This window comes from Chromobacterium sinusclupearum (assembly GCF_002902845.1).
Taxonomy (GTDB): Bacteria; Pseudomonadota; Gammaproteobacteria; order Burkholderiales; family Chromobacteriaceae; genus Chromobacterium; species Chromobacterium sinusclupearum.
The window spans coordinates 32,726-86,584 of the sequence record NZ_PPTF01000022.1 but is presented as its reverse complement, the minus strand read 5'-3'; the positions used below and the strand labels follow the sequence as shown (position 1 = coordinate 86,584).

At 62.9% G+C, this 53,859-nt stretch carries 47 protein-coding genes and 2 tRNA genes; 34 read left to right on the top strand and 15 right to left on the bottom strand.

The annotated features are described in order from the left end of the window. Together C2134_RS07310 and mobA are read left to right on the top strand one after the other, a co-directional pair. The coding region (locus C2134_RS07310; RefSeq protein ID WP_103318790.1) for an efflux RND transporter permease subunit at nt 1-2,750 on the top strand (2,750 nt) is incomplete at its 5' end. A 75-nt stretch (nt 2,751-2,825) separates the two neighbouring features. Continuing rightward, entirely contained in the window at nt 2,826-3,422 is a 597-nt protein-coding gene (gene mobA / locus C2134_RS07305; RefSeq protein WP_103318789.1) for a molybdenum cofactor guanylyltransferase MobA, read from the top strand. Nucleotides 3,423-3,507: 85 nt separating this feature from the next. Here the strand turns inward: mobA and fdhD are convergent, their stop codons facing one another. Continuing rightward, the gene (fdhD, locus tag C2134_RS07300; RefSeq protein ID WP_103318787.1) at nt 3,508-4,308 is read right to left on the bottom strand and encodes a formate dehydrogenase accessory sulfurtransferase FdhD; all 801 of its coding nucleotides are present in this window, start codon (nt 4,306-4,308) and stop codon (nt 3,508-3,510) included. An 83-nt stretch (nt 4,309-4,391) separates the two neighbouring features. Here fdhD and C2134_RS07295 point away from each other — a divergent pair, with 83 nt between their 5' ends. Together C2134_RS07295 and C2134_RS07290 are read left to right on the top strand one after the other, a co-directional pair. Continuing rightward, nucleotides 4,392-4,679 (top strand): hypothetical protein, encoded by a 288-nt coding sequence (locus C2134_RS07295; RefSeq protein WP_199179892.1) that lies wholly within the window; start codon nt 4,392-4,394, stop codon nt 4,677-4,679. Nucleotides 4,680-4,869: 190 nt separating this feature from the next. Beyond that, entirely contained in the window at nt 4,870-7,173 is a 2,304-nt protein-coding gene (locus C2134_RS07290; protein ID WP_103318786.1) for an FdhF/YdeP family oxidoreductase, read from the top strand. A gap of 38 nt (nt 7,174-7,211) precedes the next feature. On the opposite strand, the gene C2134_RS07285 is transcribed toward C2134_RS07290, so the two are convergent. Beyond that, entirely contained in the window at nt 7,212-9,647 is a 2,436-nt protein-coding gene (locus C2134_RS07285) for a two-component system response regulator (RefSeq protein WP_103318784.1), read from the bottom strand. 341 nt (nt 9,648-9,988) lie between these two features. Here C2134_RS07285 and C2134_RS07280 point away from each other — a divergent pair, with 341 nt between their 5' ends. Beyond that, nucleotides 9,989-10,438, top strand: coding sequence for a hypothetical protein (locus C2134_RS07280; protein WP_103318782.1), 450 nt, complete (start codon nt 9,989-9,991; stop codon nt 10,436-10,438). 115 nt (nt 10,439-10,553) lie between these two features. Here C2134_RS07280 and C2134_RS07275 read toward each other — a convergent pair. The 3 genes from C2134_RS07275 to C2134_RS07265 all read right to left on the bottom strand — a co-directional run bounded on the left by C2134_RS07275 (nt 10,554) and on the right by C2134_RS07265 (nt 11,976). After that, a tRNA-Ser gene (locus C2134_RS07275) sits at nt 10,554-10,644 on the bottom strand. A gap of 52 nt (nt 10,645-10,696) precedes the next feature. Then, a tRNA-Ser gene (locus C2134_RS07270) sits at nt 10,697-10,787 on the bottom strand. Nucleotides 10,788-10,848: 61 nt separating this feature from the next. Then, nucleotides 10,849-11,976: a GNAT family N-acetyltransferase gene (locus C2134_RS07265; RefSeq protein ID WP_103318781.1), complete on the bottom strand. Its 1,128-nt coding sequence runs from the start codon at nt 11,974-11,976 to the stop codon at nt 10,849-10,851. 70 nt (nt 11,977-12,046) lie between these two features. Here C2134_RS07265 and C2134_RS07260 point away from each other — a divergent pair, with 70 nt between their 5' ends. The 5 genes from C2134_RS07260 to C2134_RS07240 all read left to right on the top strand — a co-directional run bounded on the left by C2134_RS07260 (nt 12,047) and on the right by C2134_RS07240 (nt 18,352). Beyond that, a complete protein-coding gene (locus C2134_RS07260) occupies nt 12,047-13,639 on the top strand; it encodes an NAD+ synthase (protein WP_103318779.1) in 1,593 nt (530 codons plus the stop codon). Between the two features lie 130 nt (nt 13,640-13,769). Then, nucleotides 13,770-14,390, top strand: a complete 621-nt coding sequence (lolA, locus tag C2134_RS07255; RefSeq protein ID WP_103318778.1) for an outer membrane lipoprotein periplasmic chaperone LolA — start codon at nt 13,770-13,772, stop codon at nt 14,388-14,390. A 173-nt stretch (nt 14,391-14,563) separates the two neighbouring features. Then, a complete protein-coding gene (locus C2134_RS07250; RefSeq protein ID WP_103318776.1) occupies nt 14,564-16,930 on the top strand; it encodes a HAMP domain-containing sensor histidine kinase in 2,367 nt (788 codons plus the stop codon). Further along, on the top strand, nt 16,927-17,349 hold the full coding sequence (locus tag C2134_RS07245) for a response regulator (RefSeq protein WP_103318775.1): 423 nt from the start codon (nt 16,927-16,929) through the stop codon (nt 17,347-17,349). Before C2134_RS07250 ends, C2134_RS07245 begins: the two co-directional genes overlap by 4 nt. Then, nucleotides 17,339-18,352, top strand: coding sequence for a GGDEF domain-containing response regulator (locus tag C2134_RS07240; protein ID WP_103318773.1), 1,014 nt, complete (start codon nt 17,339-17,341; stop codon nt 18,350-18,352). Before C2134_RS07245 ends, C2134_RS07240 begins: the two co-directional genes overlap by 11 nt. A 116-nt stretch (nt 18,353-18,468) precedes the next feature. On the opposite strand, the gene recR is transcribed toward C2134_RS07240, so the two are convergent. From recR to hrcA, 5 genes are all read right to left on the bottom strand, one after another. Next, nucleotides 18,469-19,068 carry a recombination mediator RecR gene (gene recR / locus C2134_RS07235; RefSeq protein WP_103318772.1) on the bottom strand — a complete coding sequence of 200 codons (600 nt, stop codon included), beginning with the start codon at nt 19,066-19,068 and terminating at the stop codon, nt 18,469-18,471. Nucleotides 19,069-19,341: 273 nt separating this feature from the next. Then, nucleotides 19,342-19,680 (bottom strand): YbaB/EbfC family nucleoid-associated protein, encoded by a 339-nt coding sequence (locus C2134_RS07230; RefSeq protein WP_233196381.1) that lies wholly within the window; start codon nt 19,678-19,680, stop codon nt 19,342-19,344. Between the two features lie 5 nt (nt 19,681-19,685). Further along, nucleotides 19,686-21,611 (bottom strand): DNA polymerase III subunit gamma/tau, encoded by a 1,926-nt coding sequence (gene dnaX / locus C2134_RS07225; RefSeq protein ID WP_103318769.1) that lies wholly within the window; start codon nt 21,609-21,611, stop codon nt 19,686-19,688. A gap of 96 nt (nt 21,612-21,707) precedes the next feature. After that, nucleotides 21,708-22,748, bottom strand: a complete 1,041-nt coding sequence (mltB, locus tag C2134_RS07220) for a lytic murein transglycosylase B (protein WP_103318767.1) — start codon at nt 22,746-22,748, stop codon at nt 21,708-21,710. A 52-nt stretch (nt 22,749-22,800) separates the two neighbouring features. Continuing rightward, on the bottom strand, nt 22,801-23,820 hold the full coding sequence (gene hrcA / locus C2134_RS07215; protein ID WP_233164004.1) for a heat-inducible transcriptional repressor HrcA: 1,020 nt from the start codon (nt 23,818-23,820) through the stop codon (nt 22,801-22,803). A 161-nt stretch (nt 23,821-23,981) separates the two neighbouring features. On the opposite strand from hrcA, the gene recA reads away from it, so the two are divergent. The 6 genes from recA to C2134_RS07185 all read left to right on the top strand — a co-directional run bounded on the left by recA (nt 23,982) and on the right by C2134_RS07185 (nt 30,487). Next, on the top strand, nt 23,982-25,037 hold the full coding sequence (gene recA / locus C2134_RS07210) for a recombinase RecA (RefSeq protein WP_071110136.1): 1,056 nt from the start codon (nt 23,982-23,984) through the stop codon (nt 25,035-25,037). Further along, complete coding sequence (recX, locus tag C2134_RS07205) at nt 25,037-25,492, top strand: recombination regulator RecX (protein WP_103318766.1); 456 nt, start codon at nt 25,037-25,039, stop codon at nt 25,490-25,492. The genes recA and recX overlap by 1 nt, the downstream gene beginning before the upstream one ends. Nucleotides 25,493-25,495: 3 nt before the next feature. Beyond that, nucleotides 25,496-25,954, top strand: coding sequence for an SRPBCC domain-containing protein (locus tag C2134_RS07200; protein WP_103318764.1), 459 nt, complete (start codon nt 25,496-25,498; stop codon nt 25,952-25,954). Nucleotides 25,955-26,017: 63 nt separating this feature from the next. Then, entirely contained in the window at nt 26,018-28,651 is a 2,634-nt protein-coding gene (gene alaS / locus C2134_RS07195; RefSeq protein WP_103318763.1) for an alanine--tRNA ligase, read from the top strand. Nucleotides 28,652-28,763: 112 nt separating this feature from the next. Further along, the gene (locus C2134_RS07190) at nt 28,764-29,246 is read left to right on the top strand and encodes a GNAT family N-acetyltransferase (protein ID WP_103318761.1); all 483 of its coding nucleotides are present in this window, start codon (nt 28,764-28,766) and stop codon (nt 29,244-29,246) included. Nucleotides 29,247-29,734: 488 nt separating this feature from the next. Then, a complete protein-coding gene (locus tag C2134_RS07185; protein ID WP_103318759.1) occupies nt 29,735-30,487 on the top strand; it encodes a substrate-binding periplasmic protein in 753 nt (250 codons plus the stop codon). A gap of 6 nt (nt 30,488-30,493) precedes the next feature. Here C2134_RS07185 and C2134_RS07180 read toward each other — a convergent pair whose 3' ends face one another. Beyond that, the gene (locus tag C2134_RS07180; RefSeq protein WP_103318758.1) at nt 30,494-31,261 is read right to left on the bottom strand and encodes a sulfite exporter TauE/SafE family protein; all 768 of its coding nucleotides are present in this window, start codon (nt 31,259-31,261) and stop codon (nt 30,494-30,496) included. A gap of 350 nt (nt 31,262-31,611) precedes the next feature. On the opposite strand from C2134_RS07180, the gene C2134_RS07175 reads away from it, so the two are divergent. The 7 genes from C2134_RS07175 (at nt 31,612) to kdpE (ending at nt 40,542) form a co-directional block, all read left to right on the top strand. Beyond that, nucleotides 31,612-31,800 carry a hypothetical protein gene (locus C2134_RS07175; protein WP_011135152.1) on the top strand — a complete coding sequence of 63 codons (189 nt, stop codon included), beginning with the start codon at nt 31,612-31,614 and terminating at the stop codon, nt 31,798-31,800. A 410-nt stretch (nt 31,801-32,210) separates the two neighbouring features. After that, nucleotides 32,211-32,300 (top strand): K(+)-transporting ATPase subunit F, encoded by a 90-nt coding sequence (gene kdpF, locus C2134_RS07165; RefSeq protein ID WP_021476355.1) that lies wholly within the window; start codon nt 32,211-32,213, stop codon nt 32,298-32,300. A 2-nt stretch (nt 32,301-32,302) separates the two neighbouring features. Then, entirely contained in the window at nt 32,303-34,111 is a 1,809-nt protein-coding gene (gene kdpA, locus C2134_RS07160) for a potassium-transporting ATPase subunit KdpA (protein ID WP_103318755.1), read from the top strand. 26 nt (nt 34,112-34,137) lie between these two features. Then, the gene (gene kdpB / locus C2134_RS07155; RefSeq protein ID WP_103318753.1) at nt 34,138-36,258 is read left to right on the top strand and encodes a potassium-transporting ATPase subunit KdpB; all 2,121 of its coding nucleotides are present in this window, start codon (nt 34,138-34,140) and stop codon (nt 36,256-36,258) included. A gap of 127 nt (nt 36,259-36,385) precedes the next feature. After that, nucleotides 36,386-36,964, top strand: a complete 579-nt coding sequence (kdpC, locus tag C2134_RS07150; protein ID WP_304529168.1) for a potassium-transporting ATPase subunit KdpC — start codon at nt 36,386-36,388, stop codon at nt 36,962-36,964. Between the two features lie 153 nt (nt 36,965-37,117). Beyond that, complete coding sequence (locus C2134_RS07145; RefSeq protein WP_103318751.1) at nt 37,118-39,805, top strand: DUF4118 domain-containing protein; 2,688 nt, start codon at nt 37,118-37,120, stop codon at nt 39,803-39,805. Nucleotides 39,806-39,825: 20 nt separating this feature from the next. Then, entirely contained in the window at nt 39,826-40,542 is a 717-nt protein-coding gene (gene kdpE, locus C2134_RS07140; RefSeq protein WP_103318749.1) for a two-component system response regulator KdpE, read from the top strand. 25 nt (nt 40,543-40,567) lie between these two features. Here the strand turns inward: kdpE and C2134_RS07135 are convergent, their stop codons facing one another. Next, nucleotides 40,568-41,161, bottom strand: a complete 594-nt coding sequence (locus C2134_RS07135) for a TetR/AcrR family transcriptional regulator (protein ID WP_103318746.1) — start codon at nt 41,159-41,161, stop codon at nt 40,568-40,570. Nucleotides 41,162-41,856: 695 nt separating this feature from the next. Continuing rightward, complete coding sequence (locus C2134_RS21170; protein WP_146042109.1) at nt 41,857-42,120, bottom strand: hypothetical protein; 264 nt, start codon at nt 42,118-42,120, stop codon at nt 41,857-41,859. Nucleotides 42,121-42,201: 81 nt separating this feature from the next. Here C2134_RS21170 and C2134_RS07130 point away from each other — a divergent pair, with 81 nt between their 5' ends. The 9 genes from C2134_RS07130 (at nt 42,202) to C2134_RS07090 (ending at nt 51,339) form a co-directional block, all read left to right on the top strand. Then, the gene (locus C2134_RS07130; protein WP_103318745.1) at nt 42,202-43,284 is read left to right on the top strand and encodes a hydroxymethylglutaryl-CoA synthase; all 1,083 of its coding nucleotides are present in this window, start codon (nt 42,202-42,204) and stop codon (nt 43,282-43,284) included. Between the two features lie 23 nt (nt 43,285-43,307). Further along, nucleotides 43,308-44,504, top strand: coding sequence for a thiolase family protein (locus tag C2134_RS07125; protein ID WP_103318743.1), 1,197 nt, complete (start codon nt 43,308-43,310; stop codon nt 44,502-44,504). 11 nt (nt 44,505-44,515) lie between these two features. Next, entirely contained in the window at nt 44,516-44,956 is a 441-nt protein-coding gene (locus C2134_RS07120) for a Zn-ribbon domain-containing OB-fold protein (protein ID WP_103318742.1), read from the top strand. Nucleotides 44,957-45,047: 91 nt separating this feature from the next. Further along, nucleotides 45,048-46,097: a type III polyketide synthase gene (locus tag C2134_RS07115; RefSeq protein ID WP_103318740.1), complete on the top strand. Its 1,050-nt coding sequence runs from the start codon at nt 45,048-45,050 to the stop codon at nt 46,095-46,097. A 164-nt stretch (nt 46,098-46,261) separates the two neighbouring features. Continuing rightward, nucleotides 46,262-47,542, top strand: coding sequence for an MFS transporter (locus C2134_RS07110; protein ID WP_103318738.1), 1,281 nt, complete (start codon nt 46,262-46,264; stop codon nt 47,540-47,542). 307 nt (nt 47,543-47,849) lie between these two features. Then, nucleotides 47,850-48,149, top strand: coding sequence for a hypothetical protein (locus tag C2134_RS07105; protein ID WP_103318737.1), 300 nt, complete (start codon nt 47,850-47,852; stop codon nt 48,147-48,149). A gap of 69 nt (nt 48,150-48,218) precedes the next feature. Continuing rightward, nucleotides 48,219-49,616 carry an MATE family efflux transporter gene (locus tag C2134_RS07100; protein WP_103318735.1) on the top strand — a complete coding sequence of 466 codons (1,398 nt, stop codon included), beginning with the start codon at nt 48,219-48,221 and terminating at the stop codon, nt 49,614-49,616. After that, on the top strand, nt 49,613-50,638 hold the full coding sequence (gene murB / locus C2134_RS07095; protein ID WP_103318733.1) for a UDP-N-acetylmuramate dehydrogenase: 1,026 nt from the start codon (nt 49,613-49,615) through the stop codon (nt 50,636-50,638). Before C2134_RS07100 ends, murB begins: the two co-directional genes overlap by 4 nt. A gap of 92 nt (nt 50,639-50,730) precedes the next feature. After that, complete coding sequence (locus C2134_RS07090; RefSeq protein WP_103318732.1) at nt 50,731-51,339, top strand: HAD family hydrolase; 609 nt, start codon at nt 50,731-50,733, stop codon at nt 51,337-51,339. A 28-nt stretch (nt 51,340-51,367) separates the two neighbouring features. Here the strand turns inward: C2134_RS07090 and C2134_RS07085 are convergent, their stop codons facing one another. After that, nucleotides 51,368-51,751 (bottom strand): MAPEG family protein, encoded by a 384-nt coding sequence (locus C2134_RS07085; RefSeq protein WP_103318730.1) that lies wholly within the window; start codon nt 51,749-51,751, stop codon nt 51,368-51,370. Nucleotides 51,752-51,762: 11 nt separating this feature from the next. Then, on the bottom strand, nt 51,763-52,437 hold the full coding sequence (locus C2134_RS07080; protein WP_103318729.1) for an energy-coupling factor ABC transporter permease: 675 nt from the start codon (nt 52,435-52,437) through the stop codon (nt 51,763-51,765). Between the two features lie 119 nt (nt 52,438-52,556). On the opposite strand from C2134_RS07080, the gene nadC reads away from it, so the two are divergent. Further along, entirely contained in the window at nt 52,557-53,399 is an 843-nt protein-coding gene (gene nadC, locus C2134_RS07075) for a carboxylating nicotinate-nucleotide diphosphorylase (RefSeq protein ID WP_103318726.1), read from the top strand. A gap of 83 nt (nt 53,400-53,482) precedes the next feature. Further along, nucleotides 53,483-53,859, top strand: a 377-nt coding sequence (locus C2134_RS07070; RefSeq protein WP_158248714.1) for a hypothetical protein, incomplete at its 3' end; no start/stop codon positions are given.

The following is a 53,859-nucleotide window of genomic DNA, read 5'->3' as shown; positions in this document are numbered from 1 at the left end:
TGACCGAGATCAACACCCAGGTCAACTCGGTGAAGAACCAGCTGCCGCCGCAGGCGCAGCAGCCGGTGCTGACGGTGCAGACCGGCCAGACCACCGACGCGATGTACATGGGTTTCTATAGCGACACGCTGCCGACCAACAACGTCACCGACTACCTGGTGCGCGTAGTCAAGCCCAAGCTGGACTCCATTCCCGGCGTGCAAACCGCGGAAATCCTCGGCGCGCGCCAGTTCGCGCTGCGGGCCTGGCTGGATTCGGCGCGGATGGCGGCGCATGGCGTCACCGCGGCCGACGTCAGCGCCGCGCTGGCCAGCAACAACACCCTGACCGCGCTGGGCACCAGCAAGGGCCAGATGGTGACCATCCCGCTGACGGCCGACACCGACCTGCACTCCGTGGACGAGTTCAAGAAGCTGTCGGTCAAGCGCAACGGCGACGCCATCGTGCGGCTGGAGGATGTGGCCACGGTGACGCTGGGCTCGGAAAATTACGACTTCAACGTCGCGTTCAGCGGCGTGCGCTCGGTATTCATCGGCATCAAGGTGGCGCCGGAGGCCAACATCCTCGATGTGGCGGAGCGGGTGCGCAAGGCCTTCCCGGACGTGCAGAAACAGCTGCCGACCGGCCTGACCGGCCAGATCGTCTACGACTCCACCGACTTCATCAACACCTCCATCCATGAAGTGGTGAAGACGCTGCTGGAAGCGCTGGTCATCGTGACCGTGGTGATCTTCCTGTTCCTCGGCAGCTTCCGCGCGGTGCTGGTGCCGGTGATCGCCATGCCGCTGTCGCTGATCGGCACCTTCTTCATCATGCTGATGCTGGGCTACTCCATCAACTTGCTGACCCTGCTGGCGCTGGTGCTGGCCATCGGCCTGGTGGTGGACGACGCCATCATCGTGGTGGAAAACGTCGACCGCCACATGCGCGACGGCATGTCGCCGTTCGAGGCGTCCATCGTCGCCGCCCGCGAGCTGGGCGGCCCGATTCTGGCGATGACGGTGGTGCTGGTGGCCGTGTATGTGCCGATCGGCTTCCAGGGCGGCCTGACCGGCGCGCTGTTCACTGAGTTCGCCTTCACCCTGGCCGCCTCGGTGACGGTATCCGGCGTAGTGGCGCTGACGCTGTCGCCGATGATGTGTTCGCGTTTCTTCAAGTCGGACATGGACAACAGCCCCTTCGTCCACGCCATCGACAAAACCTTCGAACGGGTGCGCCACGGCTATCAGCGCATCCTACACAACCTGCTGGAAACCTGGCCGGTGCTGATCGTGATGGGCGCCATCCTGATCGCCCTGCTCGCCGTGATGTTCAAGATGTCCAAGTCGGAGCTGGCGCCGGAGGAGGATCAAGGCATCGTGCTGTCCCAAGTGGTGGGCGCGCCCACCGCGACGGCGGACCAGATGCAAACCTACGCCAACCAGGTGTTTCAGGTGGGCAAGAGCATGCCGGAATACCAGCAGATGTTCCAGATCACCGGCGTGCCCACCGTCAACGCCGGCATAGGCGGCGTGCTGTTCAAGCCTTGGGATCAGCGCAGCCGCAACGCGCATGAAATCCAGATGGACCTGCAGGCGCGCTGGAACAAGATCGCCGGCGCGCGGGTGGCGGCGTTTCAGTTCCCCCCGCTGCCCGGCGCCTCCGGCCTGCCGGTGCAGTTCGTCATCACCACCACCGAACCGTTCGAAAACCTGAACCAGGTGACGCAGCAGGTAATGGACAAGGCGCGCGCCTCCGGCAAGTTCTACTTCCTGGACGCCGACCTGAAGATAGACAAACCGCAGGCTACCGTGGTGGTGGATCGCGACAAGATCTCCGCGATGGGCCTGACCCAGCAGGACGTGGGCAACGCGCTGTCCGCGGCGCTGGGCGGCGGCTACGTCAACTACTTCTCCATCGATGGCCGCTCCTACAAGGTCATCCCGCAGGTGCTGCAAACCGACCGGCTCAACCCGTCGCAGCTGCTGGACTACTACGTCAAGACGCCGAGCGGCAGCATGGTTACCGTCGGCACCGTGGCCAAGCTGAAGTATGAAGTGGAGCCGGAATCGATCAACCGCTTCCAGCAGTTGAACTCCGCCACCATTTCCGGCGTGGCCGGCGTGTCGCAAGGCGAAGTGCTGCAATACCTGCGCGACACCGTGCAGCAAGTGGCCCCCAGCGGCTACACCGTCGACTACGCCGGCCAGTCGCGCCAGTTCATGCAGGAATCCGGCGGCTTCCTGGTGACCATGCTGTTCGCGGTGATCATCGTGTTCCTGGCGTTGTCGGCGCTGTTCGAGAGCTTCCGCGACCCAGTGGTGATTCTGGTGTCGGTGCCGCTGGCGCTGTTCGGCGCGATGATCTTCATCTTCCTGGGCTTCTCCTCGCTGAACATCTACACCGAGGTGGGCCTGGTGACGCTGATGGGCCTGATCAGCAAGCACGGCATCCTGATCGTGGAAGTGGCCAACGAGCTGCGCAAGACCGGCCTGTCCAAGCGCGAGGCCATCGAACAGGCCGCGTCGATCCGGCTGCGCCCCATCCTGATGACCACCGCCGCCATGGTGTTCGGCGTGATCCCGCTGGTGATCGCCTCCGGCGCCGGCGCCGCCGGCCGCTACGCGATGGGCCTGGTGATCTTCACCGGCCTGTCCATCGGCACGCTGTTCACGCTGTTCGTGGTGCCGGCGATGTATATGTTCATCGCCTCGCGCCGCGAGGCCAAGGAGGCGGCGTCCTCTGGCGAGCAAACGCAGCCGGCGCACTAAGCGGCGCTTGCTGCGTTATGATTCGACAGGCGGCCCTCCGGCCGCCTGTTTTGTTTATCCAAACAGGAAATAACAATGTCTACCCGCTTGGAAAATGAAGGCGTCACCGCCCTGCTCTTGGCTGGCGGCCAAGGCTCGCGCATGGGCGGCGTGGACAAGGGATGGGTGGAGCTCGATGGCGTCGCGCTGGCGGAGCGGGTCGCCGCGCGGCTGCGGCCGCAGGCCGACGCGCTGCTGATCAGCGCCAACCGCAATCTGGAACGTTACGCCGCGCTGGGCCAGGTGGTGACGGACGCGGCGGAGTTCGCCAACTGCGGCCCGCTGGCCGGGCTGGAGGCCGGGCTCGCGGCCTGCGCCACGCCCTGGCTGCTCACCGCGCCATGCGACCTGCCTTTGCTGCCGGAAAACCTGGCCGCGCGGCTGCTGGCGTCGCTGCGCGATGGCCGTAGCCAGCTGGCGGTGGCGCGCAGCGCGGGGCAAGCGCATCCGGTGTGCATGGCGCTATCGATCACGCTATTGCCGTCGCTGCGCGACTATCTGCGCGGCGGTGGCCGCAGGGTGCGCGAGTGGCAGGCGCAAGCCGGCGCGCTGGCAGTGGATTTCGACGACGCGCCGCAGGCGTTCCGCAATCTCAACACCCCAGAAGATTTGGCCGCGCTGCAAAAGCGCTGAATGGAAAATGAGGCCGGGCGGCGCGCCTGGCATCCGGCCAAAGCCGGCGCCAACGCGACCCACCCAGCAAACAAGGTCAACGCCCCTATCTGTCTGCCGTGTACTCGACGAAACCGTTCTGCCGGCAGAAGCTGGCCAGCACCACGCCGGCGCGGCGCGCGATGTCCACCGCCAGAGCCGTGGGCGCGGAGATGGTGGCTAGCATCGGAATGTTGACCCTAGCCGCCTTGCGCACCAGCTCGTAGCTGGCGCGGCTGGACATGAAGACGAAACCATCGCCGGGCGAGGCATCTTGCAGCGCCAGATGGCCTATCAGCTTGTCCAGCGCATTATGGCGGCCCACGTCCTCGAACACCGCCCTCACCTCGCCATCCAAGCCGCACCAGGCGGCCGCATGCGCGCAGCCGGTGAGCTGGTTCAGATGCTGCTGCGCCGGCAGCTCGGACGCGGCGCGGGCAATGATCGCGGCGTCGGCGACCAGCGGACGCGACGGCGGCGTGATCCGGTCAGGCGAGAGATCGAGCAGGCCCAGGCTCTCGATGCCGCACACGCCGCAGCCGGTGCGGCCAGCCAAGGAGCGGCGATGATCCTTCAAGGCCAGGAAAGCCGGCTGGGCGATTTCCAGCCTGACCTCGGCGCCGCCGCAGACCAGTTCGGCCTCAACATCGAAAATTTCCGCCCGCCTCGCCACAATGCCCTCGCTCAGCGCGAAGCCCACCGCTAGTTGCTCCAGATGGCAGGGCGTCGCCATCATCACGGCGTGCGAGATGCCATTGAACACCAGCGCCACCGGCACCTCCTCCGCCACCCAGTCCGCAGCGGACTGCGCCGCGCCATCGCGGTGACGCTTTACCTCCAGCCGGGCGGCCCCGGCCTGCTCGCTCATCCCTTCCACTCGCCCCCTCCCTCCCGCGCCTTGGCGACGGGAATACGCTAGACTGCGCGTCGTTTCCGTTAATACTGATTCCCATGACCGCCGACGCCCCTTTGCAGGCAGAACAACTGGACCCGGCCATCGCCGCGCTGCTGGCGCAATTGTGGCGCGCCGAGCACGCCAGCGACGGCCCTTGGTCGCTGCCGCGGCTGTGCAAGCAATCCGGCCTGCGCATGAGCACCTTGCGCCGCAGCCTGACGCTGCTGAGCCAGCTGGAGCTCGCCGCCCTCCGCATCGACGAAGCCGGCCATGGCCAGGCCTGCCTGACCGAAGACGGAAAAACCTTGTGCCGCCAGCTATTCGCAGCGGAGGGCCACGGCTGACATTATCCCCCTGCATGCGCGGCGGAGCCAGCAGGCTGCATGATTCGACACAGCCATGCCATGTCATAGGTATAAAAACTTGACCCCGCCCCGCAACGACGAATTATCCTAGTAAGCTTAGCCACCGCGCCGCCCGCAGCCATGCCAGGCGGTACGCGTTTTACCGCACACCGCATCTGGAACCCCCACCATGGATCACAAGCGCAAGGCACGCATCGCGCCCTACCCGCAGCCGGCCGGCGGCCTGGATTCGCTGAAAAGCACCACCATCACGCTGCTGAAGGAAAAAGTCCCCGGCAGCCGCTACAAGACCCTGCTGCATCAAAACCAGCCGGACGGCTTCGACTGCCCCGGCTGCGCCTGGCCGGACCGCGAGCACACGTCCACGTTTGAGTTCTGCGAGAACGGCGTCAAGGCGGTGGCGGCCGAAGCCACCTCCAAACGCATAGGCGCGGACTTCTTCGCCCGCCATACCGTGACGGAACTGCTGCAACAGAGCGATTACAAACTGGAGCAGCACGGCAGGCTGACCGAGCCGCTGGCCTACGACGCCGCCAGCGACCGCTACCTGCCCATCAGCTGGGACGACGCCTTCGCGCTGATCGCCCGCCATCTGAAGGCGCTGGACGATCCCAACCGCGCCTCGTTCTATGTCTCCGGCCGCACCAGCAACGAAACCGCCTTCCTGTTCCAGCTGTTCGTGCGCCTGTACGGCACCAACAACTTCCCGGACTGCTCCAACCTGTGCCACGAATCGTCCAGCCGCGCGCTGCCGCAGACGGTGGGCGTGGGCAAGGCCACGGTGGTGCTGGACGACTTCGAACACGCCGACACCATCATGGTGTTCGGCCAGAATCCGGCCACCAACCATCCGCGCATGCTCAACGAACTGCGCGCGGCGGCCAAACGCGGCGCCACCATCGTCTCGATCAATCCGCTGAAGGAAAAAGGACTGGACCGCTTCGCCAGCCCGCAGCATCCGATGGACCTGCTGAGCGGCGGGGCCGAGATCAGCTCGTTATTCATCCGCCCCACCCTGGGCGGCGACTTCGCGCTGATCAAGGGCGTGGCCAAGCGGGTGCTGGAGCTCGATGACGCGGCCGTGGCCAGCGGCGGCGAGCGCGTGCTGGACGTGGATTTCCTGGCCGAACACTGCAGCGGCTTCGACGCCTTCGCCGCCGATCTGCGCGGCGAGAGCTGGCCGGACCTGATCGCCGCGTCCGGCGTGCCCTTCCAGGACATCGAGGCATTGACCCGCGTCTACGTCCAGGGCAAGGCGGTGATCTGCACCTGGGGCATGGGCCTGACCCAGCATCGCGATTCGGTGGCCGCCATCCAGATGCTGTCCAATCTGATGATGCTGCGCGGCAATATCGGCCGCCGCGGCGCGGGCCTGTGCCCGGTGCGCGGCCACTCCAATGTGCAGGGCGACCGCACCATGGGCATCGAGGACAAGCCTAGCCAGGCATTCCTGGATCGGCTGGCCCAGGTTTACGACTTCGAGCCGCCGCGCCAACACGGCCTGGACGCAGTGGACACCATCAAGGCGATGCTGGACGGCCGTGTCAAGGTCTTCGTCGGCCTGGGCGGCAACTTCGCCATGGCCACGCCGGACACGCCGCGCACGTTTGAAGCGCTGCGCAACTGCGCGCTGACGGTGCAGATTTCCACCAAACTGAACCGCAGCCACCTGATCCACGGCCAGGACGCGCTGATCCTGCCGACGTTGGGCCGCACCGAGATCGATCTGCAGCAGACCGGCCCGCAAGGCGTGACGGTGGAAGATTCGATGTGCATGGTGCACCTGTCCTACGGCATCAATCCGCCGGCGTCCAGACAGCTGCTGTCCGAAACCGACATCACCGCGCGCATGGCGCATGCCACGCTGGGCAGCGACAAAGTGGACTGGCTGTCCTACGTAAACGATTACGCGCGCATCCGCGACGAAATCGCCAAGGTGCTGGATGCATTCCGGGACTTCAATGCCCGCGTGGCTCAGCCGGGCGGCTTCCATCTGACGCCGGCCTCGCGCGAGCGGCGCTGGCTCACGCCCAGCGGCAAAGCGCAGTTCATCGTCAACGCGCTGGAGAAGGACACGCCCATCGCCCGCGCCCGCGCGCTGCATGGCGACAAGCTGATGGTGCTGATGACCGCCCGCTCGCACGACCAGTACAACACCACCATCTATGCCCTGGACGACCGCTACCGCGGCGTCTACGGCCAACGCCGTGTATTGCTGATACACCGCGACGACATCGCGCGGCTGGGCTTCGCCGCCGGAGAGCGGGTGGATATCTTCACGGTATGGCATGACGGCATCGAACGCCGCGCCGATGGCTTCCTGCTGGTGGAGTACGACATCCCGCGCGGCTGCCTGGGCGCCTACTTCCCGGAAACCAATCCGCTGATTCCGCTGGACAGCGTGGCCGACATCTCCAACACGCCGACGTCCAAATCGGTGCCGGTGCTGCTGCGCCGCTCGGCTGCAAGCTGAGCAGGCGGCGCGGCTGCCAAGAAGGGCCGTCGGCGGGGTCAACTCAGCCGGCGGTCCATTTCCTCGACCGGCATCGGCTTGCCGTAATAAAACCCCTGCATGATCCGCACTCCCTGCCTGGCCAACGCATGGGCCTGTTCGGCCGACTCCACCCCCTCCGCCACCAGGCTCAAGCCCATCGCCTGCGCCATCCGGACGATGGCCGCCACAATCGCCCCGCTGCTGGTATCGCTGAGCATGTCGCGCACGAAGCTCTGATCTATCTTCAACACATCGATGGGAAAAGACTTCAGATAAGACAGGCTGGAGTAACCGGTGCCGAAATCGTCGATGGCGATGGAAACGCCCAGGCTTTTGAGTTCGGACAGCATCGCCATCGTCAGCTCGACATCCCGCGCCAGCACGCTTTCCGTGAGCTCCAGCTGCAGGCGGTCCGGCGCCATGCCGGTTTCCTTCAGCGTCGCCCGCAATTGCTCGCAAAAACCCGCCTCCGCGATCTGCATGGCGGAGACATTGACCGCCACGTGCAGATCGCAGCCGGCGTCATGCCAACGCTTGCCGTCCAGGCAAGCCTGGCGCAAGACCAGCTGTCCCAGCGGCAGGATCAGGCCGGTCTTTTCCGCCAGCGGAATGAACTCCGCCGGCGCCAGGATATCGCCATCCTCCTTGCGCCAGCGCATCAGCGCCTCCACGCCGACAGTGCTGAGGTCTTCCACGTCGACCTTGGGCTGGTAATAGACCAAAAAGCTCTCTTGCTTCGCGCCCATCCGGAAATGCCGCTCCAACGCCTGCCGCGTCAACAACGCATCCTCTATCTCGCCGGAAAAGAAGCGGCAATGATTGCGCCCCTGCTGTTTGGCGTGATACAGCGCGGCGTCGGCATGACGGTACAGCTCATCCGCATCGCGGCTGTCATCGGGATACAGGCTGATTCCCACGCTGGCGGACAGATCGTAGCGCGACTCGCCCAGCCGGAACGGTTCGGCGACAAGCCGCCTCAGTTTTTCCGACAGCATGCCGGCCTGCTCTATGGTGCCTAGCCCCGGCATCAGAATGATGAACTCGTCGCCCCCCTGGCGGCTGACCGTATCGCCAGGCCGCAATCCCTGCTGCAGGCGCAAGGCCACCAACTGCAACAGCTGATCGCCCACCGCGTGCCCCATCGAGTCGTTGATCAGTTGGAAATGGTCCAGGTCCAGCATCAGCAAACCCAAACGCTCGCCGCTTTGCTCCGCCTGCTGCAAGGCCTGCAGCAGCCTATCCTGCAGCAGGATGCGGTTGGGCAGATTGGTCAGCGCGTCGTGATAGGCCAGATGCGTCATCCGCACGGCCATCGCCCGCGCCTCGCTGACATCATGAAATACCACGACGGCGCCGCCCGGCCTGCCGGCATGGTCCATGACCGGCGCGGCGCGGCCCACGACCGCCAGCAATCCGCCGTCTCGCTGCTGCAGCTCGCAGTCCAGCGCCAGGCCAACGGTTCTTCGCTCCGCCAAGGCCAGATGCGTCGGGCTGGGCAGGGCTCGCCCCTGGCTGTTGCGCAGCAGCAGGACCTTATCGACTGGCTGGTTCAGCGCGTCGTCAAACTGCCACCCGGTCAGGCTCTCGGCGATGGGATTCAGGAAAGTCACGCGGCCGTCGTCGTCGGTGGCGATCACCGCGTCGGCCAAGGCATTGAGCGTGACGCGAGCGCGTTCCCTCTCGTCAAACAAGGCGTGCTGGGTCCGCTTGTCGTCGGTCACGTCGGAAATCGACATCATCAGCACATTCGCTCCGCGGCTGATCAGGGCGACTCTGCCATACCAGGCCTCGCCGTCTGGCCGTGAAAAACGCGATTCGAACAAGGCGTCGCTGCCGGCCAGCGCTTGCCGCAGCGGTTCTGCCATCGCCCGATAATTGTCTGCGCCAAGCGCGTCGCGCGCGTGCAAGCCGGCCATGTCCGCCGCCGGCAGCCCAAACCAGCAGCCTTCCGCGTCATTGCAGGAAATATTGCGCAAGTCGGCGTTCCAGTAAGCGATGAACACCGGAAAATAACGCCGCATATCGGACATGTCCTGCGCCGCCCTCTCCAGCAGCCGCGCCTTGCGCTGCAGGGTCAAGTGCGTCTGGATGCGAGCGCGGGTCTCCTGCACGCTCAAAGGCTGGCGCAGGAAGTCGGCGCCGTCCATGCCCAAGGCTTGCAATTGCTCGTCGTCCGCGTCTTGGCCCGTGATGCAGATGATCGGCACATCCCGCAATTGCGGCATGGCCTTGAGCGCATGGTAAACGGCGCGGCCATCCCGGTCAGGCACGGCGATGTCCAGCAAGATCAAATCCGGCTTCAGGCTTCTGGCCATGCCGAGCGCCGCCCGCTCACCCGAAGCATGATGCACTTCGGCCTGCCCGCGCAGCGCCTCGGCCACCACGCGCGCATTGCTCGGCGAGTCGTCGATGATCAGAATCCGCTCCGGCTCCCGCAGCCGCTCATTGAACATTCGCCCTCCCTGCACCAACCTAGAAGCCAGGCCGACAACTGATAAAGAAACCCGGTCCTCGCCCGCCACCACCCGCCATGCTCAGAAACTACATTCAGGAATAGCTGGCCGACGGCGCCATAGGCAAGCCCACTCGCAAAACTGCGTATTGCCTGCGCTGCGGCAGGCCAACGACATCTCATGCCTCCAGATAAGTGTTTGTACTAGGTGGAATTAGCAGCATCGCTGATTAAAAAGAGGTATCCAAACCGCCGCCGGGCCTGTCGCACGGTTCGGCGGTCTTTTCTCGACAAGGGCATGGCTCCATGCCGTGGCGCGCCGGCGGAAGGATGAGGAGGCCTATGGACAGACAACAAATTCCCCTGCTGATCAATTACGCCAGCAACCCCAATTGTCTGGGCGTCGCCCGGCTGGCTGCCGGCGGCATTGTCGGTCACGCGCGCCGCGGCGACGAAAACCTGTGCGCCGCTACGCTGAGCCTGCTGCTGGACATGGCGCAAATCAATGTCGGGGTGATCAATGACGTGCTGGAGCTGACCTGCGAACTGCGGCGGCGCGGCTGGGATGTGATCCGCACGCCGGACACGGCGGAATCGGGCAATGATCTGCTCAGCAGCGGCGACATCGGCGTGCTGATCAGCACATGCCACAACCACATGTACCTGGTCGTTAACGCCGGCGATCAGGCCGAGCCGGAGGTAGCGGACAGCCAATCGCTATGTCCCTACCCGCGCCGCGTGATGGGCGGCAATGCCGTGCCGCAGACCACATTCTTCCTGCGAGCGACCTGAGGCAATCGGCGATGAGGAATCCGCCGGCCGCCATCCATGCGATCGCATAGCCAATAACGGCTGCGCGAACGAACGCGCAATGCAAAAAGCCCCGATAAAATCGGGGCTTTTTATTTGGCGGAGAGGGGGGGATTCGAACCCCCGTTAGGGTATTACCCTAAACACGCTTTCCAGGCGTGCGACTTAAACCACTCATCCACCTCTCCGGAGGTGTCTTGCTAAATTGTCGGAACCGCAATGCGGTTCGATATTGAATTCTGGCGGAGAGGGGGGGATTCGAACCCCCGTTAGGGTATTACCCTAAACACGCTTTCCAGGCGTGCGACTTAAACCACTCATCCACCTCTCCAGAACCCTGTACTGAAGCGCCTTCGGCGTTTCGGCGACAGAGGCTGCGCAGTATATAAGTCCTATTCTTCTTGCGCAAGTGTTTTATAAGCGGAATGCGCAAATAACTGGTCCACATAATCGGTCACGCCGGCGCGCTCACGCGCCAGCCAGCCGGCGATCGCTTCTCTAAAGCGCGGGTCGGCAATGTAATGGGCGGACACTGTGCGCACCGGCTCGAAACCACGCGCCAGCTTGTGCTCGCCCTGCGCGCCGCCCTCGAAACATTGCAGTCCTTTAGCGATGGCATATTCCAGGCCCTGGTAATAACACAGCTCGAAGTGCAGGCAAGACACCTCCTCCAGCGCGCCCCAATAACGCCCATACAACACCGCGCCATCGCGTATGCACAGGCTGGCGGCAATATCTTCGCCGTCGCGGCGGGCGACGAACATCACGCAATGGCCGGCCAGCCGCTCGCCTATCCGCCGGAAGAAGTCCAGATTCAGATACGGCGCCGAGCGATGCTCAAGATAGGTCTGCCGATAACAGCGATAAAACAAACGCCAGTCGGCATCGCCTATCTGCCCCGCATCCAGCGCGCGCACCTGCACGCCGGCGTCCGCCACCCTGCGCCGTTCCTGGCGTATCTTCTTGCGCTTGTCCCGGCTCAAGCTGGCGAGGAAGGCCTCGAAATCGGCATAGCCCTGGTTGTTCCAATGGAACTGCACGCCGTCGCGCAGCAGCCAGCCCGCGGCGGCCAGCCATTCCGCCTCTTCCAGCGTTGGAAACAATACATGGACCGACGACAGGCGGTTGTCGTCCACCACCTGCTGCAGCCCGGCGATCAGCCGTCTTGAATCATCGCCCCGCCCCAGCAGCCGGCTGCCGGTGACGGGACTGAACGGCGAAGACACCACCAGCTTGGGGTAGTAATCCTGTCCGGCGCGGGCATAGGCTTCGGCCCAAGCCCAGTCGAACACGTACTCGCCGCGGTTATGCTGCTTCAGGTAAGCCGGCGCCAGCGCCTCAGCCCGGCCATCGCGCTCCAGCGCCAGCGGCAAGGGCTGCCAGCCGGTGGCGCCGCCGACGCAGCCGGTTTCCTCCAGCGCAACCAGCCACTCGCGGCCGACAAACACGCCGCCGCCCTCCCCCTCCGGCCAGGCCGGTTGCGGAACGGCGCTCACGCCGTCATACAGTTGCAGACGCAATGCTTTTCCTTTCGGGGCCGCCGTCTTCAGGTAAAATGTGTGGATCAAGAAACATCGGTGTTCTCTCAAGATGCGTATCGCACTCGCCCAGTTCAACCCCGTGGTCGGCGACATCGCCGGCAATGCCCAGAAAATCGTCGATCTCGCGCAGCAAGCCATGGTCCAGGGCGCCGACATCCTGCTGACGCCGGAGCTGGCGTTGACCGGCTACAGCCCGGAAGACCTGCTGCTGCGCGACAGCTTCTACCGCGAAGTGGCCAAGGGCCTGGACATCATCGAGCAACTGGACGGCATCACGGTCATCGTCGGCCATCCGGCGAAAATCGGCAACGAGCGCTTCAACGCCGCCACCGTGCTGCGCGACGGCAACCGTCTGGGCCAGTATCACAAGATGCTGTTGCCCAACTATGAAGTGTTCGACGAATGCCGCTACTTCACCCCCGGCGCCGCGCCGCTGGTATTCGAACAGAACGGCGTCAAAGTCGGCGTGCTGATCTGCGAGGACGCCTGGCAACTGGAGCCGGCGGCAGAAGCGGCCGACGCAGGCGCTGAATTGCTGCTGAGCCTGAACGCCTCCCCGTTCCACCGCGACAAGGTTGAAACCCGGCACGAGGTGATGCGCTACCGCGTGGAGGAAACCGGCCTGCCGCTGGCCTATGTCAACCTCGTCGGCGGCCAGGACGAACTGGTGTTCGACGGCGCCTCGTTCGCGCTGAACCAGGCCGGCGAAGTGGCCGCGCAGGCCGCCGCCTACGACGACGAACTGCTGCTGGTGGACTACGCCGACGGCGATTTCCAGGCCGGCTGCCAAGCCGCCCTGCCCGGCCCGCTGGAAAGCGTCTATCGCACCCTGGTGGTCGGCGTGCGCGATTACATTTGCAAAAACGGCTTCCCCGGCGCGCTCTTGGGCTTGTCCGGCGGCATCGACTCCGCGCTGACGCTGGCGGTAGCTGTGGACGCGCTGGGCGCGGACAAGGTGCACGCCGTGATGATGCCGTCGCGCTACACCGCGGACATTTCCGTCACCGACAGCCGCGACATGATAGGCCGCCTGGGCGTGAAGTACGACGAGATCGAAATCTGGCCGATGTACGAGAGCTTCATGGCCGCGCTGGCCCCGTCGTTCGCCGGCCTGGAGATGGACACCACAGAGGAAAACCTGCAGGCGCGCATCCGCGGCACGCTGCTGATGGCGCTGTCCAACAAGTCCGGCAAGCTGGTGCTGACCACCGGCAACAAGTCCGAAATGACCACCGGCTACTGCACGCTGTACGGCGACATGGCCGGCGGCTTCGCGGTGCTGAAAGACGTGGCCAAGACCCTGGTGTTCGAGCTGTGCCGCTGGCGCAATACCATGTCCGACGTGATTCCGGAACGCATCATCACCCGGCCGCCGTCGGCGGAGCTGCGCCCGGACCAGAAGGATCAGGACAGCCTGCCGCCTTATGAAATCCTGGACGCCATCATGGCGCGCTATGTCGAGGGCAACGAATCCGCCGCCGACATCATCGCCGCCGGCTACGCCGAGGCCGACGTCAAGCGCGTGGTGCGCTTGCTCAAGATCAACGAGTACAAGCGCCGCCAGGCGCCGGTGGGTCCGCGCGTCACCCAGCGCGGCTTCGGCAAGGACTGGCGCTACCCGATCACCAATCGGTTCAGCTGATCCGGCGCGGGCGGCCATGGCTGCATGCAACATTCCGCAAGCTATTCCGCCCGCAACGCGCCGAACCGCCGCCAACGTCGGCAGTCATAGCATTTTCACCGCAGCCAGGCTGCCCTGAGGAATCCATCCGATGAAACCGTCTTTTTCCCTGCTGAGCGCCGCCGCGCTGGCCTGCAGCCTGGCCGCACCCGCCCAGGCCTCCGCCATCGGCCAACTGAAGGCCTTCGTCGCCGGCAGCAAAACGCTGAGCGCGGACTTCACCCAAACGGTCAGCAACAAGAACAAACGCGAAGAAGCCAGCGGCCGGCTGGAAATCTCCCGCCCCGGCAAATTCCGCTGGGAATACACCAAGCCGTATGCCCAATTGATCGTCGGCGACGGCAAGACACTATGGATCTACGACCCGGACCTGGCCCAAGTGACGCGCAAGGCGCAAGGCGCGGCGCTGGGCTCCAGCCCGGCCGCCTTGCTGGCCGGCAGCAATGAAATCGAGCGCAGCTACAAGCTGAACGAAGCCGGCAAACAGGGTGACCTGGAATGGCTGGCCGCCAGCCCCAAGAAGCAGGACAACACCTTCAGCGCCATCCGCATGGGCTTCCGCAACAATATGCTGGTGGAAATGGAGCTGACGGACAGCTTCGGCAACGACACCCGCATCCGCTTCAGCCAACCGCAGCAGAACGTCAATCTGCCGGTCAGCCGATTCGCCTTCACGCCGCCCAAGGGGGTGGATGTGGTCAATGGCGACTGATCGCGGCTGACTCAAGGCCTCGCGCAGCCGGGCCGCAAACCACTGCGGCGCGCGACCTGCGCAGGCCCGCCAGCGCATTCCCCGCCCCGCCATCGCCGCATTGCAATCCCCCCTCTGGCCCGCTACAAAAATGAAGTATCTGGCGCGAGGACGCGCAAGTCGGGATAGGGAAAATGAAAAATGGCGAGACCGGCATAAGGTCATTAGCAGGCCGCCTGGTACTGGCCACGCTATTATTCTGCCTAGCCTTCACCTTCGCCACCGTCATCGTCAAAACCTGGCTGACCTGGAACAACCACGTCCAGGCCATGCAAAATCAGCTTAACCTGATCAATGGCATCTACCAGCAGACGCTGAACAAGGCAATCTGGGATCTGGACCGCACCTCGATAGAGGAACATCTGCGCAGCAGCTTTCAAGTGCCGGCCGTCGGCAGGGTCACCATCAAGCTGATAAACCTCAATGGCGAATCCCAGAAATACTACGAAGCGGAATCCTTCAGCCTGTCCAAGCCTGGATGGCAAAATACGTCCTGGACGCCAAAAATCTTTTCCCTGCTGAAACACCACGACCGCACCGCCGGCACCACGGAAACCATAGGCAGCCTGGAAATTGAAGGCGACAGCCGCATCCTCATCGCCGAACTGAAAAGCGAAATCGTCAACATCATCAGCACCCAGGCGATCTATTCCTTGCTGCTGGCCGGATTTCTGATGCTGATCGTCAATCGCTACGTCACCACGCATATCCGCAAGATTGCGCTGCACCTGGATCGATTCTCGCCGGAAACCCTGCATCAACAGATCCACCTGGAGCGGCGGCGAACCTATCAGGATGAGCTGGACAAGCTGGTGCATGGCATCAACACCATGCAGCAAAATCTTTCCGAATACCTGCAACAGAAAAACAAATACGAGGAGGAGCTGTCCACCCACCGCGACCATCTGAGCGACCTTGTGCATCAACGCACCGCCGACCTGCACCAGGCGAACATGGCCCTGGCAAGCTCGGCCGAAACCCTGCGGCAGTTGGGCGACATCGGCAAGGCGCTGACCGCCAGCCTGGACAGCAAGGCCATATGCGTCGCCCTGTACCAGCACTTGCGCGAGCTGATGCCGATTGATGGCTTCGCCGTCGCGCTGCTGAAATTCGACGCCAACGCCCTGGAGCTGATTTACTGCATCGACGACGGCCAGGAAAAACCAACCATGCTGCTGCCGTTGGAGCAGACCGATTCCTTTCTCGTCAATGCCTTCTTGGCGATGGAAGAGGTCCAGCTGCTGGACGAGCACAGCATCGCCCAGCTGGATGCGGCGAGCTGCGACACTACCAAAGCAGCCATGCGGCAGGGCGTCATCCACCAGCTGACCGCCGGCCGCAACTGCATCGGCATCGCCATGGCGCTGAGCCATGCTTCAGACGCATTCCAGCAGCGCGAGCTGGAAATCTTCCGCTCCATCGCCGCCTATGCCGCCATCGCGCTCACCAATGCGATTTCCTACGACATGATCAAGACGGCGCGCCAGCATGCCGACAAAACCTTGCAAGACCTGCAGCGCGCGCAGGGGCAACTGATCCAGTCCGAAAAAATGGCGGTGCTGGGACAACTGGTCGCCGGCGTCGCCCACGAAATCAATACGCCGATCGGCGCGATCAAATCCAGTAGCAACAATATTCTGGATGCGCTGGAGCTGGCGCTCTCCAGCCTGCCCTCCATCCTGATGCAACTCGACGCCAGCCATCTGGAGCTGTTCAAACGCCTGCTGGACGGCAGCAAGGCGCAACCGGTGGCCTTCAACAGCCGGGAGGAACGGGCCATCTCCCGCCAGCTGGCTGACCAGCTGACGCAGCATGGGGTAGACGACGCCCGCGTCAAAGCCACCATGCTGGTGCAATTGAAAGCCCATGATCAGTATCAGGACTATCTGCCGCTACTTGTTCATCCCGACAGTCCTGCCATTTTGAATGCCGCCTATAATATTTCATCCATCATCATGAACGCATCCAATATCAATATGGCGGTGGATCGCGTAGGCAAAATCATTTTCGCGCTGAAAACCTTCTCCCGTTTCGATGTCGACGGCGAGATGCATGAGCATCCCTTATCGGAAAGCATCGAAACCGTTTTAACCATTTACCAGAACAAAACCAAGCAAAACGTAGAAATCATCAGAAATTACCAAGACATACCCAATATAAAATGCCAACCTGATCAATTAAACCAAGTCTGGACCAATTTAATATCCAATTCACTACAGGCCATGGATTATCACGGCACCCTGCGACTTGGCATTCAAAAACAAGGTGACTATGCTGTAGTGTCCATCAGCGACACCGGCTGCGGCATCTCCGATGAAATAAAAGAACGCATTTTCGAGCCTTTCTTCACCACCAAACCCAGAGGCGAAGGCACAGGCCTGGGCTTGGACATCGTCAAGAAAATCATTGAACGGCACAAAGGGAAAATAGAAGTTTTCAGCGAGCTAGGTATCGAAACCACCTTCAAGGTTTTCTTGCCCTATCAGCAGGAGGCGAGATGAAAAAAGGCGTCATCTTATGTGTGGACGACGAGCCCAGCGTACTCATCGCCCTGCGCGACCAATTGAGGAAAAATTATCCCGCCCATCTGGTGGAAATCGCCGAAAGCGCAGCGGAAGGCCTGGATATTCTGAACGAGCTTTCAGCCGAGGGGCTGATTCCGCTGGTCGTCATTTCCGATTTCATCATGCCTGGCATGAATGGCGATGAGTTTCTCTGCCAGGCCAGAATCCATTTTCCGCACATCATCACCGTTATTCTGTCCGGACAGAGCAATGAAGCCTCGGTTCATTCGGCGCTGGCCTCCGGATCGGCCAATCATTTCTTTTCCAAACCCTGGGACGCGGCGGAGCTGATTCAATGCATTGATGCGGGACTGGCGGACTTCTGGCGCAAGATGGGGGACAACCATGCAAGCTGACAGGCAGAACGGCCCCGCCAACAAAGTCGTGCTTTGCGTAGACGACGATATCGGCGTGCTTAACGCCTTGCGCAATGCGTTGTCGCAGCATTTTGACAATGATGTCGTGATCGAAATCGCCGAAAGCGCGGAAGAAGCGCTGGACTTGATAGAAGAACTGAAACAGGAAGGCATGCCGCTGACCATCATCGTGGCCGACTACATCATGCCCGGCATGAAAGGGGATGAATTGCTGGTGCGGGTGCACATGAGCCAGCCGTCGGCCATCACGATCATGCTGACCGGCCAGAGCGACATGCAGGGGGTCAAGCGCGCCATCAACGAGGCCAGCCTATTCCGCTTCATGGAAAAACCGTGGCAGAACGAGGACCTGATTCTGACCCTGCAGTCCGCGATCAAGGCCTATGCGCTGGACCAGGAGCTCCGCTCCTATATCGTCAAGCTGCAAAAGATGAACGACGAGCTGGAAGAGATCGTCAAAAGCCGCACCCGCGAGCTGGAACAAAAAAATGAAGAGCTGAACCGGCTCGCCACCACCGACCGGCTGACTGGGCTGTACAACCGCCTGTTCCTGGAAAAGATGCTGCCGCATGAGTTTGCGGTGGCCAAACGCTTTTCCAACCCGTTTTCCTTCATCATGCTGGACATCGACCACTTCAAGCAGATCAACGACCGTTATGGCCACCAGGCCGGCGATGAAGTGCTGAAAACCATAGCCAAGATCATTCTCGACAATATCCGCGCCTGCGACATCACCGTACGCTGGGGCGGCGAGGAGTTTCTGATCATTTGCAGCGACACCCACCTACCCGGCGCGCGCATCCTGGCGGAGAAGCTGCGCCAGGCTGTAGAACGCCATGACTTCCCCATCGTAGAGCGCTGCACCGCCAGCTTCGGCGTATCCGCCTATCAGGAGCATGACGACATCCACAGCATGATGGAACGCGCCGACCGGGCGCTTTACGCAGCCAAACGCGGCGGCAGAAACCGGGTGGAGGGCTGAACCGCCGCGAACAGCGGGCGGGCGCGATTGCGGATTGTCCGCTCAGATGGAATTCAAGGTCGCCAGACAGCTGGCCAACACGAGGCAAAGCGCTGCGCAAGCTTGCGCCCTAGCGCCTAGGACACCCCCCGGCGCTCGTACACCGCCTGGGCCAGCGTGCCCAGATCGACGTACTCCAACTCGCCGCCCACCGGCATGCCGCGGGCGATGCGGGTGACCGCCAGGCCGCGGTCCTTGAACAGCTCGCTCAGCATATGGGCGGTAACCTCGCCCTCGGCAGTAAAATTGGTGGCGATCACCACCTCGCTCACCCGCCCGTCCAAGGCGCGCGGCAGCAGCTTGTCCAGGTTCAAGTCTTTGGGGCCGATATTATCCAGCGGCGAAATCCGCCCCATCAGCACGAAATACAGGCCTTCGAAACACTTGGCCTGTTCCAGCATCATCAAGTCCGCCGGCATCTCCACGATGCACAGCTGATCCTGCCGTCGCGCCTCATCGGCGCAGATCGGACACAGTTCGGTCTCGCTGAAGGTGTTGCAGCGCTGGCAATGGGTCAGCTGAGTCAGCGCCTTGTCCAGCGCGCGCGCCAGCTTGTCCGCGCCCTTCTTGTCGCGCTGCAGCAAGTGAAAAGCCATGCGTTGGGCAGTCTTCGGCCCCACCCCGGGCAACACCTTCAGAGCGGCGATCAATTGTTCCAGCGCGGGAGGATTTTTCATCCCAAAACCTCATACACCACGAAATCGTACGGATAAGAAATAACCGGATTTCTGCCACGAAATCCACGAAACCACACGAAAAACAACAGGCGCCGGCCGCCCGATCGACGGCGACTCACTCCGGCCCGGCCAGTCAGGTTCGTGTTTCTCGTGGATTTCGTGGCTGAAATGGTTTCAGCTTACTCAAGCGCTTGCGCGCCCCACATATTACGGAAAGCGCAGCCGGCGCCTGGATGTCGCGCCGAACAAAAAGGCCCGTCGCCGGGCCTGGGGTCAGAACGGGAGCTTCATCCCGGCCGGCAGATTCAGGCCGTTGGTAAAGCCGGACATGCGCTCCTGGGTGGTGGCTTCCACCTTGCGCACGGCGTCGTTGACCGCGGCGGCGATCAGGTCTTCCAGCATGTCCTTGTCTTCCTTGGCGTCTTCCAGCACGCTGTCGTCGATGGCGACGCGCTTGACGTCGTGGGAGCAGGTCATCACCACCTTCACCATGCCGGCGCCGGATTGGCCTTCCACTTCCACCTTGGCCAGTTCTTCCTGGGCCTTCTTCATGTTTTCCTGCATTTGCTGGGCCTGTTTCATCAGGCCAGCGATTCCAGCTTTACCGAACATTGCGGTCACTCCTGTACGGGTTGAATGGTCTCGATGAGCAGCGTGGCGCCGAACTCGCGCACCATCTGCTGCACCACCGGATCGTTTTGCATGCATTCGCGGGCGACGGCCAGCTGTTCCTGCCGCAGCCTAGCATCGGTCATGGCCGGGGTTTCCATCCCCAGCTCCTCCACCGTCACCAGCAACTCCACCGGATGGCCGAAGCGGTCGGCCAAGGCGGCTTTCAATTTATCCTGGTAATCGCGGCCGCTCATGTGGCGGAAGCTCTCCGGCACCGCCAGCTCCAGCCGGCTCTGACTCCAGCTCTTCAGCACTGCATTATGCGCCAGCATGCGCGCCGCGCCGAGCTTGGCGCCCAAATCGGCCACCAGCCGCTGCCAGTCGCCATCGAAGCGATAACTCGCCACCTCGTCCTCCAGCGGCGGTTGCTGCATGTAAGCCGGCATCGCGTCGTCGTCGGACCACGGCGCGTCGACGATTTCTTCCTCGTCGCGCTCATCGGCCTCGTCCTGCGGCTCAGGCGCCACGACGACGGGCGCAACAGGCGGCTGCGGCCGGGCTTCGACCTTGGCTTGCGCAGCCGGCGCTGCCGCTACCGGCTGTGGCCGGGGCGCAGGCTCGGGCTCCGGCTCGACAGCCGGGGCCGCGGGTTCTCTCGGTTCCTGCCGCGGCGCCGGCTTGGCCGGGCTGCTGAGACCGGCTGCCTGCAAGGCGCGGGCGGCCGGCGAGACGCCCCGCGCGACCGGCACCGAAGCGCTGGCGGTCACGGACGCGGCGGCCGCTGCCGGACGCGATGCGGGCTGCGGCGCAGCCGCCCGCGCGGGCGCGGCGTTTTCGGCGGGCGCGCGGGCCGGATGGAAGGCCAGCATGCGCAGCAGCGTCATATTGAAGCCGGCATGCTCGTCCGGCGCCAAGGCCAGGTCTTTGCGGCCATGGATGGCAATCTGATAGTACAACTGCACGTCTTGCGGCGCGATGGCGTCGGCCAGCGCGAAAATCGCCTCGCGCTCCGGCTCGTCGTCGGCCAACGCGGCCGGCACCGTCTGCGCCAGCGCCAGTTGCTGCAGCAAAACCGCCAATTCGGACAAGGTGGCGTCGAAGCTGATGCCGCGCTCCGCCAGCTTGTCGGCCTCGGCCATCAGCGCCGCGCCATCGGAGGCGGCCAGCGCCTGCAGCAGACTGAACAGGTAGCGGCGGTCCACCGCGCCCAGCATGGCGCGCACGCCGTCTTCCCTCACTTCGCCCAGGCCGTAGGCGATGGCCTGATCCAGCAGCGACTGCGCGTCGCGCATGGAGCCGGACGCGGCGCGGCCCAGCAAGGCCAAGGCTGGCGCCTCGTACGGAATACCCTCGACCTCCAGCATGTGCGCCAAGTGCGTCGACACCTGCTGCGGCGTCATATTGCGCAAGGAGAACTGCAGGCAGCGGGACAACACCGTGACCGGCACTTTTTGCGGATCAGTGGTGGCCAGGATGAATTTGACGTGGCCGGGCGGCTCCTCCAGCGTCTTCAGCATCGCGTTGAAGGCGCTTTTCGACAGCATGTGCACTTCGTCGATGATGTAGACCTTGAAGCGGCCCATGGTCGGCGCGTACTGGGCGTTTTCCAGCACTTCGCGGATATTGTCGATGCCGGTATTGGACGCGGCGTCGATTTCCAGCAGGTCGACAAAGCGGCCGGCGTCGATCTGGCGGCAGGCCTGGCACTCGCCGCAAGGCTCGGCGGTAGTGCCGGTTTCGCAGTTCAGGCTTTTCGCCAGGATGCGGGCGATGGTGGTCTTGCCTACGCCTCGGGTGCCGGTCAGCAGATAGGCGTGATGCAGCCGCTGCTCTTTGAGGGCGTTGGACAGGGCGCGCACCACATGCTCCTGGCCGACCAGGTCGGCGAAGCGTTTGGGACGCCACTTGCGGGCAAGGACTTGATAGCTCATGGGGGCGGATTTTAATGGCAATTGCCGCGCAAGGCGACAGGTTTCGCCGGCGCGGCCGCGATGGACGGCGCCGGTGGAAAAGAGATCGGCAGCGGCTTACATGCCGGCCGAGGCCGGTTCCTGCTGCCGCGCCAGTTCGGCGAAGTAGCGCTGGCGCACCTGGCTGGCGATCTCCTGCACCGCCTTGGCGTACAGCGTGCTGCGGTTGTAGCGGGTGATCGCGTAGAAATTGTTCAGGCCCAGCCAGTACTCGGTGACGCCCGGCGCCGACTCCAGCGAGAACAGCACGGCCGGCACGTCGTCGGCCAACGGCGCCTGCGGCGCCACGCCCATCTTGCGCAGATCGCCCACCGTGTAGTGCAGATTGAATTTGTCGGCCAGCAGCTGATCGATCTGCGGACCGGCCACCACGCTGGCCGGCACCACCACGTCGTCGCCGGGCTTCCAGCCGTGCAGCTGGAAGTAGTTGGCCACGCTGCCGATGGCGTCGTGCGGATTGTTCCAGATGTCGCGGTGGCCGCTACCGTCAAAGTCCACCGCCCACTTGCGGTAGCTGGACGGCATGAACTGCGGCAGGCCCATCGCGCCGGCGTAGGAACCCTTCAGCGTCAGCGGGTCCTTGCCCTCTTCCTTGGCCAGCAGCAGGAATTGGGTCAGCTCGCCGCGAAAGTACGCGGCGCGGCGCGGGTAGTCGAAACCGATGGTGGACAGCGAGTCCACCAGCCGGAAGCTGCCGGTGTTGCGGCCGTAATGGGTTTCCACCCCGAGGATGGCGACGATCACCTCCGGCGCCACGCCGTATTGGCGCTCGGCGCGCGCCAGCGCGTCGGCATTGGCCTGCCAGAACGCCACGCCGTCGGCGATCAGCCTCTCGTTGACGGTGGTGGCGCGGAATTGGTACCACGGCCGCGAGGTGGATGGTTTGTCCAGAATGCGGATGATATTGGGCTTCAGTTCGACATTGGCGAACACCGCCTCCAGCTCGGGGCGGTTGAACTGGCCGCTGGCCACTTGCTCGTCGATATAGCGCTGCACATCGGGGCGGGCGAGGAAGTCGGCGTCGGCGAAAGCCGGGGCGGCGGAAAACGCCAGCGCGGCCAGGGCTGCCGCGGCGGCCAGTTTCTGCATGATTTTCATGGTGTATTGTTTTCCAGTTGGATATCCCAAATTCCGGGCGCAGGCGCCAAGCTCACTCGCGGAACGACAACGCGTTGCTGACCAGCCGCGCGGTGATGTCGACAATCGGAATGACGCGTTCGTAAGCCATGCGGGTGGGGCCGACCACGCCCAGCGTGCCGACCACCTGGCCGTTGATGCAATACGGCGCGGTCACCACCGAGCATTCGTCCAGCGTCACCACGCCAGACTCCTCGCCGATGAAAATGTTCACCCCGCTCGCCTCCCGGCCCTGCGCCAGCAGCTTCAGCAACTCGGTCTTGCGCTCGAACACGCCGAACAGCTCGCGCAAACGCGACAGGTCGTCGGACAGGTCATGCACCTGCAGCAGGCGCGAGCCGCCGGTCACCACCACGTCCTCGCCGCTTTGCGCCAGCGTCTGCCGCCCCAGCATCACCGCGGCGGACATCAATTCGGCGATATCGCCCTGCAGCTGCTTGAGCTCGCTCTCCACCCGCTGCGCGACGGCGCTCAGCCCCTGGCCGGCGTAATGCTGGTTGATGAAATTGCCGGCCTCGATCAGCTCGCTCGGCGTGTAGTCGCGCTCGGTCACCAGCAAATGGTTCTGTACGTCGCCGTCCAGCGTCACCAGTATCATCAGCACCCGCCGTTCGGACAGGCGCAGAAATTCGATCTGACGGAAGGCGACATCGCTGCGCTGCGGCGTCAGCACCACGCCGGCAAAGCTGGTCAATTCGGACAGCAGGGACGAGGCGGCCTGAGCGATGCGCTGCGGGCTGTCCGGCTGCAGATTATGCTCCAGCTCCTGCAGCGACACCTGGTCCAGCGGACGGATGGTCAGCAGGCGGTCCACGAACAGCCGGTAGCCGCGCGCGGTGGGCACCCGCCCGGCCGAGGTATGCGGCGAGGCGATCAGGCCCATGCCTTCCAGATCGGCCAGCACATTGCGCACGGTGGCCGAAGACAGTTCCACACCGGGCAGCAGCGACAGGGCCTTGGAGGCCACAGGCTGACCGTCGGCGATGTAGCGCTCGATCAGCGCTTTCAGCAGATGTTGGGCGCGTTCGTTCATCATGTCTCCCATTGTACACATCCTGAACCGCGCCAAAAGGGGGCGGCGCGCGGGTTTACGACTATGGCACGCGCCGGATGGCCGGCAAGCTGCTGTTAGCCCTCTGGTTTTCTGCGATAATCGCCCCATTATTGGTCCGACCTACCCCATTTGGAGACAGCATGGCATCCGAAGACAAGAGCAAGGCGCTGGCCGCGGCCCTGGCCCAGATTGAAAAGCAGTTCGGCAAGGGCTCGATCATGCGCATGAGCGACAACCAGATCAACGAAAACCTGCAGGTGGTCTCCACCGGTTCGCTGAGCCTGGACCTGGCGCTGGGCGTCGGCGGCCTGCCGCGCGGCCGCGTGGTGGAAATCTACGGCCCGGAATCGTCCGGTAAAACCACCCTGTGTCTGCAAGTCGTGGCCGAAGCGCAAAAGCTGGGCGGCACCTGCGCCTACATCGACGCGGAAAACGCGCTGGACCCGATTTACGCGCAGAAGCTAGGCGTAAACGTGGAAGACCTGCTGATCTCGCAGCCGGACACCGGCGAACAGGCCCTGGAAATCTGCGACATGCTGGTGCGTTCCAGCGGCGTGGACGTGATCGTGGTGGACTCGGTGGCCGCGCTGGTGCCGAAGGCGGAAATCGAAGGCGAGATGGGCGATAGCCACGTCGGCCTGCAAGCCCGCCTGATGAGCCAGGCCCTGCGCAAGCTGACCGGCAACATCAAGCGCACCAACACCCTGGTCATATTCATCAACCAGATCCGCATGAAGATCGGCGTGATGTTCGGCAACCCGGAAACCACCACCGGCGGCAACGCGCTGAAGTTCTACGCCTCCGTGCGTCTGGACATCCGCCGCACCGGCGGCATCAAGAAAGGCGAGGAAGTGATCGGCAACGACACCCGCGTCAAAGTGGTGAAGAACAAGGTCTCGCCGCCGTTCCGCCAGGCTGATTTCGAAATCCTGTACGGCGAAGGCATTTCGCGCGCCGGCGAAATCATCGAGCTGGGCGTCAAGCACGGCTTCATCGACAAGTCCGGCGCCTGGTACGCCTACAACGGCCAGAAGATCGGCCAGGGCAAGGACAATACCCGCGAGTGGCTGAAGGCCAACCCGGCCATCGCCGAAGAAATCGAGCGCAAGATCCGCGAAGCGGTGGGCGTGAAGGTGGAAATCACCGAAGGCCAGGCCGACGAAGAAGAATTCGTCGACGACGCCCTCGACGCTTGATGACCTCAAGCGGCAAAAGCCTGAAGGCGCGGGCCGCCGATCTGCTGTCGCGCCGGGAGTATTCCCGGCGCGAGCTGGTCAGGCGGCTCGCGCCTTTTGCCGAAAGCATGGAACAGCTGGAAGCCGTGCTGGACGAGCTGGCGGCCGCCAACTGGCAGTCGGACAGCCGTTTCGCCCAGCAATTCGCCGCCAGCAAGGGCGGCAAGTTCGGCAGCCGCCGGCTGTCGCAGGAAATGCGCCAACGCGGCGTGGACGATGACACCATACGCCAGGCCCTGGCCGGTCAGGACGATCTGGCCAGCGCGCGCGAACAGTGGCGCAAGAAATTCGGCCGCCCGCCGGCCGACGCCGCGGAAAAAGCCAAGCAGTACCGTTTTCTGGCGCAACGCGGCTTCCCGACGGATGTGATCCACCAGGTGATCGCCGGCGCCGACGACGACTTCTACGAGGACTGAGCCATGGCCAAGCGCAGCATCGCCACCGAGATCGACATCGCCGCCGCTCCGGATCAGGTATGGCGGGTGCTGACCGACTGGCCGCGCTACCCGGAATGGAACCCGTTCATCGTCGGCCTGCACGGCCGCCGCGAAACCGGCGCCAGCCTGGTGGCCACCATTCATCCGCCCGGCGGCCGGCGCATGACCTTCCGGCCGCGGCTGATGGCGTTTGCCGCCGCGCAGCAACTGCGCTGGCGCGGCAAACTGCTGCTGCCGGGCCTGTTCGACGGCGAACACTACTTCCGGCTGGAAGCGCTGGCTGACGGCGGCACCCGCTTTCATCACGGCGAGGACTTTTCCGGCATCCTGCTGCCTTTGATCGGCGGCGCGCTGCTGGACAACACCCGCAGCGGCTTCGTGCTGATGAACCAGGCGCTGAAACGGCGCTGCGAAGCGCTTGCCAGCCAGGCTCCAGCTTGACACAATCGACGGATTCGTCCTGGCACGGCGCCCGGACCAGATTTTGAAAATTGACCAAAAATCATGAAAACCTCTGAAATTCGCAAGAAATTCCTGGATTTCTTCGCCTCCAAAGGCCACCAGGTAGTCGCCTCCAGCAGCCTGATCCCGGGCAACGACCCGACGCTGATGTTCACCGTCGCCGGCATGGTGCAGTTCAAGGACGTGTTCCTGGGCTTTGAAAAGCGCGACTACACCCGCGCCACCACCAGCCAGAAATGCCTGCGCGCAGGCGGCAAGCACAACGACTTGGAAAACGTCGGTTACACCGCGCGCCACCACACTTTCTTCGAAATGCTGGGCAACTTCAGCTTCGGCGACTACTTCAAGCGCGACGCCATCACCTTCGCCTGGGAATTCCTGACCGGCGAGCAATGGCTGGCCCTGCCGAAGGACCGTCTGATGGTGACGGTGTACGCCAGCGACGACGAAGCCTACGATATCTGGCACAAGACCGTCGGCCTGCCGGCCGACAAGATCGTCCGCATCGGCGACAACAAGGGCGCGCCGTACGCGTCCGACAACTTCTGGACCATGGGCGACACCGGCCCCTGCGGCCCGTGCACCGAAATCTTCTTTGACCACGGCGCAGACGTGGCCGGCGGCCCTCCGGGCAGCCCGGACGAAGACGGCGACCGCTTCATGGAAATCTGGAACAACGTGTTCATGCAGTTCAACCGCGACGAATCCGGCGTGCTGCACCCGCTGCCCAAGCCGTCCGTCGATACCGGCATGGGCCTGGAGCGCCTGTCCACCGTGCTGCAACACGTCAAGTCCAACTTTGAAACCGATGGACTGGCCTGCCTGGTTCGCGCCGCCGCGCGCGAAACCGGCGTGGCCTACAGCCAGGACGTGCCGTCGCTGAAAGTCATCGCCGACCACATCCGCGCCTGTTCCTTCATGATCGCCGACGGCATCCTGCCGTCCAACGAAGGCCGCGGCTATGTGCTGCGCCGCATCGCCCGCCGCGCGATCCGCCACGGCTACAAGCTGGGCCAGAAGGGCCTGTTCTTCCATAAGATCGTCGCCGACCTGGTCTCCGAGATGGGCGACGCCTATCCGGAGCTGCGCGAGAAGCAGGCTCAGATCGAAGACGCGCTGCGCGCCGAGGAAATCAAGTTCGCCGAGACGCTGGAAAACGGCATGGCGCTGGTGGACGCCGCGCTGGAAGGCGGCAAAAAAGAGCTGGATGGCGAAACCATCTTCAAGCTGTACGACACTTTCGGCTTCCCGGTGGACCTGACCGCCGACATCTGCCGCGAACGCGGCATCCACGCCGACCTGGAAGGCTTCGAGCGCGCCATGGAAGCGCAGCGCGAGCGCGGCCGCGCCGGCTCCACCTTCAAGATGACCGGCAAGCTCAGCTACAGCGGCGACGACACCTGCTTCCACGGCTACGACAAGAGCAGCGTGGAAGCCAAGGTGCTGGCGCTGTACAAGGGCACCGAGCCGGTTGAGGCGCTGTCCGCCGGCGACGAAGGCATCGTGGTGCTGGACAACACCGCCTTCTATGCCGAAGGCGGCGGCCAGGTCGGCGATGTCGGCGAAATCTCCGCCGTAGGCGGCATCGACGCGCTGTTCGACGTGGCCGACACCCAGAAGATCCAGGGCGCGGTCTTCGGCCACAAGGGCGTGCTCGCCCGCGGCGCGCTGAAGGTCGGCGACAGCGTCACCGCCACCATCGACCTGCACCAGCGTCTGGCCAGCGCCCGCAACCACTCCGCCACCCACCTGCTGCACGCGGCGCTGCGCCATGTGCTGGGCAGCCACGTGGCGCAAAAGGGTTCGCTGGTCAATCCGGAACGCACCCGTTTCGACTTCGCCCACGGCGAGCCGGTAACGGCGGAACAGATCGCCGAGCTGGAGCGCGTGGTCAACCGCGTGATCGCCCATAACGTCGAGGTCAAGGCCGAGCTGATGAGCATGGCAGACGCGCAGAAATCCGGCGCGATGATGCTGTTCGGCGAAAAATACGGCGAGGAAGTCCGCGTGCTGACCATGGGCGACTTCTCCGCCGAACTGTGCGGCGGCACCCACGTCATGCGCACCGGCGACATCGGCCTGTTCAAGATCGTGGCCGAAAGCGGCGTCGCCGCGGGCGTGCGCCGGATCGAAGCCGTGACCGGCGAAGGCGCCGTCGCCTGGGTTCAGGCCCAGGAAGCAGAGCTGAAAACCGCCGCCAGCGCGCTGCAAGCGCAGCCGGGCGAGCTGATCGCCAAGATCGAACGCCTGCAAGCCGAACTGAAAGCCGCGCAGAAGGAAGCCCAGCAGCTGAAGGGCCAGCTGGCCTTCGGCCAACTGGACGAACTGGTCAGCGTCGGCATGCGCACCATCAACGGCGTCAAGTGCGTCGGCAGCCGCATCGACAACGTCGACGCCGCCACCCTGCGCGACATGAGCGACAAGCTGATGGACCGCCTGGAAAGCGGCATCGCGCTCTTGGCTTGCGTCAACGAAGGCAAGGTCAGCCTGATCGCCCGCGTGTCCAAGGACCTGACCGGCAAGGTCAAGGCCGGCGAGCTGGTCAACCAAGTCGCCACGCAAGTGGGCGGCAAGGGCGGCGGCCGTCCGGACATGGCCCAGGCCGGCGGCACTCAGCCGGAAAACCTGCCGGCTGCGCTGCAAAGCCTGCCGGACTGGCTGATGACCAAGCTGTAAGCCGCGCAAACCGCACGCAAACGAAACGGTCGCATGACTATCATGTGGCCGTTTTTTATTCGGTAACAATTCGATTGCAAAATGCGCTCAATCCCGTCAATAGGAGCCTGCCATGGAAACCATCGAATTCCGCCTTGCCGACTGGGATGACCTACCGGCCGTCTGTCACCTGATCCAGCAGGCATTCGCCCCGCTGGCCGCCACGCTTCCCAGCCGCCCCACCGCGCTGGACGAAACCGTCACCAGCCTGACCGGCCACCTGGCCAGCGGCAGCCAGATCTTCCTGGCCTGGCAAAAACGGCAACTGGCCGCCTGCCTGTTGGTGTTGCCGCCGGACGATGGCTGCGCCGAGGTCAAGCGCGTCTGCACCCACCCGGAACTGCAAGGCCTCGGCCTGGGTTCCGCCCTGCTCCACCATGCCGAAGCGCAGCTGCGGCAACAAGGCGTGCAACGCATACGGCTGGCAACCCGCCGCCGCCTGCCGGGCAATCTGGCGTTCTATCAGCGCCTCGGTTATCAGGAGATCGAGCGCCAGCCTTACGCCGCCGAGGTGGATGATGAGCGCGTGGTATTGAGCAAGCAGTTAGCCGCCTGAACCTGTTAGGGGCTGTTGGCGTTTGGAGAGCGGTCGCGCCGGGATGCGTTTTGCGCCGAATCGAGGCGTTTCGCGCGCCGCATAGTCATTCTCTGCCAGCGCGGAACAACGAAGAGTCGGCGCGAAAGGCGCCCGGCCCTGCGGGTTTGGCCGCTTTGGGCCGGAAGCCACGTTGCCCAGCCCTTGCATAGAATGACTATGCGTCGGACTGTGCGCCTTGCTTCCGGTCCAAATCGGCGCAAACGCGATCCACTCACCAAACGTCAACAGCCCCTAATCCTGCCGATCACTAATTTGAAGCAAAGCCCTGTAAGTTTGTTTCATATCAAGCCATGAAAAATCAGAGTTAAATAATATACACATGCTTCTTATGGCTTCTCCTTTGTTGTTTGCTTTGATGCCCCCGGGACCTCCCGGGGCTTTTTTTGCCTGCGCTCAACCGCCTGCTTATAGTGGAAACACGTATCCACTTCGTCGAGGGGAGCGCCATGCGCCTGCCTTTGCTCGCCCTGCTCGCTTGCTGCTGCCAGCTGTTATCCGCCCGGGCGGACCAGCCCCCGCCGGAACTCTACGCGCTGACCGAAAACCTGCCGCCGCTGAGCTATCAGCAAGATGGCGACTACAAGGGCTTCTCCAATGAGTTGCTGCTGATGATGCTGCACGAAAGCGGCCTGCACGCCACCATTGAGATCAAGCCGTGGAGCCGCGCGCTGCGCGAGGCGCAACAGGTGCCGAATACCGTGCTGTACCTGACCGTTCGCACGCCAGAGCGCGAGGATTTGTTCAAATGGGTGGGACCGGCCCTGCCCTTGCCGATTGAGCTATTCCGACTGGGCGGCCCCAAGGCGCTGCCGTACACCTCGATAGAGGACGCGCGGCGCGCGCGGGTGGCGGTAGCGCGCGACACGCCCGGGCAAAAGATGATGGAAGACCGGGGGTTTTCAGAAAACCAAAACCTGGTGCTGACCAACGACGAAGGGCAGTCGGCCAAGCTGCTGTACGCGCACCGGGTGCCGTACACGGTTGGGGTGGCGCTGTTCCAGCGCTACGCCGCGCGCCAACAGGGCCAGGACCCGGAGCGGCTGGATTCGGTGCAAGTGCTGGATGACAGCACGCAGTTCTATTTCGCGCTGCAAAAGGATAGCAAGCCGGAATACGTCGCGCGTCTGCAGGCGGCATTGGACAAGATCAAACAGGATGGCCGCTACGCCTCTCTGCTGAAGCGCTACACCCATCCCTGAATCGGCCTACAACACCAGCTTGCCGCCCACCAGCGCCAGCATCACCGCCAGCGCCGGCCTCAGCCAGTGGTCCGCCAGCTTGCCGGTCAGCTTGCTGCCCAACCAGATGCCGGGCAGCGAGCCGCTGAGCAGTTTCAACAGCAGCAGCCAATCCAGATGCCCCATGCTGGCGTGGCCCAGGCCGGCCACCAGCGTCAGCGGCACCGCATGGGCGATTTCCGTCCCCACCAGACGCGAGGTGGACAGCGCCGGATACAGCATGAACAGCGCCAGCGTGCCCAAGGCGCCGGCGCCGATGGAGCTCAGCGTCACCAGCACCCCCAGCACCGCCCCCACCAGCGCGGTGGGCCACCAGCGCTCGCCCACGCCGAGCTTGGCCACATGGCGCCCCCCCACCTTCATCAGCCAAGGCTTGCCCAATATGGCCGCCGCAGTCAGCAGCAAGGCCAGGCCGAGCACAAAGCGGAATATTTCGTCCATGATGCGCGGCGACACATGCAGCCAGGACAGCAGACCCAGCGTCAGCAGCGCCGCCGGCACGCTGCCCAGCGCCAGCTGCAGCGTGATGCGCCAGTCGATATGGCGCTGCCTATGATGCACCACCACCCCGCCGGCCTTGGTCAGCGCGGCGTACAGAAGGTCGGTGCCGACGGCCGTGGCCGGCGAAATGCCAAACCACAACAGGATGGGCGTCATCAGCGAGCCGCCGCCCACGCCGGTCAGCCCGACGATAAAGCCAACCGCCAGCCCCGCCACCGTGTATCCCAGATCCATAGCCGTCCTCATTTATCCTGCAATAATCAGCTGATGCTACGCGGTTTGCTTATAACAATTTAGATCGTTTTGATACAACAATATATTTATAAAACATATATCTAGCTTACCCTGCAAGTTTCATCGCGGCATCACGGCGCCGTAACAACAGTGGGCTAAGTTTTAATCGAAACAAAATGACATGGAACGCCACAATCGCCGCCTGATTTACACCCAAGGCCTTTACAAACCGAACAAATCGCGTCAACTTGATACAGTCAGGGCGCAGCCCGCCCAGCTTGCCGGCCACGTCCGCGCCAGCCGTCAGGATCGCCCTGAGAAGTCCACGTTTCGAGATCGAAAGGTGCAGGATGATTTCTCGTATCCCCCTGAGCGTTCGTAGAAAACAGGCCCGAGACCAGCATGAAAGCTTCCTCTATGCCGTGGCCAAACCACAGCTGAGCGACGAGGAAAGGTCGCGCCAGCAGAAAGTGCGGCAACGGGCCCACGACCGCGACGACGCCCGCTTCCTAGCCGACCGTTGCGACGATCTGTTCTGAAACCTTGACGGGGCCGCACGGCCCCGCCTACCTGCCTCCGCCCACAATGGCGGCGCGCCTCATGTATTTTTCTTTACACCATCCCATCCCGTTCTTGCACCCCGGAAATCACGTATCCGCAAAGCGTTGACTTGACGCAGCGCGCCGCTTTTCGCCTAAAAAAATTCCAACAATACGACGACAGAGGAATTTTTTTTCTAAAAAATGGCCAATAAAGATAATTTTTATACTTTCTTTACACGAGGCTGCTCGCTTTTATCAGGTTTTTGACGCCGGTTTGATTACCTTCCACATCGCACATTACGCATGGAGATTTTCACTATGGATTGGCTTTATCTGGGCCTGGTCGCGCTTTTCTGCGCACTGACCTGGCTGCTGATCGCAGCCTGTGACCGACTGGGAGGCAAGCAATGACTGCCTGGTACCTGATCAGCGCCCTGCTGGCGCTTGGACTGTTCGTCTATCTGATCTACGCATTGGTCAAACCGGAGAATTTCTAATCATGACAACACCCGCCATGCTCCAACTGGGGCTGTTCCTGGCCGTGCTGGTCGCACTGGCCTGGCCTCTGGGCGCGTATATGACGCGCATCATGCAGGGGGAAAACGTCGGTCCGGTACGCTTTTTCGCGCCGCTAGAACGCGGTTTCTATCGCCTCGCCGGCATCAAGCAGGATGAGGAAATGGGCTGGCGCGGCTATACCGTGGCCTTGATCCTGTTCAACGTGCTGGGCGCGGTCGCCGTCTACGCCTTGCAGCGTCTGCAAGGCGCGCTGCCGTTCAACCCGCAGGCGATGGCCGCCGTATCGCCGGATTCGTCGTTCAACACCGCCATCTCCTTCATCACCAATACCAACTGGCAAGGTTACGGCGGCGAAACCACGATGAGCTATCTGACCCAGATGCTGGGTCTGACCGTGCAGAACTTCCTGTCGGCCGCTACCGGCGCCGCCGTGGTGATCGCGCTGATCCGCGGCTTTGTCCGCCACAACAGCAGCAAGATCGGCAACTTCTGGGTGGACATCACCCGCCTGACCATGTACATCCTGCTGCCGCTGGCGCTGGTACTGGCGCTGGTCTTCACCCAGCAGGGCGTCATCCAGAACCTGTCCGCCTACAAGGATGTGCATACGCTGGAAGTGACCAAGTACCAGCAGCCCAAGGTTGACGCCAAGGGCAATCCGGTGACCGGCAAAGACGGCAAGCCGGTGATGGAAGACAAGTCCACCCAGACGCAAACCCTGCCCATGGGCCCGGTGGCCTCGCAAGAAGCCATCAAGATGCTGGGCACCAACGGCGGCGGCTTCTTCAACGCCAACTCCGCCCATCCGTTTGAAAACCCGACTCCGTTCGCCAACTTCCTGCAGGACATCGCGATCTTCCTGATTCCGGCCGCGCTGTGCTTCCTGTTTGGCCGCATGGTGGGCGACCGTCGCCAGGGCTGGGCCATCCTCGCCGCGATGACCATCATGTTCGCCACCGCCGTAGTGGTGGAAACCAACGCCGAGCAAGCCGGCGTGCCGCAGTACAACGCGCTGCACATCGACCAGCAAGCCAGCAGCCTGCAGTCCGGCGGCAATATGGAAGGCAAGGAAGCGCGCTTCGGCATCATCGACACCTCGCTGTTCATCGCCGTGACCACATCCGCCTCCTGCGGCGCAGTGAACGCGATGCACGACTCGCTGACGCCGATCGGCGGCATGGTCCCGATGTTCCTGATGCAGCTGGGCGAAGTGGTGTTCGGCGGCGTGGGTTCCGGCCTGTACGGCATGCTGATCTTCGCCATCCTGGCCGTATTCATCGCCGGCCTGATGGTAGGCCGCACGCCGGAATACCTGGGCAAGAAGATCGAAACCTACGAGATGAAGATGACCGCGATCACCATTCTGGTGACCCCGACGCTGGTGCTGGCGCTGACCGCCATCGCCGTGAGCATGGCAGCGGGCAAGGCCGGCATCGCCAATCCGGGCGCGCACGGCTTCAGCGAAATCCTGTACGCCTTCACCTCCGCGGCCAACAACAACGGCAGCGCCTTCGCCGGCCTGTCCGCCAACACGCCGTTCTACAACATCGCCACCGGCATCGCCATGTTCTTTGGCCGCTTCTTCATGATCGTGCCGATCCTGGCCATCGCCGGTTCGCTGGCCGCCAAGAAGCGCCTGGCCGTCACCAGCGGCACCCTGCCGACCCATGGCCCGTTGTTCGTGGTGTTATTGATCGGCACCGTGCTGCTGGTAGGCGCGTTGAACTATGTTCCGGCTCTGGCACTGGGCCCGGTAGTCGAGCATCTGCAAATGCTCGCCGTCCACTAAGCGCCAGTCAGTCAAGGAAACTCGAGATGAACGACAAGAATCATTCAAAGACCCTGGTAGCGGAACCTGCCGCTGCCGGCCACAAGAGCGCGAGCAAGGGCATGTTCGATCCGGCGCTGGTGAAACCCGCCATCGTTGACTCGTTCAAGAAGCTGTCGCCGCGCACCCAGTGGCGCAACCCGGTGATGTTCGTGGTGTACGTGGGCAGCATTCTGACCACCGCGCTGTGGCTCCAGTCGCTGGCCGGCCAGGGCGAGGCCTCCTCCGGCTTCATCCTGGGCATCGCCTTGTGGCTGTGGTTCACCGTGCTGTTCGCCAACTTCGCCGAAGCGCTGGCCGAAGGCCGCAGCAAAGCCCAGGCCGCCAGCCTGCGCTCCGCCAAGAAGAATGTGGTGGCCAAGAAGCTGGCCGGCGGCAACCACGGCGCCGCCAAGAGCATCGTGGACGGCACCAGCCTGCGCAAAGGCGACTACGTGCTGGTGGAAGCCGGCGACGTGATCCCGGTGGACGGCGAAGTGATCGAAGGCGTGGCCTCCGTTGACGAATCCGCCATCACGGGCGAATCCGCGCCGGTGATCCGCGAATCCGGCGGCGACTTCTCCTCTGTCACCGGCGGCACCCGCGTGCTGTCCGACTGGATCGTGGTGAAAATCACCGTCAACCCGGGCGAAACCTTCCTCGACCGCATGATCGCCATGGTGGAAGGCGCCAAGCGCCAGAAGACACCGAACGAGATCGCGCTGACCATTCTGCTGGTGGCCTTGACCATCGTGTTCCTGATCGTCACCGTCACCCTGCTGCCGTTCTCCTTGTTCAGCGTGGACGCGGTCAAGGCCGGCTCGCCGATCAGCATCACCACCCTGGTGGCGCTGCTGGTCTGCCTGATCCCGACCACCATCGGCGGCCTGCTGTCCGCCATCGGCGTGGCCGGCATGAGCCGCATGATGGGCGCCAACGTGATCGCCACTTCCGGCCGCGCGGTGGAAGCCGCCGGCGACGTGGACGTGCTGCTGTTGGACAAGACCGGCACCATCACCCTGGGCAACCGTCAGGCCTCCGCCTTCATTCCGGCGCCGGGCGTCAGCGAGAAAGACCTGGCCGACGCCGCGCAGCTGGCCTCCCTGGCCGACGAAACGCCGGAAGGCCGCTCCATCGTGGTGCTGGCCAAGCAGAAGTTCAATCTGCGCGAGCGCCAACTGGCCAGCCATGAAGCCAGCTTCATCGCCTTCAGCGCGCAAACCCGGATGTCCGGCATCGACTACGACGGCCGCCAGATCCGCAAGGGCGCCATCGACGCCATCCGCCGCCACATCGCCGAGCAAGGCGGCCAGTTCCCGGACGCGCTGTCCAAGAGCGCCGACGAAGTGGCCCGCCGCGGCTCCACCCCGCTGCTGGTGGCCGAAGGCAACCGCGCGCTGGGCGTGATCGAGCTGAAGGACATCGTCAAGGGCGGCATCAAGGAGCGTTTCGCCGAGCTGCGCCAGATGGGCATCAAGACGGTGATGATCACCGGCGACAACCCGCTGACCGCGGCCGCCATCGCCGCCGAAGCCGGCGTGGACGACTTCCTGGCCGAAGCCACGCCGGAAGCCAAGCTGAAGCTGATCCGCAGCCATCAGGCCGAAGGCAAGCTGGTGGCGATGACCGGCGACGGCACCAACGACGCCCCCGCCCTGGCCCAAGCCGACGTTGCCGTTGCCATGAACACCGGCACCCAGGCGGCCAAGGAAGCCGGCAATATGGTGGACCTGGACTCGAACCCGACCAAGCTGATCGAGATCGTGGAAATCGGCAAGCAGATGCTGATGACCCGCGGCTCGCTGACCACCTTCTCCATCGCCAACGACGTGGCCAAGTACTTCGCCATCATTCCGGCGGCGTTCGCTAGCACCTATCCGCAGCTGAACGCGCTGAACGTGATGGGCCTGAACAGCCCGTCCTCCGCCATCATGTCCGCGGTGATCTTCAACGCCATCATCATCGTATTCCTGATCCCGCTGGCGCTGAAGGGCGTGAAGTACCACGCCAAGAGCGCGGCCGAGCTGCTACGCAGCAACTTGCTGGTCTACGGCCTGGGCGGCCTGCTGGTGCCCTTCGTCGGCATCAAGATCATCGACATGCTGCTGGGCGCGCTGGGTCTGGTGTAACAGGCAATCTAAGGTTCCCGGACCCGGTCCGGGGCAGCACCCCGGCATGCCGGGAACCGGGCGCGAGCCAGCCCGCCGCCGCCAAGATGGCGACGGGCGCCGCGCCAAGAGAATGGAAAGGATTATCGTGAAAATCATTCGTCCCCTGCTGGTGATCTTCGGCGGCTTGTCGCTGCTCACTGGCCTGGCCTACCCGCTGGTCACCACCGGCATCGCCCAGGCGGTGTTTCCGGCACAGGCCAACGGCAGCCTGATCGAAAAAGACGGCAAGGCCGTGGGCTCGCGCCTGATCGGCCAGAACTTCAGCGGCGAACAGTACTTCTGGGGCCGTCCGTCGGCCACCAGCCCGATGCCGTACAACGCCGGCAACTCCGGCGGCTCCAACCTGGGCCCGACCAACAAGGCCCAATTGGACGCGGTGAAGGGCAATGTGGACAACATCCGCAAGGCGCACCCGACCCAGACCGGCCCGGTGCCGGTGGACCTGGTCACCGCCTCCGGCAGCGGCCTGGACCCGGAAATTTCCGTCGCCTCGGCTTACTATCAGGTTGACCGCGTGGCCGCCGCGCGTAAACTGCCGGCAACAGCCGTGCGCAAGCTGGTCGATGACCATATCATCGGCGAGACCTTCGGCCTCTTGGGCGAGCCGCGCGTCAATGTGCTGGAGCTGAATCTGGCGCTGGATCAGTTGGCCCGCAAAGTCTGACCGTCCGGTTCTTTTAGCCACGGAAACACACGGAAGGACACGAAAAGGCTCCCCCAAGGCGGCTCGCCTGGCCATTTCGTGTCGTTTCGTGGATTTCGTGGCTCATTTACGTGTGATTCCGTGTGTTTCTGTGGCTGAACAATAGGATGCCTCATGTCTGATACCCGTCCTGATCCCGATGCGCTACTAGATGAACTCAAACGCGAGGAGGAGCAGGCTAATCGCGGCCGGCTGAAAATCTTCTTCGGCTCCTGCGCCGGCGTCGGCAAGACCTTCGCCATGCTGGCCGCCGCGCGCATCAAGCAACAGGAAGGGGTCAAAGTGCTGGTCGGCGTGGTGGAAACCCACGGCCGCAAGGAAACCGCGGCGCAACTGGACGGGCTGGAAGTGCTGCCGCCCAGCCAGATCGAGTACAAGGGCCGCACGCTGTCGGAATTCGACATCGACAAGGCGCTGGAACGCCAGCCGCAATTGATCCTGATCGACGAGTTCGCCCACTCCAACGTGCCCGGCTCGCGCCACCCCAAGCGCTGGCAGGACGTGGAGGAGCTGCTCGCCGCGGGCATCGACGTCTACACCACTCTCAATGTGCAGCATCTTGAGAGCCTTAACGATGTTGTCGGCCAGATCACCGGCATCATCGTCAGGGAAACGCTGCCGGACCATGTGTTCGACATGGCCGACGAAGTCTCGCTGGTGGACTTGCCGCCGGACGAACTGCTGTCCCGCCTCGCTGCCGGGAAAGTTTACCTGCCGCACCAGGCCGAGCGCGCGGTCAAGAACTTCTTCCGCAAGGGCAATCTCCTGGCGCTGCGCGAGCTGGCGCTGCGCCGCACCGCCGACCGCGTGGACGCGCAGATGCGCGCCTACCGCGCCGATCAATCCATCGCCCCGGTCTGGCATGCCCGCGAGCGGCTGCTGGTCTGCGTCGGACCCGGCCCCGGCACCGAGAAGCTGATACGCAGCACCAAGCGGCTGGCCGCCAATCTGGACGCCGACTGGATCGCGGTTTATGTGGAAACGCCCAATCTGCAGCGGCTGCCGGAAGAGCAGCGCGCGCGCGTGCTCAAGGGGCTGAAGCTGGCGCAGGAACTGGGCGCCGAAACCACGGTGCTGGGCGGCAGCGAGCTGGCCGCCACCCTGCTGGCTTATGCCCGCACCCGCAATGTGTCCAAGCTGGTGGTAGGCAAATCGGTGCGCAATCCGCTGGTCCGGCTGTGGCAAGGCTCGCTGGTGAACGAGCTGACCCGGCTGTCCGGCGATGTCGACATCTATGTGGTGGCGCATGAGCTGGAAGACGAATCAAGCCGCCGCGGCAAACGCGTGCGCAGCCTGCTGTTCAGCGAGGACGACGAAGGCAAGGCCAGACGCGGCTATCTGGCGGCGTCCGCCATCTGCTTCGCCACCACCGCCGTCAATCATCTGCTGGTGCCCTATTTCGCCTTGTCCAACGTCATCATGGTGCACCTGCTGGCGGTGGTGCTGATCGCCACCCGCTACGGCCGCGGGCCGGGCGTGCTGGCGTCCTTCCTGTCGGTGGCGGCCTTCGATTTCTTCTTCGTGCCGCCTCGGCTGTCGTTCGCGGTATCGGACACCCAGTATCTGCTGACCTTCATCGTGATGCTGGTGGTGGCCTTGATCATCAGCCAGCTGACGGCGCGCTTCCGCTTCGAAGCCACCATCGCCACCTACCGCGAACGCCGCACCCGCGCGCTGTACGACCTGGGCCGCGAGCTGGCCGGCGCGCTGACCGCCTCGCAGATCATCGAAACCGCCGTCGGCCGGCTGGAGCCGCTGTTCCGCGCCAAAGTGATGCTGTTCATCCCGAACAGCGAGGACCAGCTGCGCACCGCCACCGATTACGGCAGCGCCGCCGATACCGGCGTGGCGCAATGGGTATTCGACAACCTGCAGCCGGCCGGCCTCGGCACCAATACCCTGCCGTCCAATCCCGCGCTGTATGTGCCGCTGAAGGCGCCGATGCGTACCCGCGGCGTCATCGCCTTGCTGCCGGAGGAAACCATCCATGCCTTCCTGCCGGAGCAGCAGCGGCTGCTGGAAACCTGCGCCGCGCAGATCGCCCTGGCGCTGGAACGGGTGCACTACGTCGAGGTGGCGCAAGACGCCATCGTGGCGATGGAGTCCGAGCGGCTGCGCAACAGCGTGCTGTCGGTGGTGTCGCACGACCTGCGCACCCCGCTGACCACCATGCTGGGCCTGGCCAATATGCTGAATTCGCCGAACCTGCCGCCGGAACAACAGGCCGACATCTCGCAGTCCATCCAGGACGAGGCGATGCGGATGAACAAGCTGGTGACCAATCTGCTGGACATGGCCAAGCTGCAGTCAGGCGTCAAGCTGAACAAGGAATGGCAGCTGCTGGACGAAGTGGTGGGCAGCGCGGTGCGCGCCTGCGAGCACACCCTGCGCAACCATAAGCTGGAGCTGCAACTGGGCAACGATCTGCCGGTGCTGGAGTACGACGCGGTGCTGATCGAACGCGTGCTGGTCAACCTGCTGGAAAACGCCGGCAAGTACACTCCGGCCGGCTCGCATATTCAATTGGCCGCCCGGCATGAGGGCGACAAGATCCGCATCTCGGTCAGCGACGACGGCCCTGGCCTGCCGGCCAATATGGAACAGAAAGCCTTCGACAAATTCTCGCGCGGCACGCCGGAGTCCACCACGCCGGGCGTCGGCCTGGGCCTCGCCATCTGCCGCGCCATCATCGAAAACCACGGCGGCACCATTGACGCAGGCAACCTCCATCCGCACGGCGCCCGCTTCTCCTTTACCCTGCCGGCCGGCACGCCGCCCGCGCTGCCGCCGGAAGACGCCTGAACCCACAAGAGCGACAAGACATGAACGACGCACCTATTTCCGTAGTGATCATCGAGGATGAAAAGCCGATACGACGTTTCCTGTCCTCGGCGCTGGAAGAAGAAAATCTCACCGTCTACGAGGCGGAAACCGGCAAGCAGGGCCAGATCGAAGTAGCCACTCGCAAGCCCGACATGGTGATCCTCGACCTGGGCCTGCCGGACATGAACGGCATTGACGTCATCAAGAGCCTGCGCGAATGGACCGACATCCCGGTCCTGGTATTGTCCGCGCGGACCCAGGAAACGGAAAAAGTCGCCGCGCTGGACGCAGGCGCCGACGATTACCTGACCAAGCCGTTCGGCGTGGCCGAATGCCTGGCGCGCATCCGCGTGCTGCTGCGCCGCCGCATTCAGGGCAGCGCCGCGCCGCAGCAAAACTTCCAGTTCGGCGACATCAAGATAGACCTGGTCAACCGGCTGGTGCACAAGGGCGAAACGCCGGTACACCTGACGCCGATCGAATACCGGCTGCTATCCACGCTGATCCGCAACGCCGGCAAGGTGATCACCCATCGCGAGCTGCTGCTGGCGGTGTGGGGGCCATCGTTCTCCGAACACAACCAGTATCTGCGTGTCTACATGGGCCATTTGCGGCAAAAGCTGGAAGACAACCCGGCCATGCCGCGCCACATCGTCACCGAAACCGGCGTCGGCTACCGGCTGGTGGAGCAGGAGCTGCGCCCCCGGGCCGAATAAAAAACCGAACCGATTAGAGCGGCCGTCAACGCGCGGCCGCTCCGGATAAAAGCAAATCAATAAAGGCATCGATATCGCGTTCTGCGCTCAGCTGTTCGGTCAGCAAACGATACCAACAGAAGCCGAAAATCATGTCCAGCAGCAATTCCTGATCGACCCCCTCCGCCAGTTCGCCGCGGCGCATCGCGCTTTCCAGAAGCTGGCGCGGCATATCGCGGCGTCGCACCATGAATTCGTTCTTCATTTTAGCCAGCGTATGTGGATCAAGCTGCGCCTCGGCAATCACGCTGCGAAAGGCCTCGCCACAAATCGTGGAGCGCCATACCCTCCAAAGGTTATGCAGTAAAAAGGACAGATCGTCCCGTAGAGATCCCAACGCCGGAAATTGCCTCACCTGTTCACTTTCACATTCATACACTTCGGCAATCAACGCCGCCTTGTTGGGCCACCAACGGTAAATCGTCGGCTTGCTAGCGCCCGCGCGGCGAGCAACCGATTCAATGCTGACCCCACAGTAGCCGGCCTCCTTCAGGATTTCTATCGTGGAGGCCAGAATGGCCTGATGCGTTTGTGGATTACGTGTTGCACCGGTAGAGCTTCTTGTCCGATTCTGCGGCATGAGAAACTGTCCTCCTATTCTGTTTTGAAATGAAATGACGTTGCCGACGTCCCAACCACACCTCCACCTCGTCATCGTCCAGCACCACCGCGACCAATCCTGAAGGCTATGCAGACGCATCAATGAGAAGGATGGGCAAAAAGCTCAACAAAACGAAACGTTTCGTTTTATCTAGAGATAGATAGAGCCCTTTTTTTCTCATCACTTACAAGCAACGCCTGAGTCCACAACGGGAAATCAAAAGTAAAAGACACTAATGAAGCGCATTGCAAACCGTGGACGACACTTTGCAACAAGCGCCAAGCCTTTAAAAAACATTCCCAAATGCATTCCGACTCGTACTCGATAGCAACATATCACTGAACCTCTCGCCAGCCATACCAATACCGTTTTCCGACATCCTATTTTGCAGAAAAACAACAGTACAGGCCAACCCAACAACAATACAGCCACATAAGTATATGAAAAATCAAAACAAGAACAATAAATTTAAATATTAAATTTAATGTTACATATCAAATCATGACCATCTATGACCTGATGTATCAGGACAATACTTTCACGCAGACAAAATTAAGAAAAGCGCGAGGAATCCATGCTCACAAATAAGAAACTTGTTTAATAACTTACACAAATAAAATCAAATGCCCTGTTAATTTCTCAGTTTTAGCAATTAAATAACAAAAATTTCTCACTCATTTAATCATCATCAAAGCATCCATCACTCCTGTAAAACTGGCTGAAACAATCTCCTCCCTTCTTTCAATGCTGATCTGAACAAAACTTATTTCGATTTTCAATTTTTGAAAATTCTTACTTACGCCACTAAAAGTGCAGCAATCAAATTGGCATGACCATGAAATTATAAATTCACGGAATTTATTATTGACATCAAATGCCAACGGCATGTTAACTAAAAAAGGAAACGGAACGTTTCGTATCTTTCTAGCGGCATGCAAGGCGCCACATCCTCAAAGCGGAGGAAACAGGCGCGGGTTGGCCGCCAGCAGAAAACTCCTGTTACTGATAAAGGAAGGGCCATGATGAAAGCAGGCATAGTGAGCTACGGCAGTGCCATCCCGGTTTGCCGACTCAAAATCGAAGACGTCGTCAGCGTCTGGAAGAACACCGAAACAGCGCTGATTCGCGATCATCTCGGCGTCAGCGAGCGCGCAGTTTTGCAAGCGGATGAAGACGTAATCACCCTAGGCGTCTTGGCAGCACAACGCGCCCTGGAGCATGGCGGCCATCCCAATCTGGATGCGCTCTATCTGGGCACTTGCACCAATCCGTATGAGTCCCGCGCATCTGCCGCCGTGATCCTGGAAATGCTGGGCCAAGGCTATGACCTGTATTGCGCCGACATCCAGTTCGCCGGCAAATCCGGCACCAGCGCCCTGCAGATCGGCCAGGCGCTGGTGCGCGCCGGCATGGCCGGCCATGCCCTGATCATCGCCGCCGACACCATCAACCGCCACACTGCGCCGGGCGATCTGACCGAGTCTTACGCCGGAGCTGGCGCAGCAGCGCTGGTGCTGGGTTGTGACAAGATCATTGCAGAGATCGACGCCACCTTTTCCTGCGCCGCCGACGTGGCCGACAACATCCGTCCGCAAGGCGAACGGTACATCCGCTCTGGCATGGGGTTGGGTTCGGACAAAAACAGCATCGGCCTGGAAGAGCAAACCCATCGTGCGGTGCGTGGCCTGATGGACAAGCTGAAAACGTCCCCGTCCGATTTCGATTATGCGGTTTTCCAACAAAACGTGACCGCCACCCCTCGCGCACTGGGTCGGCACCTGGGCTTCCGCGATGAGCAAGTCGAACCCTCCTTGTTCGCAGACAGCGTAGGCGATACCGGCGCCGCCAGTCCCTTGCTGGGACTGTTCCAGGTACTGGATCAAGCCAAACCAGGCCAGCACATCCTGCTTGCCTCCTATGGATTCGGCGCCGGCAGCGACGCAATTGCCCTGACCGTGACCGACGCCATCGCCGAACATCAGCGCCGCGCGCGGCCACTGACAGCTCAACTAGCGGCTAAGCGCTATGTCGACTACGGCACAGCCATCAAGTACGAGTTCAAGTACCTGCGCCCGGATTACGCCTTGACAGCCTACCTCTGAGATCGCGAAACAGGAGAAACAATATGAGCGCACGTCGCGTCGCCATCGTGGCGGCAACCTATACGCCCAAGCCGGGCAGCAGCCGGGTCCGCCAAAGCTTCAAGGAAATGATTGTGGAATCAGCCTACCAGGCCCTGAGCGACGCCAAAATGGATGCTCGGGAAATCCAGGGTGTGGCTTACGGCTACCACGGCGAAGGCATTTCGGAATACGGCGGCCTAGGGCCGACCATCTCCGATGCCCTTGGCGTTAGTCCCGCCCCCACCTTCATCACCAGCTCGAATTGCACCAGCAGCTCGGTCTCGTTTCAGATGGGGCATCAGATGGTAGCCTCCGGCGAATACGACATCGTATTGTGCGGCGGCTTCGAGAAAATGACCGACCACTTCAACTACGCCGAATATATCGGCTCCAGCACGGAGTGTGAATACGACTACTTCCTCGGCATCTCGCACACCGATGCTTTCGCGCTGGCCACATCCGAATACTTTCACAACTACGGCTACGCTGGACGCGAAGCCGATGTGCTGGCGGCCTTCGGCCGGCAGATGCGCATCTACGCGCACAATACCCCTTCCGCCACCCGCTACGGCCAGCCCATTCCCTCGCTGGAAGAACTGAAACGGAGCGAAGCCCATGGTTCTATGCTGGCTTGGGGCGAAGCCAGCGGCTGCGCGATCCTGGTGGCCGAGCACCTAGCGCACAAGTACACCGACAAGCCGGTCTTTGTCAAAGGCTGCGCCTACACCGGCGTATCGCACTACTTCGGCACCCGCTATCACAACCCCACGCTGCGCCACCCCGGCCTCGCCACGGATACCGGCATGGCGCTGTCCGCCAACTCGGTCGCCTGCGCCGAGATCGCCTACAAAAAAGCCGGCATCACCGCCAAGGACATCGACGTCGCACAAGTCTACGACCTGCTGGGCGCCGGCCTGATCCAGATGGAGTCGATGGGCATCTGCAAACCTGGCCAAGCCGGTCACTTCGTGCTGGAAGGCGGCATCGCCATCGACGGCGAAGTGCCGCTGAACACCGACGGCGGCAACATCGGCCGCGGCCACGCCTCCGGCTGCGACGGCATCCTGCACATCACCGAACTGTTCCGCCAGTTGCGCGGCGAGTCCGACAACCAGGTGAAGAACGCGCGCATCGGGGTATCGCAGAACCTTGGCGGCTACGCCGCCCATAACTCGGTCATCGTCTTGAGCAACGAATAAGGAGCATCAGCATGTCCCTGTATCCGGAACATATTCATCGCATGACCACGGCCAGCATGCTGCGCGAATGGCGCGAGCACGGCGGCAAGTACCGCCTGGAAGGCAGCCGCTGCCAGGAATGCGGCGAGATATTCTTTCCGCGCCGCAGCGTATGCGGCGCCTGCAACTCGCTGCGCGTGGAGCCCTACCGCTGCGCTCGCACCGGCGCCATCGTGGCGATATCCGAGGCCGCCAACCCCATTCTCGCCGGCATGGGCTACGGCGAAACCATGCCGCGCCATATGGTGATGCTGAAACTGGACGATGGCATCGGGCTTGCCTCCGAGGTCGTCGACGTGCTCGATCCGTCCCAGCTAAAGATCGGCTCCCGCGTGCGCATGGTGATCCGCAAGCATGTGCGGGAGAGCAATCTGGCATGGCAGTACGCCTACAAATTTGTTCTGGAAGACTGATTGCAGCAAAGCGGCGTCATGGTGCCGCACCATTGCCCGAAACGATCCAATCCAACACGAGCTACTCAAACCCTGCATAGAGGTATGAATCATGTCCACACTTTGCCAACCGTCCGTGCTGTTCCCGCAATACAAGATCACCCAGGCCCAGATGATCGAGCATCTGGAAGAACTGCATGGCGATCATCCCCGCCTGCCGCTAGCCCGCAGAATGATCCAGAACACCGAAGTGAACACCCGCCACTTGGTGCTGCCCATCGACGAGCTGTCGGTACATACCGGCCTCACCCACCGCAGCATCGTCTATGAGCGCGAGGCGCGCGCCATGTCTTCGCAGGCCGCTCTGGAAGCGCTGGACAGCGCCGGACTGACCCCGCAAGACATTCGCATGGTGATCGTCACCTCGTGCACCGGCTTCATGATGCCGTCGCTGACTGCCCACCTGATCAATGACCTGAACATGGCGCAATCGACCATCCAGCTGCCCATCGCTCAACTTGGCTGCGTGGCCGGCGCCGCCGCCATCAACCGCGCCAACGACTTCGCCAGCCTGGACAGCCGCAACCATGTGCTCATCGTGTCGCTGGAATTCTCGTCGCTGTGCTACCAGCCGGATGACACCAAGCTGCACGCCTTCATCTCGTCTGCGCTGTTTGGCGACGCAGTCTCCGCCTGCGTGGTGCGCGCCGACGACGAAGCCGCCGGCTTCCACATCAAGGGCACTCGTTCCTTCTTCCTGCCCAACAGCGAGCACTTCATACGCTACGACGTCAAGGACACCGGTTTTCACTTCACCTTGGACAAGGCAGTGATGAATTCCATCAAGGACGTTGCTCCGGTCATGGAGGAGCTGAACCAAAAGGTATACAACCAGCAATGCGCCTTCAACGACTTCTTCGTGTTCCACACCGGCGGCCGCAAGATCCTGGATGAACTGGTGAATAAGCTGGAACTGCCGGAAGACAAGGTGGCGCACTCCCGCACCAGCCTGTCTGAAGCCGGCAACATCGCCAGCGTAGTAGTGTTCGACGTGCTGCGTCGCCGCTTCGCCGCCAACACCGAGGAGGGTTCGATCGGCATGCTGGCTGCCTTCGGCCCAGGCTTTACCGCCGAAATGGCAGTAGGCCAGTGGGCGGCCTGAGATCGCCTGTTCGGTAAGCGTGGGTCTCTCCGCGCTTACCTCTCCCTCCGTTTCATCCCAAATCGCAACGCTTGCCGCGCATCGCGCCGGCCATCGGATTCCTGCAATCGATCGCAGGAAGCCCCGCACCCTGGCGCGCACGCAGCACAGCCTGAGGAAAAACGATGAAAAAGGCAATGCAGCTTGGTCCTGGCGCCGGACGTCACGAGACCATCATGGTGGTACTGCTGTCCCTTGGCTTTGGCCTGGTGGGGCTGGACCGTTTCATCATACTGCCGCTGTTTCCGGCCATCATGAGCGACCTGCAGATGAATTATCAGGACCTTGGCAATCTGTCGGCCGCGCTCGCCATGGCCTGGGGGCTGGCGGCATTGACGGTGGGCAGCATGATCCGTCGGCTGGGACGCAAAACCGTACTGGTCGGCTCCTTGCTCCTGGTCTCTGTATTGTCCGGCCTCTCTGCCTTAGCCGGTGCGCTGGCCAGCCTGCTGTTGCTGCGCGCGCTGATGGGTATTTGCGAAGGCTTGTTCACGCCTGCGGGCATTGCCGTAGCCACGGAGGTGTCACACCCAGATAGACGTGGCTTGAACCTGGGCATTCAACAGGCGCTGTTTCCCGTGCTCGGCCTGGCGCTGGGACCGCTGATCGCAGCTTGGCTGCTGGGGGCGATGCACTCTTGGCGCGGCGTATTCGCCATCGTCGCGCTGCCAGGCTTCATCCTGGCTTGGCTCATACATCGCCATTACGAACCGGCGCTGAGCCACAGCCTGCCGTCCTCTAACCAGGACGACGCGCGCCTGCCCTGGTGGCAATTGCTGCGTTTGGGCAATATCCGTCTCAACGTACTATTAATGTTCTGCATCTTGGCCTGCCAGTTCGTATTGTGCGCGATGCTGCCGAACTACCTGACCGATCACCTTCACCTGTCCACCATAGAAATGGCGTCTGTGATTTCAGCCATCGGCGTCGGCGGCTTTGTCGGACAACTGGTTGTACCGGGCCTGTCCGACCTGTATGGACGCAAACCGGCGGTCGTCTTGTCGTTCGCTGCCAGCCTGGCATTGGTGATACTGCTGAAACTGGCTCCGGCTCAACCCTGGCTGCTGTTTGCCTTGCTATTTGGCATTTCCTTTTTCAACTGCAGCCTCACCTGCCTCACTGTCGGCCCCCTCACCGGAGAGTCCGTGCCTGCCGAGCTGATACCGGCGGCAACCGGCATCGTAGTGGGACTGGGAGAAGTGCTTGGCGGCGGAGCCGCGCCAGCCCTAGCCGGTTTCGTCGCCACACACTTTGGTCTGCCGGCCATCCTGTATGTGGCGATGGGGGGTAGCTTGGGCGGACTGGCGCTTTCTTGTCTGCTGAAGGGCCCGCAGGAGCAGCCATCCGATCTGCCAATACCCGATGAACTGCCCCTGGCCGCTCGGGCGCTGACAGAAAGAAACTGAGCGCAACCTACGCTATTGACAGCCCTCCGCCATCGGCATAATCTAACCGACATGCGCCGATTTGACACAGCTTGCGGGCGCTTAACAAATGCCAGCTAAAGCGTATCCGGATCAACCCGCTTGCGCTTACTCGGCCAGCGGGTTTTTTCTTGGCTGACTGACTGGCACCGTTCTCCCGCAAGCCATCCCGATCGGCTCGGGCGCCGAGTTAATGACAACTTGCAGGGCGCCTAAAAATCCTGCTAAAGCGTCGCCGGCGGACTCAAGCCCGGCACGCACAGCGCGACCGAACTTGGGAGAACCAAACATGTACGACTGCCTGCAAGACAGCTATACCGATTTCTCTTTTGCGATTTTTGATGCCGTGGGAAGACCTCGCCCCCTGTGTGGCAGCCTGAGCGCCACCCCCCTGCCGTCCGGCGACGGCCATGCGCTGCATGAGCTGGCCGCCTTCGCCCGCGATCAAGGCTATGACGTGGAGCACCGCGATCGACAACTGACCGTAAGCGACATCAGCCTGGCCGATGCGCTGGCGATCAACGCCCGCTACGGCGACACGCTGATCATCTGCTGCGACCTGCGCCGCGATCCGCCGGTGAGGATTTGAGCCGACGCGACAGCATGCGGCCCGCGCGTCTATAATTGGCGTTTTCCGCCGAAAATCCCGCCAAAGCCCATGCTGTTTGAACTCAATCGCGCCCCGCGCCACGAAATCATGGCCGAGGCGCGTCAGATCGCTCGCCTCGCGCTGCCGATGATGATCGCCCAGATCGCCCAAGTGGCGACCGGCTTCGTCGACACCGTGATGGCCGGCCGCGTCGGCACCGACGATCTGGCCGCCGTCTCGCTGGGCGCCAGCGTGTTCATCACCGTCTATGTGACGCTGATGGGGGTGGTCGCGGCGCTCAATCCCATCCTGTCCCATCACCTGGGCTCCGGCCAGACGCGCGAATTCGGCCGCGATGCATCCCAGGGGCTGTGGTTCGGCTTGCTGCTGGGTGCCTTGGGCGCGCTGTTGATGCTGCTGCTGGAAGCGCCGCTGCGCCATGTGCTGAACTTGCCGCCGCAAGTAATAGACAAAGTGATGCTGTTCATCACCGGCGCCGCCATCGGCATGCCTGCCGCGATGGCGCACCGCGCGCTGCACGCCTACGCCTCCAGCCTGGGCCATCCCAAACCCATCATGGTCGTCAGCCTGCTGGCGCTGGCGCTGAACATTCCGCTGAATTACATCCTGATCCACGGCCTGTTCGGCCTGCCCAAAATGGGCGGCGCCGGCTGCGGCTGGGCCACCGGCATCGTGTTCTGGTTCAACTGCCTGGCGCTGCTGGCCTATGTCAGCTGGCACAAGGCCTTCCGCGACAACCGGGTGCTGGCGTCCTTGTCCGCCCCCGACTGGCGCCGCTTCGCCGCCTTTCTGAAGCTGGGCACGCCCATCGGCCTGTCTTTCTTTGTCGAAGTCAGCCTGTTCTCTTTCATCGCGCTATTGATCGCCGAGTTGGGCACCGTGGTGGTGGCCACCCACCAATCGGTGCTGAACTTCTCCAGCCTGATCTACATGCTGCCGCAAAGCGTGGCCACCGCGCTGTCGGTGCGCGTCGGCCACCACGCCGGCGCCGGCGATTACAAAGCCGCCCGCTTCATTTCCGGCGTCGGCCTGGCCATGGGCCTGGCCATGGCCGGCGCCGCCATGATTCTGGTGCTGCTGCTGCGCGAACCCATCATGCGCATGTACAGCCAAGACCCGCGCGTCATCGCCATGGGCACAACGCTGTTGCTGTTCGCCGCCGTCTACCAGTTGACCGACGCCGCCCAGACCATCGCCTCCGGCGCGCTGCGCGGCTACAAGCTGACCGCCATCCCGATGGCCATTCACATTACCTCGTTCTGGATCGCCGGACTGGGGCTGGGCATCCTGCTCGGACTGACCGACTGGATCGTGCCGCGGATGGGCATCTACGGTTTCTGGACCGCGTTGGTGATCAGCCTGACGCTGGCCGGTCTGCTGCTCACTTATTATCTGGCACGCGCCAGCCGCCAACGGCTGCGCCGCGACCAAGGAATCATGCTATGACCCTGCAGTTTCAAGCAGACGTCGATCTGCGTCCGTACAACACCTTTGGCCTGGCCGCGCGCGCCGCGCATTTCTGCCGGCTGGACGATCTGGCCGACCTGCCCGTCCTGTTGACCCATCCGCTGTACCGCCAGGGTCCGGTGCTGTGGCTGGGCGGCGGCAGCAATCTGCTGCTGACGCGCGATTACCCCGGCCTGGTGGCCAAGGTGGCGCTGACCGGCATCCGCCTGTTGCGCGAAGACGGCGGCCACGTGATCGTCGAGGCAGCGGCCGGCGAAAACTGGCACGATTTTGTGCTGCATACCCTGGCGCAAGGCTGGTACGGCCTGGAAAACCTCAGCCTGATTCCCGGCACCGTGGGCGCCAGCCCGGTGCAGAACATCGGCGCTTACGGCGTGGAGGTGAAGGACCATCTGCACGAAGTCGTCTGCGCCCAATTGGACCGCGACGGCGCGGCGCTGGTACTGTCCAATGCCGACTGCCGTTTCGGCTACCGCGACAGCGTGTTCAAACACGAGGCTGCCGGCCGGCTGCTGGTGACCGCCGTGCGCTTCAAGCTGTCGCGCCATGCCAGCTTGCGCACCGGCTACGGCGACATCGCCCGGCAGCTGGCTGCCGACGGCATCACGGCGCCGACCCCGAGCGACGTCAGCCGGGCGGTCATCGCCATCCGCCAGAGCAAGCTGCCGGACCCCGCAGTGCTGGGCAATGCCGGCAGTTTCTTCAAGAATCCGGTGGTATCGGCGGCGCTGGCCGACAAGCTCCTGGCCAGCCACCCGCAGCTGCCGCACTACCCCGCCGCCGACGGCCGGGTGAAGCTGGCCGCCGGCTGGCTGATCGACCAATGCGGCTTGAAGGGCTACCGTGACGGGGACGCCGGCGTGCACGCCAAGCAGGCGCTGGTGCTGGTCAACTACGGCCAGGCCAGCGGCGTGCAACTGCACGCGCTCGCCCGCAAGGTTCAGGAAGCCGTGCGGGCGCGATTCGGCGTGGCGCTGGAGCCGGAACCGCTGATTTTGTAGTTTTTCTGCGGGAACCGATCCTGCGAAAGCCACTCTAGCCATCATCCTGCGGCGGGATTTGACCGCCGATAATCGAAATCAAAGAGGGCGCGATGAGCAGCAAACCAAGCGTGTTGGTGTTTGATCTTGGCGGGGTGCTGGTTGACTGGAATGGCATCGATCCGCTGATGCGGCTGTCCGGCGGCACCTTGCCGCGGGAAGACGCGCGCCGGTTCTGGATAGAGAATCCCTGGGTGGCGCGGCTGGACCTGGGCGAATGTACGCCGCAGGCATTCTGCGCGGCGATGGTGGATGCGCTGCATCTGGGGCTCTCCCAGCAAGCGATGCAGGAGCAATTATCCGCTTGGCTGGTGGGCTGCTACCCCGGCGCTGGCGAATTGCTCGACACCCTGTCGCAAACCTTCCCGCTGGCGGCGCTCAGCAACAACAACGCGTTGCATTGGAACAAGATAGAGCGGGAATTTGGACTGCTGGGCCATTTCCAGCACACATTTGCCTCTCACCTGCTGCATTTGCGCAAGCCCGATCTGGCGATCTATCGCCATGTCGAGCAGGTGCTGGATCTGCAAGGAGAGCAAATCGCCTTCTTCGACGACAACATCGAATGCGTGGAAGCCGCCCGCGCCATCGGCTGGCAAGCCTTCCACACCGTCGGTTTCGAGCAGCTGCAGGCCACGCTGCGCGCGCAAGGCTGGCTGTAAACGCAGGGCGGCGGCTTGCCGCCCGGCCTCAGCCTATCACGCCGCCTGCGCGCAGGAACAGATACAGCGCCGCCAGTATGCCCACCAGCCAGGCCAAGGAACGCAGCGAGGCCAGGTTGGCGATATACAGCAGCCCATGGGCGACGCGCGCCAGCACGAAGACGGCCGCGGCGGCATTCATCGCCGCCTCCGGCACCTTCATCAGCCAGGCGGCCACGACGGCCGCCGTCCAGGTCGGCAAGGCCTCCCAGGCGTTCTGCTGCGCCCAGCCCGCGCGCTGGCGATAGCCCTCCGCCCTGGCAGCCACTTCGCGCGGCTTATGATTGTCGTAACGCGTCCCGGCCTTGGACACCCCGGCCCAGATCAATGGCAACACAGCCGCCAGCAACAAGCTCCATAAGACGAACGGCATCGCGATTCTCCTCAATTTTTGCCCGGCCAATCGCCGAGATAGCGCTCATCATCGAAGGTAGCGACCCAATGCGGTCGATACACCACCAACACCGCCAGCAACAAGCCGGTCGTAAAGGCCTCGGACCACGACAGCAGGAAATAATACGGCAAAGCCTCTTCCAGCAAGGCATCCCAAGGGTAGACCCCGGCCAGCCCCAGCGCCAGCAAGCCGCACGCCGCGGCGCAAACCAGGCTGGCGCCGCCGGCCAGAAAGCCGTTGACGAACACATAGACAAAGAAATGCGGCGGCAGGAAACGCCGCGCCAGACTCAGCGCGACGCCGGTCAATGCAACCGCCGGCAGCGCCGTCAACAGCCAGTTCAAGCCCAGGGCAAGGCAATCGGCATGGCCGCCGGCCGCCAGCCCGATCTGCACCGCGGCCAAGGCCAGCAGCGCCAGCCACGGCCCCATCAACAAGGTGAACAGCGCGGCGCCGAGCATATGAAACGACAAACCAGGCTGCAAGCCCGCGCGCAGCAGCCACAGCGCCAGATCGAACACGCAGGCGCCCATCCAGGCATTCAGCGCCGCGGCGTCCAATTGCCGCCACGGCACGCGCCAGGCGGCCAAGCACAATCCGGCCAGCGCCAAAGCGTTTGCCAACCAGGCAATCCAGGGGTCAAACAGGGAAGCCGACAAATCCATGACATTGAGCTTGCGGTTCGATGCCTGCCAGCATACCAGATGCCAAGCCCCGTCCGCGCCGCGCCGCGCGCCTTTTTCGCAAGACTGCCGTTACAATACGCTTTTGGATGGAGACCCGCATGACCGCCCTACCCGCCCCCCACCTGATTGCCCAGCAAGTTGGCCAGGCGCTGGCCGAAGACATTGGCCAGTGCGACTGGACCGCCCGCCTGATTCCCACCGACAAGATTGGCTCCGCCCGCGTCATCGCGCGCGAGGACGCGGTGATCTGCGGCCAGGCCTGGTTTGATGAATGCTTCCGTCAGGTAGACCCGCGCTGCGAGGTGGAATGGCGGGTGAAAGAGGGAGACAAGGTCTCCGCCGGCAGCGAGCTGTGCCGCATCGCCGGTCCGGCGCGCGCGCTGCTGACCGCCGAGCGCAGCGCCTTGAACTTCCTGCAGCTGCTGTCCGGGGTAGCCAGCGAAACCCGCCGCTATGTCGACGCCGCAGCCGGCCACCGCGCGCGCATCCACGACACGCGCAAGACCGTTCCCGGCCTGCGGCTGGCGCAGAAATACGCCGTCACCGTCGGCGGCGGCGCCAACCAGCGCATAGGCCTGTTCGACGGCATCCTGATCAAGGAAAACCATATCATGGCGGCCGGCGGCATTGCCGCAGCCATGGCCCAGGCGCTGGCGGACCTGCCGCCCGGCGTGACGCTGCAGATCGAAGTGGAAACGCTGGCCCAGCTGGAAGAAGCGCTGCGCCACGGCGCCACGCTGATCCTGCTGGACAATATGAGCACCGAGCAGATGCGCCAGGCGGTGGAGCTGACCGCCGGCCGCGCCCAGCTGGAAGCCTCCGGCGGCATCGACCTGGACACCGTGCGCGCCATCGCCGCCACCGGCGTCGACCGCATCTCGGTGGGCAAGCTGACCAAGGACGTCCGCGCCATCGATCTGTCCATGCGCTTTAACCTGTAAGCAACTACGCAGCGGCGGCTTTAGATGTCATACTGAATACCTTAGAACAATAGTCAACGCATACCCTCCGCCCTGATATGGAAATGACCAACCGCAAGCACGTGTACCGCTCCGCCCGCCATGCCAAGTGGGGCGCCGCATTGCTGCTGTTGGTCACGCTGAGCTTGGTGCTGCTGGACCTGGTCATCAGCTATCGCCAGGTGGAAAACGAGGCCAGCCACCAGGCCAACGGCCTGAGCCAGCTGTTGTCGGAGCGGCTGAGCTCAGGCATCCATGAAGCCGGCCTGATCCTGCAGAGCAGCAACCAGATCCCGGAAGTGCAGAAACTGCTGCGCAGCGGCAGCCTGCCGCTGGACGCTCAGCAGGATCTGCAGCAGAAGCTGCAGCAACAATTGCGGCTGGCGTCCTACCTGAGCCAGATCGAAATCGTCGACACGGCCTGTCAGACCATCTTCAGCAG

What these genes read in the sequence shown, in the direction of transcription:
- mobA (WP_103318789.1), top strand. Translation starts at nt 2,826, where the DNA reads ATGTCTACCCGCTTGGAAAATGAAGGCGTCACCGCCCTGCTCTTGGCT.
- fdhD (WP_103318787.1), bottom strand. Translation starts at nt 4,308, where the DNA reads ATGAGCGAGCAGGCCGGGGCCGCCCGGCTGGAGGTAAAGCGTCACCGC.
- C2134_RS07295 (WP_199179892.1), top strand. Translation starts at nt 4,392, where the DNA reads ATGACCGCCGACGCCCCTTTGCAGGCAGAACAACTGGACCCGGCCATC.
- C2134_RS07290 (WP_103318786.1), top strand. Translation starts at nt 4,870, where the DNA reads ATGGATCACAAGCGCAAGGCACGCATCGCGCCCTACCCGCAGCCGGCC.
- C2134_RS07285 (WP_103318784.1), bottom strand. Translation starts at nt 9,647, where the DNA reads ATGTTCAATGAGCGGCTGCGGGAGCCGGAGCGGATTCTGATCATCGAC.
- C2134_RS07280 (WP_103318782.1), top strand. Translation starts at nt 9,989, where the DNA reads ATGGACAGACAACAAATTCCCCTGCTGATCAATTACGCCAGCAACCCC.
- C2134_RS07260 (WP_103318779.1), top strand. Translation starts at nt 12,047, where the DNA reads ATGCGTATCGCACTCGCCCAGTTCAACCCCGTGGTCGGCGACATCGCC.
- lolA (WP_103318778.1), top strand. Translation starts at nt 13,770, where the DNA reads ATGAAACCGTCTTTTTCCCTGCTGAGCGCCGCCGCGCTGGCCTGCAGC.
- C2134_RS07250 (WP_103318776.1), top strand. Translation starts at nt 14,564, where the DNA reads ATGAAAAATGGCGAGACCGGCATAAGGTCATTAGCAGGCCGCCTGGTA.
- C2134_RS07245 (WP_103318775.1), top strand. Translation starts at nt 16,927, where the DNA reads ATGAAAAAAGGCGTCATCTTATGTGTGGACGACGAGCCCAGCGTACTC.
- C2134_RS07240 (WP_103318773.1), top strand. Translation starts at nt 17,339, where the DNA reads ATGCAAGCTGACAGGCAGAACGGCCCCGCCAACAAAGTCGTGCTTTGC.
- recR (WP_103318772.1), bottom strand. Translation starts at nt 19,068, where the DNA reads ATGAAAAATCCTCCCGCGCTGGAACAATTGATCGCCGCTCTGAAGGTG.
- C2134_RS07230 (WP_233196381.1), bottom strand. Translation starts at nt 19,680, where the DNA reads ATGTTCGGTAAAGCTGGAATCGCTGGCCTGATGAAACAGGCCCAGCAA.
- dnaX (WP_103318769.1), bottom strand. Translation starts at nt 21,611, where the DNA reads ATGAGCTATCAAGTCCTTGCCCGCAAGTGGCGTCCCAAACGCTTCGCC.
- mltB (WP_103318767.1), bottom strand. Translation starts at nt 22,748, where the DNA reads ATGAAAATCATGCAGAAACTGGCCGCCGCGGCAGCCCTGGCCGCGCTG.
- hrcA (WP_233164004.1), bottom strand. Translation starts at nt 23,820, where the DNA reads ATGAACGAACGCGCCCAACATCTGCTGAAAGCGCTGATCGAGCGCTAC.
- recA (WP_071110136.1), top strand. Translation starts at nt 23,982, where the DNA reads ATGGCATCCGAAGACAAGAGCAAGGCGCTGGCCGCGGCCCTGGCCCAG.
- recX (WP_103318766.1), top strand. Translation starts at nt 25,037, where the DNA reads ATGACCTCAAGCGGCAAAAGCCTGAAGGCGCGGGCCGCCGATCTGCTG.
- C2134_RS07200 (WP_103318764.1), top strand. Translation starts at nt 25,496, where the DNA reads ATGGCCAAGCGCAGCATCGCCACCGAGATCGACATCGCCGCCGCTCCG.
- alaS (WP_103318763.1), top strand. Translation starts at nt 26,018, where the DNA reads ATGAAAACCTCTGAAATTCGCAAGAAATTCCTGGATTTCTTCGCCTCC.
- C2134_RS07190 (WP_103318761.1), top strand. Translation starts at nt 28,764, where the DNA reads ATGGAAACCATCGAATTCCGCCTTGCCGACTGGGATGACCTACCGGCC.
- C2134_RS07185 (WP_103318759.1), top strand. Translation starts at nt 29,735, where the DNA reads ATGCGCCTGCCTTTGCTCGCCCTGCTCGCTTGCTGCTGCCAGCTGTTA.
- C2134_RS07180 (WP_103318758.1), bottom strand. Translation starts at nt 31,261, where the DNA reads ATGGATCTGGGATACACGGTGGCGGGGCTGGCGGTTGGCTTTATCGTC.
- C2134_RS07175 (WP_011135152.1), top strand. Translation starts at nt 31,612, where the DNA reads ATGATTTCTCGTATCCCCCTGAGCGTTCGTAGAAAACAGGCCCGAGAC.
- kdpF (WP_021476355.1), top strand. Translation starts at nt 32,211, where the DNA reads ATGACTGCCTGGTACCTGATCAGCGCCCTGCTGGCGCTTGGACTGTTC.
- kdpA (WP_103318755.1), top strand. Translation starts at nt 32,303, where the DNA reads ATGACAACACCCGCCATGCTCCAACTGGGGCTGTTCCTGGCCGTGCTG.
- kdpB (WP_103318753.1), top strand. Translation starts at nt 34,138, where the DNA reads ATGAACGACAAGAATCATTCAAAGACCCTGGTAGCGGAACCTGCCGCT.
- C2134_RS07145 (WP_103318751.1), top strand. Translation starts at nt 37,118, where the DNA reads ATGTCTGATACCCGTCCTGATCCCGATGCGCTACTAGATGAACTCAAA.
- kdpE (WP_103318749.1), top strand. Translation starts at nt 39,826, where the DNA reads ATGAACGACGCACCTATTTCCGTAGTGATCATCGAGGATGAAAAGCCG.
- C2134_RS07135 (WP_103318746.1), bottom strand. Translation starts at nt 41,161, where the DNA reads ATGCCGCAGAATCGGACAAGAAGCTCTACCGGTGCAACACGTAATCCA.
- C2134_RS07130 (WP_103318745.1), top strand. Translation starts at nt 42,202, where the DNA reads ATGATGAAAGCAGGCATAGTGAGCTACGGCAGTGCCATCCCGGTTTGC.
- C2134_RS07125 (WP_103318743.1), top strand. Translation starts at nt 43,308, where the DNA reads ATGAGCGCACGTCGCGTCGCCATCGTGGCGGCAACCTATACGCCCAAG.
- C2134_RS07120 (WP_103318742.1), top strand. Translation starts at nt 44,516, where the DNA reads ATGTCCCTGTATCCGGAACATATTCATCGCATGACCACGGCCAGCATG.
- C2134_RS07115 (WP_103318740.1), top strand. Translation starts at nt 45,048, where the DNA reads ATGTCCACACTTTGCCAACCGTCCGTGCTGTTCCCGCAATACAAGATC.
- C2134_RS07110 (WP_103318738.1), top strand. Translation starts at nt 46,262, where the DNA reads ATGAAAAAGGCAATGCAGCTTGGTCCTGGCGCCGGACGTCACGAGACC.
- C2134_RS07105 (WP_103318737.1), top strand. Translation starts at nt 47,850, where the DNA reads ATGTACGACTGCCTGCAAGACAGCTATACCGATTTCTCTTTTGCGATT.
- C2134_RS07100 (WP_103318735.1), top strand. Translation starts at nt 48,219, where the DNA reads ATGCTGTTTGAACTCAATCGCGCCCCGCGCCACGAAATCATGGCCGAG.
- murB (WP_103318733.1), top strand. Translation starts at nt 49,613, where the DNA reads ATGACCCTGCAGTTTCAAGCAGACGTCGATCTGCGTCCGTACAACACC.
- C2134_RS07090 (WP_103318732.1), top strand. Translation starts at nt 50,731, where the DNA reads ATGAGCAGCAAACCAAGCGTGTTGGTGTTTGATCTTGGCGGGGTGCTG.
- C2134_RS07085 (WP_103318730.1), bottom strand. Translation starts at nt 51,751, where the DNA reads ATGCCGTTCGTCTTATGGAGCTTGTTGCTGGCGGCTGTGTTGCCATTG.
- C2134_RS07080 (WP_103318729.1), bottom strand. Translation starts at nt 52,437, where the DNA reads ATGGATTTGTCGGCTTCCCTGTTTGACCCCTGGATTGCCTGGTTGGCA.
- nadC (WP_103318726.1), top strand. Translation starts at nt 52,557, where the DNA reads ATGACCGCCCTACCCGCCCCCCACCTGATTGCCCAGCAAGTTGGCCAG.